Annotated in this window: 49 protein-coding genes and 6 pseudogenes (2 of these 55 cut by a window edge); 26 read left to right on the forward strand and 29 right to left on the reverse strand. The window is 71.0% G+C overall.

Going from position 1 to position 57671, the window contains the following annotated elements:
- The 3 genes from ACIPAE_RS14010 to gmd form a co-directional block, all read right to left on the reverse strand.
- Positions 1–139: the 5' portion of a hypothetical protein gene (locus ACIPAE_RS14010; protein WP_402445165.1), read on the reverse strand. Its footprint begins 641 nt before the window's first position; the window shows 139 of its 780 coding nt (coding positions 1–139); it begins with the start codon at positions 137–139; the stop codon falls past the left edge of the window.
- Positions 136–2361: a LamG-like jellyroll fold domain-containing protein gene (locus tag ACIPAE_RS14015; protein ID WP_402445167.1), complete on the reverse strand. Its 2226-nt coding sequence runs from the start codon at positions 2359–2361 to the stop codon at positions 136–138. The genes ACIPAE_RS14010 and ACIPAE_RS14015 overlap by 4 nt, the downstream gene beginning before the upstream one ends.
- A 68-nt stretch (positions 2362–2429) precedes the next feature.
- Complete coding sequence (gene gmd, locus ACIPAE_RS14020; RefSeq protein ID WP_402445489.1) at positions 2430–3443, reverse strand: GDP-mannose 4,6-dehydratase; 1014 nt, start codon at positions 3441–3443, stop codon at positions 2430–2432.
- A gap of 192 nt (positions 3444–3635) precedes the next feature.
- Here gmd and ACIPAE_RS14025 point away from each other — a divergent pair, with 192 nt between their 5' ends.
- Positions 3636–4586, forward strand: coding sequence for a GDP-L-fucose synthase family protein (locus ACIPAE_RS14025; protein ID WP_402445169.1), 951 nt, complete (start codon positions 3636–3638; stop codon positions 4584–4586).
- Between the two features lie 206 nt (positions 4587–4792).
- Here ACIPAE_RS14025 and ACIPAE_RS14030 read toward each other — a convergent pair whose 3' ends face one another.
- Complete coding sequence (locus tag ACIPAE_RS14030; RefSeq protein ID WP_402445171.1) at positions 4793–6337, reverse strand: sugar transferase; 1545 nt, start codon at positions 6335–6337, stop codon at positions 4793–4795.
- Positions 6338–6808: 471 nt separating this feature from the next.
- On the opposite strand from ACIPAE_RS14030, the gene ACIPAE_RS14035 reads away from it, so the two are divergent.
- Entirely contained in the window at positions 6809–7927 is a 1119-nt protein-coding gene (locus ACIPAE_RS14035; RefSeq protein ID WP_402445173.1) for a small ribosomal subunit Rsm22 family protein, read from the forward strand.
- Here ACIPAE_RS14035 and ACIPAE_RS14040 read toward each other — a convergent pair.
- The 3 genes from ACIPAE_RS14040 to ACIPAE_RS14050 form a co-directional block, all read right to left on the reverse strand.
- Positions 7902–8504 (reverse strand): hypothetical protein, encoded by a 603-nt coding sequence (locus tag ACIPAE_RS14040; protein WP_402445175.1) that lies wholly within the window; start codon positions 8502–8504, stop codon positions 7902–7904. The two genes, ACIPAE_RS14035 and ACIPAE_RS14040, sit on opposite strands and share 26 nt — an antisense overlap.
- A gap of 81 nt (positions 8505–8585) precedes the next feature.
- Positions 8586–9710 (reverse strand): magnesium/cobalt transporter CorA, encoded by a 1125-nt coding sequence (gene corA, locus ACIPAE_RS14045; RefSeq protein WP_329370080.1) that lies wholly within the window; start codon positions 9708–9710, stop codon positions 8586–8588.
- Positions 9707–11338, reverse strand: a complete 1632-nt coding sequence (locus ACIPAE_RS14050) for a phytoene desaturase family protein (protein ID WP_402445177.1) — start codon at positions 11336–11338, stop codon at positions 9707–9709. The genes corA and ACIPAE_RS14050 overlap by 4 nt, the downstream gene beginning before the upstream one ends.
- 378 nt (positions 11339–11716) lie before the next feature.
- On the opposite strand from ACIPAE_RS14050, the gene ACIPAE_RS14055 reads away from it, so the two are divergent.
- The 3 genes from ACIPAE_RS14055 to ACIPAE_RS14065 all read left to right on the forward strand — a co-directional run bounded on the left by ACIPAE_RS14055 (position 11717) and on the right by ACIPAE_RS14065 (position 14735).
- The gene (locus tag ACIPAE_RS14055) at positions 11717–12931 is read left to right on the forward strand and encodes a helix-turn-helix domain-containing protein (protein ID WP_402445179.1); all 1215 of its coding nucleotides are present in this window, start codon (positions 11717–11719) and stop codon (positions 12929–12931) included.
- Between the two features lie 74 nt (positions 12932–13005).
- On the forward strand, positions 13006–13455 hold the full coding sequence (locus tag ACIPAE_RS14060; RefSeq protein WP_402445181.1) for an ATP-binding protein: 450 nt from the start codon (positions 13006–13008) through the stop codon (positions 13453–13455).
- Positions 13456–14219: 764 nt separating this feature from the next.
- On the forward strand, positions 14220–14735 hold the full coding sequence (locus tag ACIPAE_RS14065; protein ID WP_402445183.1) for a DUF6907 domain-containing protein: 516 nt from the start codon (positions 14220–14222) through the stop codon (positions 14733–14735).
- Between the two features lie 414 nt (positions 14736–15149).
- Here ACIPAE_RS14065 and ACIPAE_RS14070 read toward each other — a convergent pair.
- Positions 15150–16328, reverse strand: a pseudogene (locus tag ACIPAE_RS14070) (FAD-dependent oxidoreductase).
- 103 nt (positions 16329–16431) lie between these two features.
- Here ACIPAE_RS14070 and ACIPAE_RS14075 point away from each other — a divergent pair.
- Entirely contained in the window at positions 16432–17109 is a 678-nt protein-coding gene (locus ACIPAE_RS14075; RefSeq protein WP_402445185.1) for a TetR/AcrR family transcriptional regulator, read from the forward strand.
- Between the two features lie 66 nt (positions 17110–17175).
- Here the strand turns inward: ACIPAE_RS14075 and ddaH are convergent, their stop codons facing one another.
- Both ddaH and ACIPAE_RS14085 read right to left on the reverse strand, forming a co-directional pair.
- Positions 17176–17997, reverse strand: coding sequence for a dimethylargininase (gene ddaH, locus ACIPAE_RS14080; protein WP_366411066.1), 822 nt, complete (start codon positions 17995–17997; stop codon positions 17176–17178).
- A gap of 504 nt (positions 17998–18501) precedes the next feature.
- On the reverse strand, positions 18502–19158 hold the full coding sequence (locus ACIPAE_RS14085) for an LUD domain-containing protein (protein ID WP_402445187.1): 657 nt from the start codon (positions 19156–19158) through the stop codon (positions 18502–18504).
- 160 nt (positions 19159–19318) lie between these two features.
- Between ACIPAE_RS14085 and sigJ the strand changes: the two genes are divergently transcribed.
- Positions 19319–20260 carry an RNA polymerase sigma factor SigJ gene (sigJ, locus tag ACIPAE_RS14090; RefSeq protein WP_402445189.1) on the forward strand — a complete coding sequence of 314 codons (942 nt, stop codon included), beginning with the start codon at positions 19319–19321 and terminating at the stop codon, positions 20258–20260.
- Between the two features lie 14 nt (positions 20261–20274).
- On the opposite strand, the gene ACIPAE_RS14095 is transcribed toward sigJ, so the two are convergent.
- Positions 20275–20820, reverse strand: coding sequence for an AAA family ATPase (locus ACIPAE_RS14095; protein ID WP_329370094.1), 546 nt, complete (start codon positions 20818–20820; stop codon positions 20275–20277).
- A 227-nt stretch (positions 20821–21047) separates the two neighbouring features.
- On the opposite strand from ACIPAE_RS14095, the gene ACIPAE_RS14100 reads away from it, so the two are divergent.
- Positions 21048–21497, forward strand: a complete 450-nt coding sequence (locus tag ACIPAE_RS14100) for a hypothetical protein (RefSeq protein ID WP_329370096.1) — start codon at positions 21048–21050, stop codon at positions 21495–21497.
- 465 nt (positions 21498–21962) lie between these two features.
- On the opposite strand, the pseudogene ACIPAE_RS14105 reads toward ACIPAE_RS14100, so the two are convergent.
- The 6 genes and pseudogenes from ACIPAE_RS14105 to ACIPAE_RS14130 form a co-directional block, all read right to left on the reverse strand.
- Positions 21963–22376, reverse strand: a pseudogene (locus tag ACIPAE_RS14105) (DUF234 domain-containing protein); the annotation flags it as partial.
- Positions 22377–22448: 72 nt separating this feature from the next.
- The gene (locus ACIPAE_RS14110; RefSeq protein ID WP_402445192.1) at positions 22449–24089 is read right to left on the reverse strand and encodes a hypothetical protein; all 1641 of its coding nucleotides are present in this window, start codon (positions 24087–24089) and stop codon (positions 22449–22451) included.
- Complete coding sequence (locus ACIPAE_RS14115; protein WP_329370100.1) at positions 24089–24967, reverse strand: ABC transporter ATP-binding protein; 879 nt, start codon at positions 24965–24967, stop codon at positions 24089–24091. The genes ACIPAE_RS14110 and ACIPAE_RS14115 overlap by 1 nt, the downstream gene beginning before the upstream one ends.
- Positions 24967–25359, reverse strand: a complete 393-nt coding sequence (locus ACIPAE_RS14120) for a hypothetical protein (RefSeq protein ID WP_329370102.1) — start codon at positions 25357–25359, stop codon at positions 24967–24969. The genes ACIPAE_RS14115 and ACIPAE_RS14120 overlap by 1 nt, the downstream gene beginning before the upstream one ends.
- 156 nt (positions 25360–25515) lie before the next feature.
- Entirely contained in the window at positions 25516–26736 is a 1221-nt protein-coding gene (locus ACIPAE_RS14125) for a sensor histidine kinase (protein ID WP_402445195.1), read from the reverse strand.
- Complete coding sequence (locus ACIPAE_RS14130; RefSeq protein ID WP_366411073.1) at positions 26736–27413, reverse strand: response regulator transcription factor; 678 nt, start codon at positions 27411–27413, stop codon at positions 26736–26738. Before ACIPAE_RS14130 ends, ACIPAE_RS14125 begins: the two co-directional genes overlap by 1 nt.
- Before the next feature lie 1312 nt (positions 27414–28725).
- Between ACIPAE_RS14130 and ACIPAE_RS14135 the strand changes: the two genes are divergently transcribed.
- Both ACIPAE_RS14135 and ACIPAE_RS14140 read left to right on the forward strand, forming a co-directional pair.
- Entirely contained in the window at positions 28726–29085 is a 360-nt protein-coding gene (locus ACIPAE_RS14135) for a hypothetical protein (RefSeq protein WP_402445197.1), read from the forward strand.
- 110 nt (positions 29086–29195) lie between these two features.
- Positions 29196–29738 carry a hypothetical protein gene (locus ACIPAE_RS14140; protein ID WP_402445199.1) on the forward strand — a complete coding sequence of 181 codons (543 nt, stop codon included), beginning with the start codon at positions 29196–29198 and terminating at the stop codon, positions 29736–29738.
- Here ACIPAE_RS14140 and ACIPAE_RS14145 read toward each other — a convergent pair.
- From ACIPAE_RS14145 to ACIPAE_RS14170, 6 genes and pseudogenes are all read right to left on the reverse strand, one after another.
- Positions 29695–30612 (reverse strand): IS5 family transposase, encoded by a 918-nt coding sequence (locus ACIPAE_RS14145; RefSeq protein WP_402445201.1) that lies wholly within the window; start codon positions 30610–30612, stop codon positions 29695–29697. The genes ACIPAE_RS14140 and ACIPAE_RS14145 overlap by 44 nt on opposite strands.
- A gap of 686 nt (positions 30613–31298) precedes the next feature.
- Positions 31299–32174, reverse strand: a complete 876-nt coding sequence (locus ACIPAE_RS14150; protein ID WP_402445202.1) for a GIY-YIG nuclease family protein — start codon at positions 32172–32174, stop codon at positions 31299–31301.
- A 1-nt stretch (position 32175) separates the two neighbouring features.
- Positions 32176–32792: pseudogene (locus tag ACIPAE_RS14155) on the reverse strand (peptide deformylase).
- A gap of 23 nt (positions 32793–32815) precedes the next feature.
- On the reverse strand, positions 32816–33136 hold the full coding sequence (locus ACIPAE_RS14160; protein WP_402445510.1) for a hypothetical protein: 321 nt from the start codon (positions 33134–33136) through the stop codon (positions 32816–32818).
- A 478-nt stretch (positions 33137–33614) separates the two neighbouring features.
- Positions 33615–33785, reverse strand: a pseudogene (locus ACIPAE_RS14165) (multiprotein-bridging factor 1 family protein); the annotation flags it as partial.
- Between the two features lie 399 nt (positions 33786–34184).
- On the reverse strand, positions 34185–35165 hold the full coding sequence (locus ACIPAE_RS14170) for a restriction endonuclease (RefSeq protein ID WP_402445204.1): 981 nt from the start codon (positions 35163–35165) through the stop codon (positions 34185–34187).
- 550 nt (positions 35166–35715) lie between these two features.
- Here ACIPAE_RS14170 and ACIPAE_RS14175 point away from each other — a divergent pair.
- Entirely contained in the window at positions 35716–35919 is a 204-nt protein-coding gene (locus ACIPAE_RS14175; RefSeq protein ID WP_402445206.1) for a CPCC family cysteine-rich protein, read from the forward strand.
- A 152-nt stretch (positions 35920–36071) separates the two neighbouring features.
- Here the strand turns inward: ACIPAE_RS14175 and ACIPAE_RS14180 are convergent, their stop codons facing one another.
- Entirely contained in the window at positions 36072–37817 is a 1746-nt protein-coding gene (locus ACIPAE_RS14180) for a hypothetical protein (protein WP_402445207.1), read from the reverse strand.
- A gap of 523 nt (positions 37818–38340) precedes the next feature.
- On the opposite strand from ACIPAE_RS14180, the gene ACIPAE_RS14185 reads away from it, so the two are divergent.
- Positions 38341–38874, forward strand: coding sequence for an NUDIX hydrolase (locus tag ACIPAE_RS14185; protein WP_402445209.1), 534 nt, complete (start codon positions 38341–38343; stop codon positions 38872–38874).
- Positions 38875–38877: 3 nt separating this feature from the next.
- Here ACIPAE_RS14185 and ACIPAE_RS14190 read toward each other — a convergent pair whose 3' ends face one another.
- Complete coding sequence (locus ACIPAE_RS14190) at positions 38878–40134, reverse strand: helix-turn-helix domain-containing protein (protein ID WP_402445211.1); 1257 nt, start codon at positions 40132–40134, stop codon at positions 38878–38880.
- Between the two features lie 214 nt (positions 40135–40348).
- Here ACIPAE_RS14190 and ACIPAE_RS14195 point away from each other — a divergent pair, with 214 nt between their 5' ends.
- From ACIPAE_RS14195 to ACIPAE_RS14255, 13 genes and pseudogenes are all read left to right on the forward strand, one after another.
- Positions 40349–41029, forward strand: a complete 681-nt coding sequence (locus ACIPAE_RS14195; protein ID WP_402445213.1) for an ATP-binding protein — start codon at positions 40349–40351, stop codon at positions 41027–41029.
- Positions 41030–41283: 254 nt separating this feature from the next.
- Positions 41284–41787, forward strand: a complete 504-nt coding sequence (locus tag ACIPAE_RS14200; RefSeq protein ID WP_402445215.1) for a hypothetical protein — start codon at positions 41284–41286, stop codon at positions 41785–41787.
- Positions 41784–42299, forward strand: coding sequence for a DUF6907 domain-containing protein (locus ACIPAE_RS14205; RefSeq protein ID WP_402445217.1), 516 nt, complete (start codon positions 41784–41786; stop codon positions 42297–42299). The genes ACIPAE_RS14200 and ACIPAE_RS14205 overlap by 4 nt, the downstream gene beginning before the upstream one ends.
- Positions 42296–43177, forward strand: coding sequence for a helix-turn-helix transcriptional regulator (locus ACIPAE_RS14210; RefSeq protein WP_402445219.1), 882 nt, complete (start codon positions 42296–42298; stop codon positions 43175–43177). Before ACIPAE_RS14205 ends, ACIPAE_RS14210 begins: the two co-directional genes overlap by 4 nt.
- Positions 43178–43213: 36 nt before the next feature.
- The gene (locus tag ACIPAE_RS14215) at positions 43214–43822 is read left to right on the forward strand and encodes a hypothetical protein (RefSeq protein WP_402445221.1); all 609 of its coding nucleotides are present in this window, start codon (positions 43214–43216) and stop codon (positions 43820–43822) included.
- Entirely contained in the window at positions 43819–43941 is a 123-nt protein-coding gene (locus tag ACIPAE_RS14220) for a hypothetical protein (RefSeq protein ID WP_402445222.1), read from the forward strand. The genes ACIPAE_RS14215 and ACIPAE_RS14220 overlap by 4 nt, the downstream gene beginning before the upstream one ends.
- Positions 43942–44202: 261 nt before the next feature.
- Positions 44203–44352 carry an FxLD family lanthipeptide gene (locus tag ACIPAE_RS14225; protein WP_402445225.1) on the forward strand — a complete coding sequence of 50 codons (150 nt, stop codon included), beginning with the start codon at positions 44203–44205 and terminating at the stop codon, positions 44350–44352.
- A 111-nt stretch (positions 44353–44463) separates the two neighbouring features.
- Positions 44464–47529 (forward strand): lantibiotic dehydratase, encoded by a 3066-nt coding sequence (locus ACIPAE_RS14230; protein ID WP_402445227.1) that lies wholly within the window; start codon positions 44464–44466, stop codon positions 47527–47529.
- Positions 47526–48800, forward strand: coding sequence for a lanthionine synthetase C family protein (locus ACIPAE_RS14235; RefSeq protein WP_402445229.1), 1275 nt, complete (start codon positions 47526–47528; stop codon positions 48798–48800). The genes ACIPAE_RS14230 and ACIPAE_RS14235 overlap by 4 nt, the downstream gene beginning before the upstream one ends.
- A 16-nt stretch (positions 48801–48816) precedes the next feature.
- Positions 48817–50919: a methyltransferase, FxLD system gene (gene fxlM, locus ACIPAE_RS14240; RefSeq protein WP_402445231.1), complete on the forward strand. Its 2103-nt coding sequence runs from the start codon at positions 48817–48819 to the stop codon at positions 50917–50919.
- Between the two features lie 398 nt (positions 50920–51317).
- On the forward strand, positions 51318–52025 hold the full coding sequence (locus ACIPAE_RS14245; RefSeq protein WP_402445233.1) for a restriction endonuclease: 708 nt from the start codon (positions 51318–51320) through the stop codon (positions 52023–52025).
- A 108-nt stretch (positions 52026–52133) separates the two neighbouring features.
- A pseudogene (locus tag ACIPAE_RS14250) lies at positions 52134–52723 on the forward strand (AAA family ATPase).
- A 76-nt stretch (positions 52724–52799) separates the two neighbouring features.
- The gene (locus ACIPAE_RS14255) at positions 52800–53564 is read left to right on the forward strand and encodes a DUF6193 family natural product biosynthesis protein (protein WP_402445235.1); all 765 of its coding nucleotides are present in this window, start codon (positions 52800–52802) and stop codon (positions 53562–53564) included.
- 251 nt (positions 53565–53815) lie between these two features.
- On the opposite strand, the pseudogene ACIPAE_RS14260 reads toward ACIPAE_RS14255, so the two are convergent.
- The 4 genes and pseudogenes from ACIPAE_RS14260 to ACIPAE_RS14275 form a co-directional block, all read right to left on the reverse strand.
- Positions 53816–54056: pseudogene (locus ACIPAE_RS14260) on the reverse strand (mobilization protein); the annotation flags it as partial.
- A gap of 150 nt (positions 54057–54206) precedes the next feature.
- A complete protein-coding gene (locus ACIPAE_RS14265) occupies positions 54207–55037 on the reverse strand; it encodes a heme ABC transporter ATP-binding protein (RefSeq protein WP_402445491.1) in 831 nt (276 codons plus the stop codon).
- Positions 55038–55069: 32 nt separating this feature from the next.
- Complete coding sequence (locus tag ACIPAE_RS14270) at positions 55070–56119, reverse strand: FecCD family ABC transporter permease (RefSeq protein ID WP_402445237.1); 1050 nt, start codon at positions 56117–56119, stop codon at positions 55070–55072.
- Between the two features lie 302 nt (positions 56120–56421).
- The gene (locus ACIPAE_RS14275) at positions 56422–57435 is read right to left on the reverse strand and encodes a hemin ABC transporter substrate-binding protein (RefSeq protein ID WP_402445238.1); all 1014 of its coding nucleotides are present in this window, start codon (positions 57433–57435) and stop codon (positions 56422–56424) included.
- 228 nt (positions 57436–57663) lie between these two features.
- Here ACIPAE_RS14275 and ACIPAE_RS14280 point away from each other — a divergent pair, with 228 nt between their 5' ends.
- Positions 57664–57671: the 5' end (the start) of an HtaA domain-containing protein gene (locus ACIPAE_RS14280; RefSeq protein ID WP_402445240.1), read on the forward strand. The gene runs 1687 nt beyond the window's last position; only the first 8 of its 1695 coding nucleotides appear in the window; its start codon is at positions 57664–57666; its stop codon lies beyond the right edge, outside the window.

Below are 57671 nucleotides of genomic sequence, written 5' to 3' on the forward strand. Positions count from 1 at the left end.
CGGTGGGGGCACCGTCCGCCACGGACGGGCGGTGATCGGCCCCGCCCCCGTGCCCGCCGCTTCCGCAGCCGCCGAGCAGCGCCACCGCCGCCGTCACGAGGACGGCGGCGACGGCGGTGCGGCGTCGGACGCCGGTCACCCGGCGGTCCTGAGCGCGTAGTGGCTCGCGACCTGCGCGGCCGTCAGCACGGTCGGGTAGACCGCGGCCTCGTCGATCGAGCCGGCCAGGTCGTCGCTGGTGGGCCGGGTCGGCCAGCCGTTGAGGTTGTCACCGCCGACCCGCCAGTAGCCGGCGTACGCCTCGCTGCCGGTCATGGCCGTGTTCGACCCCTTGAGCACGCCGTCGACGTAGAGCTTCGAGCCGCCGGTGCCCTCGGTGGCGACCACGTGGTGCCAGACGCCGTTGTTGTACTTCGCCGAGGTGGTGATCGTCTGGACCTTGGGGGAGTTGATGCCGAAGACCAACTGCCCGCTGTTGAGCATGTAGATGTGCTTGTCGTAGTGGACGCTGGTCTGGGTGGGGTCGTTGCCGAAGCCGATGATCTTCCCGCCCTTGGTGGTCGTGGTCTTGAACCACGCCTCGACGCTGTACTGCTTCGGCTGCGGATGCTGCCGGTCGCTGTACGTCCACTGCGAGGTGCCGTTGAACGTGTACGCCTTGGAGCCCGGCACCGCGCCCGGCGTCACGCCGTGCACCGGGCCGCCGACGCTGACCCCGCTGTCGTCGGACGCCGAGGAGTCCGCCGTGTAGGAGCCGGACGCCGCGTCGTACCGCCAGTACAGCGTCGCGCCGTCGGCGAGCACCTTCGTCGGGTACGCCTCGGCCGAAGTCGGCACCGTCGCGGACGCGTTCGGCGACAGCGCGGTGGTGTTGGTGCCGTCGCTCGCCGAGACCCGGTAGGTGTACTTCACGCCCGGGGTGACGTCGGTGTCGGTGAAGGTGATCTGCGGGCGCACCCACGGAAGCGAGCTGCCGGTGGTGGTGTAGATCGGCGTGGTCGAGCCGTTGCGGTACACCCGGTAGGTCAGCAGGCTGTCGTCGAGGTCGAGGCTCGACTGCCAACTGACCTTCACCGACTTCGGGTTGATGCTGGTCACCGAGGTCTGCGGCAGGCTCGGGGCGGTGGTGTCCGGGGAGCTGGGGAAGCGGGTCAGGCCCTGCTGCGCGGTGCCGTTGACGGTGGTGAACTCCCCGCCGACCCACAGGTATTCGGTGGAGCCGACCGAGGAGAACGACATCACCCGCGGGCCGATCTGCTCGCCGATCCCGTCGTTGGTGTCGGGGAACCACGACACCAGGTGCGGGTCGCCTACCGGCTCGGCGAGCAGGTGCTTGCGCACCGAGTTCGGGTACTCGCCCATGCTGGAGCAGTCGTGGGCGTGGCTGCCGCTGTACAGCACGCTCTGGTAGACCGCGACCGTCTGGGTGGCGCCCAGGCAGTTGTCCCGCCAGACCTGGCTGAAGTCGGTGAGGCTGAAGCGGGCCCGGCCGTCGAAGACACCGCCGCCGGTGCCCTCGTTGCCGGTGTAGAAGCTGTTGCTCGCCGGGTCGACGTAGATGGTCTTGGTGACGGAGGCCGCGTCGAAGAAGCCGGTCGGGTACGCCTTCACCAGCGTGCCGCCGGTGGTGGCGTCGACGACCGCGAGGGAGTGCGAGTCGGCGCCGTCGACGGTGTTGAAGTCACCGCCGAGGATGGCGTCCTTCCCGTTCGGGGTCAGCGCGAGCGCCCGGCCGGGGTTGTCGACGTCGGGCGCCCACGGCAGCAGCGCGCCGTTGGCGGCGCTGACCGCCGCGTAGCGGTGCCGGGTGGTGCCGTCGACGGAGGTGACGTCGCCGCCGAAGTACACCGCGTCGTCGGTGGCCACGATGGTGCGCACCGTGCCGCTCACCGCCGGCCGGAAGGTGGTGCTGACCGCGCAGGTGGCCAGGTCGATCGCGGCCAGGCTGCTCACGCCGGTGCCGCCGGCCGAGCCGAAGAAGCCGCCCGCGTACAGCGTCTTGCCGTCGGGGGAGACCGCCAGCGCCCGTACCGTGGCGTTGTTCGAACCCACGGTGAACGCGGGCTGGCAGCCTGCCGGTTGGCCGGTGGCCGCGTTGAACGACGCGAAGTTCCCGGCCGCGGTCTCGCTGGTGCCGGCGGCGGCCCCCGGCGGGCGGATCGTGGAGAAGGTGCCGCCGGCGAAGACGTCGCCGCCGGACTGTGCCATCGCCCAGACGATGCCGTTGGTCTGGTAGGTGGGCAGGTTCCCGGCGGTGATGCCGACGGGTGGTTGCAGTGCGGTCGCCGGGGGCGGCCCCACGATCCCCAAAGCCGCGGCTGCCAAGGCGAGGGCAGCCGTCAACACCGGCCATCTGCGCATGCGTTGCTCTCCTCTACGGAATGGTGCCCGGGGTGGTGCGGGAAGGTGCCGAAGCTCTCGCCTCGGCGCTACCGGTCGATGCGGACGCTCGCCCCCGCGAGCTGATCCGCCACCTGCCGCATGTCGGCGTCCACCATCAGCCGGGCCAGCTCCTCGACCCTGACCTGTGGTCGCCAGCCGAGCAGGTCGCCGGCCTTGGAGGCATCGCCGATGAGCGCGTCCACTTCGCTGGGCCGCTCGTACTTGGGGTCGTAGCGCACATGCTCGGCCGGGTCGAGGTCGGCGTGCGCGAACGCCGTGTCGAGGAACTGCCGTACGGTGGCGGCCCGTCCGGTGGCCACCACGTAGTCCTCGGGCTCGTCCCGTTGCAGCATCCGCCACATCGCGTCCACGTACTCCGGTGCGTAGCCCCAGTCGCGGACCGCGTCCAGGTTGCCGAGGTAGAGCCGCTGTTGCAGGCCGGCCTTGATCCGGGCCACCGCGCGGGTGATCTTGCGGGTCACGAAGGTCTCGCCGCGGCGCGGTGACTCGTGGTTGAACAGGATGCCGTTCACCGCGTACATCCCGTACGCCTCGCGGTAGTTGACCGTCGCCCAGTAACCGAAGACCTTCGCGCAGGCGTAGGGGCTGCGCGGGTGGAAGGGGGTGCCCTCGTGCTGCGGGGGCGGGGTGGCGCCGAACATCTCGGAGGAGGACGCCTGGTAGACGCGGGCGCCGATACCGCTGGCCCGGACCGCCTCCAGCAGCCGCAGCGCGCCCAGGCCGGTGACGTCGCCGGTGTACATCGGGGCGTCGAAGGAGACCCGCACATGCGACTGGGCGCCGAGGTTGTAGATCTCGCCCGGCTGGACGTCGCGCAGCAGGCTCACCAGCGCCACCCCGTCGGACAGGTCGGCGTGGTGCAGCACCAGCGACCGGTGGGCCTCCTGCGGGTCCTGGTAGATGTGGTCGATCCGCTCGGTGTTGAAGGACGAGGAGCGGCGCACGATGCCGTGCACCGTGTAGCCCTTGGACAGCAGCAGTTCGGCCAGATACGAGCCGTCCTGCCCGGTGACGCCGGTGATGAGGGCGGTCTTGCCCACGTGTTCCCCCAAGGGTGGAGTGGTCGGGGCCGGTTGCCGGACCCGTGGCCGTGGCCGGGGCCGCAAAGCCGGGCCGCCGGTGTGCGGTCGGTCAGGCGCGCACCCGGGACAGGCTGTCAGGGCAATTCAGGGAATCGGCGGAATAGGGGGATCGGCACCATGCCGCCCCGAACGGCTGGCACAATCGCCGCCATGACCGAACTGCTGCCGCCCGGCGCCCGGATATTCGTCGCCGGCCACCGCGGGCTGGTCGGTTCCGCGATCGCCCGCCGGCTGACCGCCGACGGCCACCGGGTGCTGACCCGGACCCGCGCGGAACTCGACCTGCGCGACGCCGCCGGCACCGCCGCCTACCTGCGCGACACCCGGCCGGACGCGGTGGTGCTGGCCGCCGCCCGGGTCGGGGGGATCATGGCCAACTCGACCTACCCGGTGCAGTTCCTGGAGGACAACCTCGGCATCCAGCTGAGCGTGATCGCCGGCGCCCACCAAGCAGGCGTCCGCCGGCTGCTGTTCCTCGGCTCCAGCTGCATCTACCCTCGGCTGGCCGACCAGCCGATCCGCGAAGAGGCCCTGCTCACCGGCCCGTTGGAGCCCACCAACGAGGCGTACGCCCTCGCGAAGATCGCCGGCATCGTCCAGGTGCGGTCCTACCGGCGGCAGTACGGTGCCGGGTTCGTCTCGGCGATGCCGACCAACCTCTACGGCCCCGGCGACAACTTCGACCTCGCCACCTCGCACGTGCTGCCCGCGCTGATCCGCCGCTTCCACGAGGCCGAACGCGACCGGCTGCCCGAACTGGTGCTGTGGGGCAGCGGCACCCCGCGCCGCGAGTTCCTGCACGTGGACGACCTCGCGTCGGCCTGCGCGCTGCTGCTGCGGGAGTACGACGCCGACGAACCGGTCAACGTCGGCTGCGGTGCGGACCTGACCGTCCGCGAACTCGCCGAGACGGTAAGGGACGTGGTCGGCTACCGCGGCACCATCGGCTGGGACACCGGCAAGCCCGACGGCACCCCGCGCAAGCTGCTGGACGTGTCCCGGCTGCGGTCGCTGGGCTGGCGGCCGCGGATCGCGCTGCGCGACGGGATCGCGTCGGTGTACGCGGGCTGGCGGGCCGAACAGGGCGCCGGCGCCGCGTAATCCGGGTTCGGCACCGCGTAAGCCGGCGCCGTGTAACCCGGGTTCGGCGCCGCGCGATCCGGGTCCGGCACCGCGTAAGCCGGCGCCGCGCGATCCGGGTTGGGCGCCGCGCGATCCGTTACCGCGTGATCCGGCGGCACGTGCTCCGAGCGTGCGCCCGAGGCCGGTGCCGGGCTCGGGCCCTCGCGCGGTTCTTGGCCGCTCCATCAGTAGGCCCCGCGTCCGTCGACGACCGCCCGCAGGGTACGGGCCATCACGTCCACGTCGCCGGCCAGCGACCAGTTGTCGACGTACCGCAGGTCGATCGCCAGCGTCTCGTCCCACGACAGCTCGCTGCGCCCGCTGACCTGCCACAGCCCGGTGATGCCCGGGCGCACCGCGAGGCGGCGGCGGGCCACCTCGTCGTAGCGGGCCACCTCGTCGGGCAGCGGCGGGCGCGGGCCGACCAGAGACATGTCGCCGCGCAGCACGTTCAGCAGCTGCGGCAGCTCGTCCAGCGAGCAGCGCCGCAGCACCCGGCCGATCCGGGTGATCCGCGGGTCGCGGCGCATCTTGAACATCAGCCCGTCGTTCTCGTTGCCGCCGGACAGCTCCAACTCGGGCCTGCGGGACTCCGCGTCGACCACCATCGTGCGGAACTTCCACATGGTGAACGGCGCGCCCGCCCGCCCGTACCGGATCTGCCGGTGGAAGGCCGGGCCCGGCGAGGTGAGCCGGATCGCGGAGGCCAGCACCGCGAACAGCGGGGCGAGCAGCAGCAGTCCGAGGGCCGCGCCGGTCCGGTCCACCGCGGTCTTCACCGCGACCGGGGTACCGGCCCGGGTCGGCGGCGCGATGTGCAGCAGCGCCAGGCCGGCGGGCGTGTCGAGCCGCATCCGGGCCAGGCCCACGTCCACCAGGCCCGGCACCACGGCGAGCGGCACGTCCGCGTCGTGCAGCGCCCACGACAGGCGGCGCAGCCGCTCGGCGGTCAGTCGCGGACCCGGCGAGACCAGGACGAGTTCGGCCCGGTGCTCGCGGACCGCGCCCAGCACGATGCCCGCGTCCTCGGCCGGGCCGGAGGGCGTGACCGGGCCGAGCCGGGAGGTGACCGGCGCCGCGCACTCCAGCTTCGCGCCGCCCACCGGCACCACCCCGACCACCAGGTAGGCGTGCCCGGTCCTGGCCGTGAGGTGGCCCACCACGTGGTCGGCGGCGCTCGGTTCGCCGATCACCAGCACCCTGCGGACCGCCCGGGCGGAGTGCCGGGCGGCGGTCAGGTGGCGGTGGGTGGCGGCGCGGGTGGCCGTGGCCAGCAGCGGTGCGACGCCGATCCCGGCGAGGGACAGGGACGCGCTCGCGTTCTCCTCGAACGCGGTGCGCAGCACGGCCAGGACACCGAGCAGTACCAGCCAGTCGCCGAGTACGGCGGCCAGGCCGCTGCTCTCGCCGAGCGCGGCGGCGGTGTAGCGGCGGCGGCAGGCGCGTACCGCGAGCCAGGCCGCGGCCGCCAACGCGCCGCAGACGGCGGCGTGCGGCCGGCCGGTGCGATGCAGGAGCGAGGCCAGCGGGAGAGCGGCGCCCAGCGCGTCGACGGTCAGCGTCAACGGCAGGTACCAGGGCGCCTTGTCGCCGTGGGCGCTGTGCACGCGGTGGACGCCGTGCCAGCCGTGCAGGGCGCGCGCGGCACGGGCCCGACAGGAGCCGCCGGGCGCGCCCCCGGGTCTTCCGGGCGTGCCGGCCGCGTGCGGCAGCCCGGGCGCACCGGACAACACGGGAACGGTGGGAACAGCGGGAAGGGCGGACACGGTGGAGGTGGCGTGCGCGGCCGGCATCGCGTGCGCGGCAAGGGCATCGGTGCGCGCCGATGCCCTGGTGCCTATCGCGTGCCGTGCGCCGCCGCGCGCGGATCTTGGTGGTGGCTCACTGTCTACGGATGTTCCGGGCAGGGCAGGTGTTGCCGGGGTTGTTTCGCTACGCCGCATGGACCCCCCTGGCACCTCGCGACCGACGTGGAGCCCCAGCACTTCCCCAAGTGCTGGCGCTCCGTGACACCAGCGAACGCTAAGCCACGTAGGGCCCGTTCCGCTGCCGATTGCACATATTCGAGTCGATGTCATGACAGAGTTGACCTTCGTGCCGCAGACGGTCAGCTCGACGGTGTATAGCGCGGGACCGGCCGCGGCGCCAGGGGTGCGGTAAGGGGAGAAACCCTGGTCGAACGCCCCTTACAGTAGGACGTCGTGTCTCTCGTTCCCACTGTGCACCTGCCCGACGATCTCGCCGCCGCGCTCACCCGCCGGCTCGCCGCCACCGCCCCGACCCAGGCGTCCGCCCAGGTGGACCGGCTGATCGAGCACTACCGCGGCGCCACGCCGACCGCCGCGCCCGTGCTGCGCGACGCCGCCGACGCGGCGGCCTACGCCGCGTACCGGATGCCCGCCACGTACGCCGCCGCGCGCTCCGCGCTCGCGGCGCTGCACGCCCGTACCGCGGGCTGGACCCCGGCCACGCATCTCGACCTCGGTGGTGGCACCGGCGCCGCGCGGTGGGCGGTCGGAGACGTCTGGCCCGGGGCGGACGGCCCGGCCGGCACCGTACTGGACTGGTCGGCGGCCGCCCTCGACCTCGGCCGCGCGCTCGCCGCGGACTCCGCGACGCCGTCCGTGCGCACCACGACCTGGACCCGCGCCCCGCTGTCCGGCGCGCCCGCCCTGCCCGCCGCCGACCTCGTGACCGTCTCCTACGTGCTCGGCGAGCTGACCACCGGTGACCGCGCCGCCCTGGTCGAGGCCGCCGCCGCGGCGACCCGGCCCGGGGGCGTGGCGCTCGTCGCCGAACCCGGCACCCCCGACGGCTACGCGCGGATCATCGGTGCCCGGGACCGCCTCGTCGCCGCCGGGTTCACCGTCCTCGCGCCCTGCCCGCACAGCGGTCCGTGCCCGGTCACCGGCACCGACTGGTGCCACTTCGCCGCGCGCGTCCACCGCTCGGCCCTGCACCGCCAGGTCAAGGGCGGCACCCTGCCGTACGAGGACGAGAAGTTCAGCTACGTCGCCGCGGCCCGTCCCGCGGGGCCGGGGGATTCGGCTGAGGCCTCCGGGTCCGCCGGGTCCGCTGAGGTGACGGGCTCGGCCGCGGTGCCCGCCGCGAACCGCGTCGTCCGCCACCCCCAGACCCGCAAGGGCCAGGTCCTGCTCGACCTGTGCGCCGCCGCCGGCGACCTCACCCGCACCACCGTCAGCAAGCGCCAGGGCCCCCTCTACCGCGAGGCCCGCGACGCCCGTTGGGGCGACCCGTGGCCGCCGGACCAGCCGCCGGCCGGGCCGGGCCCCGCTACGGATTCCGCCGACCCCCGCTGAGCACGCGCCAGGCGTAGACGCCGCTGTCGCCGGCCGCGCCGTCCACGAGAGCGTCGAGCTTTCCGCGGAACGGCACGGCCACCGCCCCGCCGCCGCAGACCACGTCCTTCGTCCTGCCCCGCGCCCGTACGGTGAGGTGGCCGCTGCCCGAGCAGGCGATCTGGAAGAGGTGCGGGCCGGGCAGCGTCTCGGCGATCTCCTCCCCGGTGTGTGCGGCCCAGTCGTAGCCCGACGCGACCGGCCCGCCGAGGTAGCCGGCCGGACGGTACCGGCCGACGAGGTCGAGGGCGGGCTCGGCGACGGCGCTCAGCGTGGCAGCGGAGGCGGCCCGCGAGACCGAGGGCGCGGCACCGGCGGCGCCGGACGCCGACCGCGCGGGGGACCCCGTATCCGAGCCGGACCCGGAGCACGCGGCGAGCGCGACCGCGCAGGCGCCGATCAGGAGCGCGGCGCCGCTACGCCGTACACCCCGCGCGGACGCCGCCGAACCCGGTGCGCGGGCGGGACGGTCGGGCGCGGCCCCGGTGCGATTCCGCGGTGCCGCGAGCCCGTTGGCACCGTGCCGTTCTGCCGCCATGTCAACTCCCCTGGGAGCCCTGCGGGTTCCGGGCGTCCTGCCGGGGAGGACGGGAGCGGCGGGGGCGTCGGTTCCGGCCGGTCACAACCAGCCGACGCGGTGGAAGGCGCGGTAGCACAGGCCGGACAGGACGGCGGTGACGCCGAGCATGATCGGGTAGCCGTAGGTCCAGCCGAGTTCGGGCATGTGGTGGAAGTTCATGCCGTAGAAGCCGGCGATCATCGTCGGGATGGCGAGGATCGCGGCGCCCGCGCTGATCCGGCGCATGTCGACGTTCTGCTGCACGGCGAGCTGGCTGAGGTTGGCCGACAGCAGGCCGTCCACCAACTCGCCGTAGGCGATGAGGTGTTCGCGGACGTGCGAGAGGTGGTCGGCGACGTCGCGGAAGTAGCGGCCCATCTCGGTGTTGATCAGGCCGTCGGCGCCCTCGGTGAGGCGTTCCAGCGGCCGGGCCATCGGGAAGACGGCGCGCTTGAACTCGATGAGCTCGCGCTTGAGTTGGTAGATGCGGCTGGCGTCGTCGCCGTGCTCGGGCGAGAAGACGTCGGACTCCAGGGTGTCGACGTCGAGTTCGACCGCGTCGGCGACGTCGAGGTAGTCGTCGACGACCTGGTCGGTGATGGCGTGCAGCACGGCGGACGGGCCGTGCGCGAGCATCTCCGGGCGGCTCTCCAGGGCGCGCCTGACCCGGGCCAGGCCCGGCGCGCTGCCGTGCCGGACCACGACCACGAAGTCGGGGCCGAGGAAGATCATCACCTCGCCGGTGTCGACCACCTCGCTGGTCGCGGTGAGCTTCTCGTGCTCGACGAAGACGACGGTCTTCAGGACGAGGAAGAGGGTGTCGCCGTAGCGCTCCAGCTTCGGCCGCTGGTGGGCGTGGACGGCGTCCTCGACCGCGAGCGGGTGCAGCCCGAAGACCTCCGCGATCTCCTCCAGGTGCTCCGCGTCCGGCTCGTGCAGCCCTATCCACGCGAAGCCGCCGCGCTTGCGGGCCTCGTCCAGGGCCTGCTGCGGGGGCAGGGAGGCGGCCCGGCAGCCGTCCTCGTAGACCGCGCAGTCCACCACCACGTCGGCGGTGCAGCGCCGCTGCTCGGGCAGGTCGCCCTCGCCGTCGAGGGAGTGCCACTGCCCGGTGCGCCGCCACTGGCGGCCGAAACCGCGCCGGGAACCGTCCTTGCGGTGGATCACCGCGGGCCTGTTCGTCATCGTGCCTTCTCCAGTACCGCTCTTGCCGCGTTGTGCCCGGGGACGCCGCTGACTCCGCCGCCGCGGACCGCGCCCGCCCCGCAGAGGAAGACGTTCGCACATCCGGTGCCGACCCCCCAACGCCCTGTGGCCTGGGTCACATCGGCACCGATATCACCGTACCGGCCCCCGTCCGCCGCCCCGGCCCTCTGCCCGTCCGGCTCCTCGTCGGCGTACGGCCAGGACAGGTCGCGGTGGAAGATGTGGCCGCCCGGCAGCCCCACCTCCCGCTCCAGGTCGAGCGGCGACTTCGCCTCCAGGCACGGCCGCCCGTCCGCGTCGGTGGCCAGGCAGTCCGCCAGCGGTTCGGCGAGCACCGCGTCGAGCTGGGCCAGCGTCGCGGCCAGCAACTCCCGCTTGGTGCCCTCCGGGTCGGCCGCGAAGAGCCGGGCGGGCGCGTGCAGCCCGAAGAGGGTGAGCGTGTGCGCGCCGGTCGCGGCCAGCTCGGGGGAGAGGATCGACGGGTCGGTCAGCGAGTGGCAGTAGATCTCCGACGGCGGCGCGTCCGGTACCCGCCCGGCCGCCGCCTGCTCGTACGCCGTCTGCAACTGCCCGTAGCCCTCGGCGACATGGAAGGTGCCGGCGAACGCGTCCCGCGGGTCCACCGCGCGGTCCCGCAGCCGCGGCAGGCGGCGCAGCAGCATGTTCACCTTGAGCTGCGCGCCCTCCGGCCGGGGCGGGCGCGCGGCGCCGAGCAGGCCGGCGAGCGCGTCCGGGGAGGCGTTGACCAGCACGTCGCGGGCCGCGACGGTACAAGTCCGGCCGCTCCCGGCGTCCTCGTACGTCACCTCCGCGACTTTGCCGTCCGTCGCGATCCCGGTCACCTCCGCGCCGGTCACGATCCGCGCGCCCGCCGCACGGGCGGTGGCCGCGAGCGCGTCCGTGAACGCGCCCATCCCGCCGATCGGCACGTCCCAGTCGCCGGTGCCGCCCCCGATCACGTGGTACAGGAAGCAGCGGTTCTGCCGCAGGGACGGGTCGTGGGCGTGGCTGAACGTGCCGATCAGCGCGTCGGTGAGGACCACGCCGCGCACCACGTCGTCGGTGAACGCGGCCTCCACGGTCTCGCCGAGCGGCCGTTCGAACAGCGCTTCCCACGCGGCCGGATCGCCCACCCTGCGCTCCAGCTCCGCCCGGGTCGGCAGCGGCTCGGTCAGCGTCGGGAAGACCTGCCGCGCGACGTGCCCGGTCATCGCGTAGAAGCGCTGCCACGCGTCGAAGTCCCGCTCCGAGCCGGTCAGCCGCGCGAACTGCTCCCGGGTGCGCGCGGTGTCCTCCGCGTCCACCAGCAGCCCGCTGTCGCCGTGCGGGGTGTACGACGAGATGCGGCGGCGGCGCACCGCGAAGCGCAGGTCCAGGTCGTCGACGATCTTGCGGGGGAGCAGGCTCACCAGGTACGAGTAGCGGGAGAGGCGGGCGTCCACCCCGGTGAACGCCCGCGTCGACACCGCGGCGCCGCCGGTCGCCGGCAGGCGCTCCAGCAGCAGCACGCTGCGGCCGGCTCTGGCGAGGTACGCGGCGGCCACCAGTCCGTTGTGGCCGCCGCCCACGATCACCGCGTCGTGCTGCGCACCGCTCGAAACGTCCATCCCGGCACTCTACGGTGCCCCTGACCCGCCCGGCTGCCCCGTTCTGCCGGTCGAGGGACCACCCCTCGGTGGGTGGTTGCGCGCGCAGTTCCCCGCGCCCCTGGATTACTGCGGGTCCTCCCGCGCCAAGCACGGTTCGAGCCGCACCTACTCAGACTCAGGGGCGCGGGGAACTGCGCGAGGTACCCCTTCTCTACCCACCATTCTACCGTTCCCGTGGGCTAGCGCGTGGCGCTTTGGCCGGTGTGACCTGCGGAAAAGGCGAAGGGCGAAGGCGTCCGGGTTCTGGCCCTTGCCTCAGCTGGTCACGGTATTCGGGGCTGTCTGGTCCAGCGATGGCGCTCTGGCTGGATCACGATGACGGCGTACCGTGAGGACGTGGCAAGTGAGGACCTGGGACGGACGCTGCGACGCCTGCGGCGGTTGGCTGACCTGACGCAGGAAGAACTGGCTGAGCGCTCGGAGGTGTCGGTCGACGTCATTCGTCAGTTGGAGCAAGGACGGAAGCACTCGGCGAGGCTTCCCACGCTGCATGCGCTTGCCAACGGTCTGGGCGTGGAGCTGACGACGCTCCTGGGCGACCCCCCGGCGGTTGCCGCGACCGGTGAGAACGATGGTCCGCGCTTCGTTGCTGTGCGTCGCGCGATCATGCCCACTCTCTGGGAGCCGCCGCCACCTCCGATCGGTCCGGACTTCTCCTTGGACCGTCTGCGCGAGCAGATCGCGGACGCTTGGACGCATTACCACGCGGCTGAGTTCGACATCGTGATGAAGGTGCTTCCGGGGCTGATTGCCGATGCGCGTTCAGCCGCCGTCACCGGCAGTGAGAAGGGCCGAGGAGCCGGGTTCGCCGCTCTCGGCAAGGCACTTCAACTCGGCGGGCATGTCGCTGTCCGCATGGGGAAGACCGACTTGGCGTTGACGAGTCTGGAGCGTGCGGTGGACGCGGCCGGGTGCTCTTCGGACCCGCTGCTCGTACCCATGATCGTGAATTCCGTGGCTTGGACGTATCAACGGCAGGGGCGGCTCGCCGATGCCCTGGGCGTTGCTCTGCGCGCCGCCGACGCGATGAAGGCCGCCGGTCACACGGGCACGGCTGACGGGTTGAAGGTATGGGGCGCCTTGACCATGAGTGCCGCCACGTCGGCTGCCAGAAACAGCGACTACGCGCGGGCGACGAAGATGATGGAGGCGGCAGAGAAGGAGGCCGCCCACGTCTCCAAGCTTCCCGCTGGCACCGACAATCGCATGGTCAGTGTCTTCAGTCCCTCATCCGTCCGGATCGAGCGCGTTCGTTTGGCCGTCCAATACGGCCACCCTGAGGACGCCCTGAAGTTGGCCAAGGGCATGCGCCTTTCGAAGGACACCCCTCCGTCATGGCGCACCTGGCTGCTCCTTGACGTGGCACGTGCCCACACCGACCTCGGGGACGCGTCCGGCGCGGTCAAGACCTTGGAGTCGCTGCGTCGGGTGGCGCCGACATGGATGCGGCACCACACTCTCGCCGTCGCCATCGTGCGCGATCTGTGGTCGCTGCCCAACCACCCAGCCGGGTTGCGGGCACTGGCCGAGTTCGTGGGAGTCGCTTCTTAACGTCCTCAAAGTGGGACGTGGCGTCCCTGTCACGGACCTCGGTACATCGACAGTCTGGAACGAATCCCCCCGAGATGTCGTTCGACACCGACCGAGGCATTGAGATGACCGTGAAGACTGTCGCACGTCCCCGAGGACACCCCGGATACTCCGAAACGCTTCCGTGTGCTGCTGAGAGCGCGAAGATCGCCCGCCGACTGATCGGTGCTGCTGTGTGCGCCTGGGGAATGGAAGCCCTCGCGGACGACGGCGCCCTTGTCGTCACCGAACTGGTCGCCAACGCTGCCCAGCACACCAAGTCCCGTTTGATTCGAGTCGTGATCATCCGCCCAGCGCTCGACACCGTGCGCATTGAGGTGGTGGATCGATCACCTACTCTCCCTCTGGCCCTGTGCCCCGAAACCGACGACCTGCGCGGGCACGGCCTGGCTCTCGTGGACGACGTGACCAAGCAGTGGGGCACCGAACGCTTGCCATGGGGAAAACGGGTATGGGGCGTACTCACCTGTGAGGCGGGCCAGTGATCCGTAAGTGGGGCGTCGTCCTGTTGATGGGGTGGACGGGTATTGCCCTGCTGGTCGGGCTGGCTGCTGTGTGCGGGTTGGTGGTGGGGCCGGCGGTCGGGTCTGATCCGCACTTTCCCTGACGGGCTTGGCCCGTCGTTTCTGATCGTCCGTCCCGGCTGATGCGAGTCCCTGCAACGTCTCCGCCTTCCCACCCCGGGCGGGGGCGGGCTCACGGGAGTTGGACGCCCGTGCGGCCGGGGCGGGTGCCCTTTGTGGGCAGCGTCTGAACGCTTGGTGGAAGTGAGGAGTTGTGTTGCGTATGCCTGTCAGGCGTGTGGAGCGGTTCATCTGCGGTCGGCGGACATTGGTGCCGGATGCATTGGTGCGGACGGTGCTGGAGCTGGCGCGGGCGGAAGACTCGTACGCGTACACCCGGGAGGATATGTTCAGCTTTCTGGTGTGCACGATCGAAGTGCATCGGGGACCTGTGCACTACGGAGCCGCCTTGAACTTGCGCGGCTTGGAGGCCGGGACATTGTGGGCGTTGTGGCGGGACGGGTGTGAGCCGAACGCGGCCATCGAGATCCCTGATTGTCCGGCCGGGCGGTCGGTGGACCAGCCGTGCAGTGAGTTCGAGGGCCACCCGGGTGGCCATAGTTGGGAGTTGGCCGATCCGCCGAGTCCCGTGGCCGCGTTCCCGCTGCGGCGCGGACCTGCGTAGATGTGTCTGCCCCCGGTGGGGCCGAGGTCCCGAACCAACCAGAGAGACAAGGATTCTGTAGATGATCAGCACGTCCCGCCGTGCCGCTCCTGACTCTGCCGCCTTACCGGCTTCCGGAGGGCGCTGGCGGATCGCCGCTGCGTTCGGGCACGCGGTGTCCGGTTATCTGCCCGCCTGGGCGGAGAACGACCCGTCGGAAGAGGGTGTGCCGATCGAGGAGTTCGGGGTTCGGCTCAGCGATGTCAGCCATTGCGCGGAGTTCGAGGGCCAGACGGTCCGTGTCCGCACCAGCGACCGCAGGGGCGAGGAGCCTGCGGAGGAGCAGATCCTGTACGGCAGCATCGACTGTCACCCCTACGCCGAGGACCCCGAACCCCGCGTCCCGGTGGTGAACATCAACATCACGAACGGCTGCTGGGTCAACGACCTGGACCCCGCCGGGCTGGCCGCGTTCATCGCGAAGCTCCGCGCCCAGGTGGACCGCCTGGAGGGTGAGGTGCTGCCCGCGCTGGTGGCGGCTTGTGCGGACTGGGAGGTGAACGGGCGGGCGAGAAAAGACGCGGGCGCGGACGGCTGAGCACAGCCCCGCCGCGCACCGGCAGGGGGAAGCAGCCCCGCCGCCTGTCTCTGGAGCCGGAGGCCATCGGCTGGGTACGGGAGAAAGCCGAGCGCGGAGCGGTCCATCGGGTTGGTCGCTCCCGACACCTCCCAGTCATCCGCCCACGCGATGATGTGCCCGCCGATCGCAGCGACCCCCGTGAGCACCTGCTCCTCTTGCCGCTCCGGTGACGACGCAGCGTCCGACTTCCGGCTCAACCGCCGCACGCCGACCACGCACTTCCCGCACCCGCAGTACTCCCCGATAACCCCCATGGATTCCCTGGTCAGCCGATCCCGTCCCGCACCAAAGTGCGTTTAACGGCGCCTCCTCGCGACAAGTCCACCACCGGCAGGTGGTCCCTCGACCGGCAGGGCGGGGCAGCCGGGCGGGTCAGGGGCACCGCGGGGGGTTCCAGGAGGCGATGGGGTCGAAGCTGCGGAGGGCGGCCGTGGGGGAGATACGGGAAGCCGCGGCGATGGCGAGGTCGCGGAGGAGGGTGGCGGAGCGGTGTCGGGTGGAGAGAAGCCGGGCCACGCGCGCGGAGGAGGCGACGACGGAGGTCGTACGAGGCAGCCGCGCGGCCGTGTAGGACGCGAGCGCGGCACCCGTTTCCGCACCGGCAAGGTGATACGCGAGGACCACCGCGTCCTCGACCGCTTGGTTGCCGCCCTGCCCGAGGAAGGGAGTGGCGGCGTGGGCGGCGTCGCCGAGCAGGACCGTACGGCCGCGGTGGAAGGCGGGGAGCGGCTCGCGCAGGTGGTGGAGGTCGTTGCGGAGGACCTCCGCGGGCGCCGCGGCGGCGATGATCGCGGGGACGGGCTGGTGTCACCGCCCGAACCGCTCCCGCAGTTCGCCCCGCTCCCCGTCGGGACCGGTGCCGTGGCCGCCGGGCGGCGCGAGCGCGGCGGCGTACGCGTAGACGCGGCCGTCCGCCAGCGGTTGGGTGCCCCACAGGCGGCCGGCGCCCCAGGTCTCGTGGGGCGCGAAGGGCTCGGCCGGGGCGGCGACGACCGTACGCCAGGAGGTGAAGCCGCTGTACGCGGGCCCGGGGTGGGAGGGGAAGAGCACGGAACGCACCCGGGAGTGGATGCCGTCGGCGGCCACGACGAGGTCGGCGGTGAACTCGCGGTCGTCGACGGTGCGTACGACCGCCGGCCGCCCGTCGGGGTCGCCCTCGTCGAGGAGCTGGGCGGCGCTGCCGGTCCGCAGGGCGCCGGACGGCAGTCGCGCGGCGAGGCGCCCGATCAGGTCCGCGCGGTGCACCAGCACGATCGGCCCGCCGAACCGCTCGGCGGCGGCCGCGCTGCTGGTCCGGGCGAGCCAGCGGCCGGAGGGGCTGCGCATCCCGCCGTCGCCCTGCCACGCGCCCAGTGCGCGCAGCTCCGCGCCGAGGCCGACCATGTCGAAGGCCCGTAGCCCGTTGGGCGCGAGCGCGATGCCGGCGCCGACCGGCGCGAGCGTGTCGGCCCGCTCCAGGACGGTGGTCCGCCAGCCGCGCAGGTGCAGCGCGAGCGCGGCGGTGAGCCCGCCGATGCCGCCGCCGATGACGACGGCGTGCGCAGTGGACATGTCTTTCCTCCTGTCCCGACCGGGGCTGGCCCCCCGTTCACTACAGCTGTAGTGGATACGGCTCACCGTACTACGGATGTAGTGGAGGTGGTAGAGATGGGGCATGGCCAGCCACTCCGCCGCCGCGCGCGCCGACCTCGTCGCCGACACCGCGCTGACCCTGCTCGCCGAACGCGGCATGCGCGGGCTCACCCACCGTGCCGTGGACGAGGCGGCCGGGCTGCCCCAGGGCTCGACCTCCAACCACGCCCGCACCCGCCTGGCGCTGCTCGAAACGGCGGTACGGCGGCTGGCCGAGCGCGAGGCGTCGGTGCTGGCGCTGAGCGAACTGCCCCCGGGCATGCCCGCGCCGGGGGAGGGCCCGGGGGAGCGGGCAGGTGCGCGGCGCGAGGCCGGCACGTCGGCGGCGGGGGCCGGTACGCCGGCGGACCTGATGGCCGACGCCCTCTCCCTCGCCCTGCACCGCTACCTCACCCGCCACCGCGCCCTGCTGGTCAGCCGGTACGAACTCGCGCTCGAAGCCACCCGGCGGCCGGAGCTGCGCGAGGTCTACGACGCGGCCGGGCGGCGGTTCCAGGAGCCGCTGGCGGCGATGATGGCCGCGGCCGGCTCGGCCGAACCCGAGCGGCACGCACTGTCGTTGACCGCCTGGTCCGAGGGCATGCTCTTCTCCTGCGCGGTGGGCGGTCACCACGCCGCCGCCCCCAGCAGGGAGGAGTTGCGGCGCGGTTTCCGCGAACTGCTGCGCGGTGCCTTGGGTGAGGCCGCGCCCGACGCCTGAACCGGCTGCCGACGCCTGAACCGGCCGCCGGGGTCGGCCGGTCGGGCCGGTTCGGTCGTCGCCGGGTCAGCCGGTCGGCGGGCGCAGCTCCATCGTGCAGCACTTGACGCTGCCGCCGGCCTTGTGGAACTCCGACATGTCGACCGGCACCGGGACGAACCCGCGGCTCCGCAGCGGCTTGTGCAAGCCCCTCGCGGCGCGCGGCAGCAGGACGTTGCGGCCGTCGCCGACCGCGTTGAGACCGAGGACCGCGGCGTCCTTCTCCGTGGCCAGGAGGGCGTCCGGGAAGAGGCGTTCGAGGACGGCGCGGCTGCCCGGGGTGAAGGCGCCCGGGTAGTACATGATCTCGTCGGCCGTGTCGTCGAGCACCGCCAGCGCGGTGTCGAGGTGGTAGTAGCGGGGGTCGGTGAGTTCGAGGCTGATCACCGGGCGGCGGAAGAACTCCTGCGCCTCGTCGTGCGCGAGCGGGCTGCTGCGGAAGCCCTGCCCGGCCAGCAGCCAGGAGGACGTCACCGCGAAGTCGCCCTCGCCTTCGTTGACGTGGTCCGGTTCACGGATGTCGGGGTAGCCGTGGGCGCGGAACCAGGCGAGGTGCGCGGGGGCCTCGGCGGTCCGCTCCGGGTTGGCGAACCGCGCGCCCAGCACCCGGCCGTCCACCACGGTGGCGCCGTTCGCCGCGAAGACCATGTCGGGCAGGTCGGGCAGCGCGTCCATCACCTCCACGGTGTGGCCGAGCGCGCGGTAGCGGTCGCGCAGGTCCTCCCACTGGAACAGGGCGAGCGCCGGGTCCACCGGTTTCTTCGGGTCCATCCAGGGGTTGATGCTGTACGTCACTCGGTAGTGCGCCGGTGGGCACATCAGGTACCGGCGGGGCGTCGCGATGCGCAATGGGGGCTCCTCGGGGGATGGGTGAGTGCCTGACTTGCACGAGCGCCCTCCCGTCGGACGGTCGGCCCGAGGGAGGACGCGGGGTCCTACGAGTGCATTGTGCGCTCATTTGGGTGCCCCTGACCCGCCCGAGTGGTGTGGTTTGTCGGTTGAGGGATCAGCTGTTGGTGGGTGGTTGCGCGCGGCGTTCCTCGCGCCCCTTGCCCTTCGGGGTGGTGTGGTTTGTTGGTTGAGGGATCAGCTGTTGGTGGGTGGTTGCGCGCGGCGTTCCTCGCGCCCCTTGCCCTTCGGGGTGGTGTGGTTTGTCGGTTGAGGGATCAGCTGTTGGTGGGTGGTTGCGCGCGCAGTTCCTCGCGCCCCTTGCCCTTCGGGGTGGTGTGGTTTGTTGGTTGAGGGATCACCTGTCGGTGGGTGGTTGGGCGCGCAGTTCCTCGCGCCCCTGAGCCGCCCGTTGAGGGGCTGCCTGTTGGTGGGGGGTTGGGCGCGCCCCTGGGGATGTGCAGGTCAGAAGCCGATCGCTTCGCGGAGGAGGAGGACGGTGCCGCGGTCGGGGAGGTGTTCCGCGTGGAGGACGAGAACGCGGTTGACGGCGCTGGGCCACCCGTACGCCGCGCGGGTGCGGGCGCTTTCCAGCGGGAGGCAGTGCTCTTCGACGCGCCGCAGCGCGGTGTCGAGGTCGGGGACGACCTTCTGCGCGCCGACGACCCAGATCGCGCGGGCGGCCCCGCCGGCGTAAGCGGGCAGTTGGCTGCCGCTGCCGGAGGCGATCACGAGCGAGCCGGTCTCGGTGAGCGCGGCGACGCTGCCCACGATGACGTCGGGGACGGCGAGCAGCCGCCGGATGTCGTCGGCGCCGGTGACGCGGTCCATCGCGAGGACGCGTGGCTTGACGGCGTCGTACCGTCCACCCGCGTTGATGTCGTCGTCGATGCCGGACAGGCGGAGGGTCTCGCTGGCGGCGGTGAACACGCCGGCGCTCTCCGGGATCAGCTCTTTGACGCGGGCGCGCGCGGCGGCGGCGTCGTCGAGGATCTCCACGGTGAAACCGTGCGCGGCCAGCGCGGCGGCGGCCCGCTCCAGGCGCTGGGCGGGTGCCGCTTCGGTGAAGGGCGTCGCGGGTGGTTCGGGTGTCGGGGACGTTGCGGATGTCGCTGCGGTCATGATGTCGGTGGACTCTCTGTTCGCCGGAAGGGATGTCCCTCTCAGCGGTTCGACAACGCGGGCCGCCGGAATGTGAGGCGGCGGCGCCGGCCTCACACTCCGGCGGGCTGTGGTGTCGTAAAGGGGAGGGCGGAGACGAACCGAGGGAGCCGTCGGCACCATGACCACCCGAACCGGGTACGTACACGGCCGGCCCGATCCGGGCCTGGACGCGTTCCTGAGCGAGCGGCGCCGGCTGATCAACCTGGCCTACCGGCTGCTGGGCTCGCTGGCCGAGGCTGAGGACGCCGTCCAGGAGACCTTCGCGCGCTGGTACGCCATGTCGCCGCGGCAGCAGGAGGCCATCGCGTCCCCCGGCGCCTGGTTGACGACGGTCGCCGGCCGGATCTGCCTCAACCTGCTCGGCTCGGCGCGGGCCCGGCGGGAGACCTACGTGGGCGAGTGGCTCCCCGAGCCGCTGCCGGACCGTACGGAGTGGATCGACGGGCGGCCGGGCGTGGCGGCCGAGGCGGACCCGGCCGACCGGGTCACCCTGGACGAGTCGGTGGATCTGGCCCTCCTGGTCGTGCTCGAAGCGATGACTCCGGCCGAGCGCGTCGCGTTCGTCCTGCACGACGTCTTCCGGTACTCGTTCGTGGAGGTGGCCGGCATCGTCGGCCGTACGCCGGCGGCCTGCCGGCAGTTGGCCTCCTCGGCCCGCCGCCGGGTCCGCGCCTCGCGGCCCTCCACGACCGCGTCCGCCGAACGCGCCCTTGTCGTAAAGGACTTCAAGCAGGCGTGGGAGGCCAAGGACATCGGCGCGCTGATCTCCCTGCTCGACCCCGACGCCACCGCGACCGCCGACGGCGGCGGCCTCGCCGCGACCTTCGTGCGGCCGATCGAAGGCGCCGGGCGGATCGCCCGCGCGTGGATCGAGATCGCCCGCCGCAGGCCCGACGACATGGCCTTCCTGGAACGCACGGTCAACGGCCGGCCCGGGCTGGTCGCCCTCCAACGCGGCCGCGCCGTCACGGTCTTCGCGTTCGACGTCGCGGACGACCGGATCAGGCGGATCTGGGTCGTCCGCAACCCGGAGAAGCTCCGCTCCTGGAAACCGAGTTGACGCGGGGCCCGTTCTCAGCCGGCGACGCGGGCCGCGTCGAGGCCGGCGAGGATCTGGTCCACGGTCTGGTGGGGGGTCTGGTGCGACGTGTCCAGCCAGAGCCCGCGGCGCGGGGTGTCCCGGCGCAGCGCCTCGTCCAAAGCGTCGATCGTCCAGGGGCCGCCGTAGCCGTTCTTGGGGCGGTCGGCCTCCCGCGCGGCGACCGCGTCGGGGCGGGGCGCGAGGACGACCAGATACCGGGGCCTCGTCGTGACGGCCTCAAGGTAGGCGTCCAAGTGCCCGCCGAGCACGACGTCTTGGACGACCACCGTCCAGCCCTCCCGCGCGTACAGGTCCGCGACCGCGGCGGACGCCCGGTGGCGCAGCCGCAGTTGGGCCGTCGCCTCGGTGCTCGGCCGCGGGGTGAACTCCTCGCGGCCGGAGACGATCATCCGCCGGAAACCGTCGCCGCGCAGGTGCACGGAGCGCGCCAGCCGCTCGGCCGGCAGTTGGGCGACGGTGGACTTCCCGGCTGCCATGACGCCGGTGACGAGCACGACCGCGGAACCGAGTTCCCGCACCTGCTTGCCTCCGTCCGGTCCGGCCGAGTGGACACGACACGCCTCGCCGCGCCCCCGACGGATCTGCCGAGGAGCAGGTTCGGTGAGCGCGAGGAGCCGACACGGCAGGCCAACTCCTTTTTTCACACGGGGTGATGACCATGACTATGCTCCCTTCCGCCGGTGCTGGCGATTCCGCCTGCGGCCCGTCGGGCGTGCACAGGACCGGGGAGTAGGAGAAGCAACTCATGCACATCAAGGACAGCGAGCTGACCACCACGTTGTCGGCGCAACTGGGGGAGAAGCTCGAAGCGGCGGCGTACGCGCGGCTGAACACCGCGCTCAGCCCCGCTCGTATGCTCACGCCGCTCGGCAACTACCTGGTCGCCAGGCCCGCGGCCCGATCCGCGGCCCGCAAGATCACCGATGCCACCGACGTACCGATGGACGCGGCCATGGTGCTGGGGATCACGGCGGACGCCCTGCACGTGTGGAAGGCGGACCCGATGCTCAACCAGGTGCACGAGCACCTCGGTTCGGTGCCGCTGTCCCGTATCACGGGGCTGCGGGTGGAGGGCGGCCGCACCTGGCAGGACGTGCGGATCACCCTCGACGACGGCAACGAGATCACCCTCCAGGCGCGCGGCGAGATCCACGCGATCGCGAGTGCCTTCGACCAGCGGGGCGCGGGCGCCTGACAACGGCGACTCCGGGTGTTCGGGGCGGTCCGTCAGTGTCCTGACCCGCGGTGGTGAGGCGCAGCGGGTGGTGCTTGGACCGTGCTGAACGGGGGTGAACGCGACTGTGACCGCAACTGCCGAACAGGGCGTTCCCCCTGGCGGGACGGACCTCCGAGCACCACCGACTCGGCGACGCCGTCCTCGCGACCGCCGGGGTCGCGGTCGCGGTCGCAGGTCAGCCGGAACAGCCGGCGCACCCGGGCGCTGATCGGCGCCATCGCGAATTCAGCGGCAAAGGCCATGCGGATCTCGGTGCGTGTCGCTTCGACCTCGGGAGGCTCCGCGTGGCTTTCCGCGGCCTTCCGCTCGCGGGCGAGTCTCCACTGACGTCGTTCGCAGGTGCTGCCCCTCGGCGCTTCGCTGCCCGGACGGCACCGAACGGCGGTGAACATCCGGAGCCGCGACCACAAGGCTCATCCGCGTTCATGCTCTGCGCCAGCCGCTCAGCAACTCTTCCGGGCCGTACGCCGCCTGAAGCCCGGAACAGCTGACCCCGTTGCGAGAGACCGCCACGAGCGGCACCGGCTCGTCGGTGATCGCGCCTCGGTGTTTCTGCAACGCGATCAGGTCGTGGCTGTCGAACGCGGAATTCTCCAGCCACTTGACCGAGCCGAGGAAGAGCAACTGCTTGGCCACCGGCTGCCGGTCGGCGCCCACCAGGTCGATTTCGACGTCGTTGCTGCGGGTCCAGTACCCGCCGATCGCCGGGGCGCCGGGCAGGCGTTCGTCCGGCAGGAGACGGGCGAGGGATTCCCGCACCACAGGCTCGATCGCCCGCCCCCGCCAGCTCGTCCACCGCTCCTTGATCCGGCTCAGCGTGACATCTCCGGCGATCTGGGGAGAGCCCGGACTCGGACCCGTCGGCTGCCCGGGCCGGGCACTTCATGGCCGAGGGGGCGGCCGCCGAGGTCATGGCGGCGATCCGGGGTCCGCCGGTTCGCTGGGCCGCTGCCGGGAGGGGCCGTGCAGGAGCGGGGCCAGGACGCTGGCGAGCAGCAGCGCGGAAAGGGCGGCGAGCACGGACGGGGGGAGCGTGGCGGCCGTGCCGGGGGCGCGGGTGGCGCCCATGAAGTCAAGGGCGCTCAGCCCGTTCGCGGCCGCGTACCACACCGGCACGTAGAGGGCCTGGAAGAGCCGGTGGCCACGGCTGCGGGTGCCGAGGGCGAGCGCGAGGGAGGGGATGAACGTGGCCGCCGCGAGCCAGCAGGCGACGCCGCGGGAGTCGCCGTCGCGCAGCAGGACGGCCAGCGGGCCGAGCCCGGTGGCGGCGGTGAGGGTGACGCCGGCCGCCCACTCGGCCAGCACCCGGCGGTACGGGCGGGGGGCCGCGCCGAGCAGGGCGTCGACCCGGTGCTCGGCGGCCTGGGAGCCGAGCCGGGACCACAGCAGGACCGGCCAGATCCAGGCCGCGGGGAGCACGAAGCGGGTCGCACCGCTGCCGGTCGCGGCGAAGGCGGTCAGGGTCAGCAGCGCCACTGTGCCCCACCACCACCAGCGGGTGCCCTGCATCAAGATCCGCAGCTCGGCGGCGTACAGGCGCGGGAAGAGCATCCCGCCGGTGCTGGCGGGAGTGAGCGGGCCCTGCACGGGCGCCGGCCTCGGCGCAGCGGCAGCCGACGGCGGCGCAGGCGGGCGTACGGGCGTGGTGGCGCGGGCCCTCGCCGGGTCGAAACGAGGGAACCACAGACTCGGCAGCAGCGCGCAGAGCACCGCGAGCGCGACGATCGCGGCACGGCCGAGCAGGAAGCCGCCGCCCGGTGTGAAGCCGTCCCAGGTGAAGACGCGCAGCGGTGTGTCGGTGTAGGTGAAGCCGAGGCTGAAGTCGCCGCGCGCGCCGGGCGCCTGGGCGAGCAGATCGGCCCGCATGGACCGGGTGGCCTCGTGCACGCCGATGCCGCCGAGCGGCGCGCTCGGGCCCTGCCCGGCGAAGGCGAAGGCCAGCCAGACGAAGAACCAGACCACGTTGCCGAGCCCCCCGCGCAGCCCAGGCACCGTGTCGATGAGCAGCGCGGCCGCCGCGACGGCCACCATGACCGGCAGCGCCAGCACGGCGAAGGGCAACAGCAGCGCCACCGGGTCCACGGCCCGCGACTCGCCGCGCAGCAGCTGCATCACCGGCGCGGTCACCGCGAGCGCCCCGAGCATCGAGGCGAGCACCAGGACGTTGCCGAGCAGCTTCCCCGCGAAGTACGCGGTCGTGCGCAGCGGGGTCGCCGCCAGCAGCCGCCCGACGCCCGAGGACTCGTCGCGGGCCGGCACACCCCGCACGACGTAGAAGCCGCCGAGCGCCAGCCACAGCGTCCCGGCCAGCGCGGTGGCCAGACCCACGTAGGCGCTGTTGTACGTGCCGCGGTGGTCGCCGATCTGCAGGATCACCCAGTGGCTGCCGGCCGCCGGAACGGCCAGCCACCCCAGGGCCACGGTGGCGAGCAGGGTGACGGCGTAGGACGGGCGGCGGGTCCGGTCGCGCAGGTCGGCGAGGGCGACCCCGGCGACCGAGGAGACCGAGGAGACCGAGGAGAGTCCGCGTCCTGCGGATGCGGCGCTCATCACGCGGCTTCCTGTCGGCGATCCGCGACCGTCGCCAGGTAGGCGTCCTCCAGGTCCGGCTCCGCAGGCACCGCTTCCGGCGCCGGGCGGTGCCCTGCGATCAGCCGCACCCTGACGCCGCCGGGCGTGCGCACCATGCGGCTGACGGTGAAGCGGGCGCGCACCGCCGCCAGGTCCTCAGCCCGCGCCGACAGCTCCCACACCAGGCCCGCGGTGCGCCGCAGCAGCTCCTCCGGGGTGCCGCGGTAGAGCAGCCGGCCACCGGCCACCACGGCGATGTCGTGGGCGACGGACTCGACGTCGGAGACGATGTGCGTCGACAGCAGCACGATCTTGTCGGCTGCCAGGTCGCTGAGCAGGTTGCGGAAGCGGACCCGCTCCTCCGGGTCGAGTCCGGCGGTGGGCTCGTCGACGATGAGCACCTCGGGGTCGGCGAGCAGCGCCTGCGCGATGCCGACCCGGCGCAGCATGCCGCCCGAGAACCCCTTCAGCGGCCGCCTGCCGGCCTCTTCGAGGTTCACCAGCCGCAGCAACTCCGCGGTACGGGCGCGGCCGGTGCGCGCGGACAGGCCCTTCGCGGCGGCGAGGTAGCGCAGGAACTCCGGGGCCGACAGATTCGGGTAGACGCCGAAGTCCTGGGGAAGGTAACCGAGCGCGGCGCGCAGCGCGTTCGGCCGGGCGACCGCGTCAGCGCCGTGCCACAGCACACGCCCGCTGCCCGGGCGGGTGACGGTGGCGGCGATCCGCATCAGGGAGGACTTGCCGGCGCCGTTGGGGCCGAGCAGGCCCAGCATGCCGGGGGCCAGACGCAGCGTGACGCCGTCCACGGCGCGCTTGCCGCCGCGGTAGGTCTTGGTGACGTCGATCAGCTCCAGCATCAGTGCTTGCCTCCGCGCAGCTTCGTGGGGCGGCCGTCGCGGAGCACGGTCAGGCCGCGCGGCACCTCCACGCGGAAGCGGGCGTCGCACAGCGCGAGCCCCTTGCAGCGGGCGTCCAGGTCGAGGGTCCGTCCGTGCAGCTTCCAGACCAGCGTCTTCTTGCTGCCGGCCTTCGCGTCGAACCAGCGCGTGACCTCGACGTCCTTCCGGTCGGCGGCGACGAGGTCGGTCGGGATGCCGTGCGCCCGGACATCGAGGGTGTCGCCGCCGAACGCGAACGCCGTGCTGCGCGGGGTGGCGTTCTTCGCGTCCACGGAGCAGGCGGTCAGCGAGCCGAGGGCGAGCAGGACGGCGGCAAGCGCGGGGGCGCCGGCCGGGACGAGGGGGCGCACGGGGTCCTCCGGGTGGGTCGGTGATCAGGCCCTCCGAGGGTGCGCGAGCGGGGGGTGCGCCCGCATCTGCCGTTCGGCAGATATCGCGGGGGAGTAGCCGGCGCACCGGTGCCCGAGTGCCGGGTGCCTCGTGCCCGGGCGTCCGCCGGGTGGGCGTCACGCCGCCAGCAGCGCCCGTACGCGCCAGCCCGTCGGGTGCGGACCGCAGGTCAGCGAGCCGCCGAGGGTTTCGAGACGCTGGGTCAGTTCGGCCAGACCCGTACCGCCGCCGTGCCGGGGGCCCGTACGGGCCGGGACCGTGCGGCCGTCGTCGGCGACCGTCACCTCCACGCCGCCCGCGGTACGCGCGACGGTCACCGTCACCTGGGCCGCGCCCTCGGCGTGGCGGCGCACGTTCGTCAGCGCCTCCACGACCACGCGGTAGGCGGCGTCGTCCGACAGCCGAGGCAGTACGTCCTCCAGGCCCGGTTCCAGCACCAGTTCGGCCCGCGGGCCGTGCCCGGCCGCGGCGAAACGGCCGACGAGGGCGGGCAGGTCGGCGAGGCCGCACGTACGGGCGGGGGCCACGCCCTCCCGCAGCGAGCCCAACGTCAGGTCCATGGACTCCAGGGCCCGCATCCCGGCCGCCTCCACCCGGGCCAGCAGCTCCGCCGTCTCCTCCTCGTCCAGGCCACCCGCCCACCGCGCCGACTGCACCTCGACGACGATTCCCGTCAGCTCGTGCGCGACGAAGTCGTGCAGATCCGCGGCGACCTGGAGCCGCTGGGCGTGCAGCGCGCTGACCACGGCACGCCCGCGCCGCGCCTCCACGGCACGGAAGTACAGCCCCACGCCCGCCGCGAGCCCCGCGGGGAAGAGGCCCAGCACGCAGCTCAGCACGACCGCGTGCGACGCTACGGGCGGTTCAGCGGTCGCCAGCCGCAGCGGCATCAACACCGCGGCCAGCGCGAGCAGCGGGCCCGTCACCAGGGCCGTCCGCTCCGGCGCCCGGCGGGCCACCCGCCGCAGCAGCAGGAGCAGCGCCGGGAGTTCGACCACCGCCCACAGCACGACGTAGCCCTTGGGGCCCCGGAAGGCCAGATCGGCGGCCGAGGAGGCAAGGCACACGGCGGACGACGCCGCCGCGGGCACACCCGCCACCCGGCGCCAGGGCACGCGCAGGCACAGCACGAAGGCGGCCAGCGCGGCGGGCACCGCCGTCACGAGCGCCACCGGGCGCCCGGCGACGGCGGGCAGCAGTACCAGCGCCGCCAGCCCCGCGGCCCACCCGATCCGGAGCCCGCCTTCCGCCGCGGCCTCCGTCGGGGCCTTCGTCGAGGCCTTCGTCGCGGTGAGGTCCGTGCGACCCGCCGGGGCGGGGCGGGGGCGTCGGCCCATCACGCAGGTCCCTCCGCTGTCCGGGCGGCGTCGGCGAATCCGGCGTCCCACGCGTAGACGGCGATGCCCACCCGGTTGCGCACGCCCAGTTTCCGCTGGACGGCGGCGACATGCGTCTTCACCGTCCCGGCGGAGATGAACAGCTCGCGGGCGATGTCCGCGTTGGTCTTGCCCAGCGCGACGTGCCCGGCGATCTCGGTCTCCCGCTCGGTGAGCGGTTCTCCCGGCGCCGCCGGGGCGGGCCGACCACGCCCCACGCCGGTCACCTCCTTCAGCAGCCGCACCGTCACCGACGGGCTGATCAACTGGTCCCCGGCGACCGCCGCGCGAACGGCCTCCACCAGCAGCGCGGGCCCGGACCGTTTCAACAGAAAGCCCGAGGCACCATGCCGCAGGGCCGGATACACGTACTCGTCCAGGTCGAAGGTCGTCACCACCACGACCCGGACCCCCTCGGGACCGCCCGCGAGCCGCCGGGTCACCTCCAGCCCGTCCAGCCCCGGCATCCGGACGTCGACCAGGGCCACATCCGGCCGCAGTTCGCGGGCCAGGGCCAGTGCGGTGACGCCGTCGCCGGCCTCGCCCACGACGTCGATGTCAGGCTGGGCGGCGAGCGTCCGCCGCAGCCCGCGCCGCACCATCTCCTGGTCGTCGGCGATCAGCACACGTATCGTCATGATCATCCCATGGTGCCACGGGGCAGACGGACAGCGGCATGACGCATTCGCACTCAGGGAGTACATCAGAAACCGGGGACGCCACGGCCGCTCGGACCACGAGGGGACGAACCCGGTTAGCCGGCGCCCACACCCGCGAGTCCCCCCGAATCCGTCGTCGACGTCCCCCACGCGTCCGCCACGGAGGTGCCGAGCGGCAGGACCGGCGAAGGCCGGCTGAAGCGATGCCAGAGCGGCCGCATCGGCTCGCGCGGTTCCCTGTCGACCGCCGTCGTAGCGGCAGGGCCGGCGAAGGACGACATCCGGCGGTTGGCGCGGCCACACGTGGTTGACCCGCCGCAGTGCGTGGCACGGCACCGCGAACACCCGACCGCGTGCGGCCGGCAAGTGCAGCCGGAGCGGGCCTCGGTCAGCGCCCGGCGTCGCTGGTACGGGCGGTCCGGATCGCCAGGGCGGCAAGCAGGACGCAGGCGGGACGGGCTGGAGCGGACGTCGGGGTGTGAGCGTGTCGACGATCATGCTGTCAGGCGGTCCGCTGAACCCGATGGACCCCGGCCCCGCAGCGGTCCGCCCTCCACGCACTTCCTGCGCGACCTCGCACCCGGCCGAGCGCCCCCCGACGAGGCATTCTCGACCGGCGCAAAGGTCCGGGCCGGCCTGCGTAAGGGGGCGCTCCAGCCCCCAGCACGGCTTCACCGCGACCGTCTGCGGCGCCCTGCCGAACCTGGACCGGAGGAGACGGAACGCTCAACTGCCAACACGCTTTCCAACTGTTCGTCTGGCTGTCTGGCGGGGTTCGTTAGCGTCCTGAACTGCGGCTGAGCCTGCCCGTCTGGACGCGCTGAACGGGCCTGAACGGGGGTGAATGCAACCCAAACTGCAACCCCGGCGGTCGGCCGGCAGCTGCCCATCGCTTGATCACGGCGGGTGCGCTGTGAGGAGCCAGTCAGATGTGGAGGTGTATCCGCTCAACGGCCTCGGACGCGTCGAATTCTTCCTGGCTCGGCTGGCGGACGTCAGCCAGATTTGCCCCCGAGGCACGGACACGCACGAAGCCCTCCTCCTCCGCTTCAGGCACGCTTTTACCAACTGTGGTGGCGGTCCCTGGACCCACGTACAGAGCCATTCACCTGCGTTTATGGGCGGCTGTTCGTGGGAGCGGTCGCGTTCTTCGGCCTTGTCGTGAACCGCGCTCAACGAGACAGGAACTGAGACGCCCTGGCACACGGCCAGCCCCCTTCACCTCCTGAGGGCGATTGCTGAGGTTGCGGTGCCTGGCTGCTGTGCCGCAGGATCCAGAAGGGGGGTGACCATGGAACGGCACGAGCTGGGATCGCTGTTGGCCGGTGATGACGAGGCGTCGGTGTTGGCCCTTGCCACCCTCCGCAGCGGCGCCATCTACTGGGTGGGAGACCGAACACAACCCGCAGGCCAGCATGCCGGAGTCTTCAAGGGCCGACTTCAGCGCATGCGGAAACATGGACTCGAACCTCTTGGGCTGGAACGAGCAGTTCAGCTCGTCCGCGAACATGGCCCGCCCGTGTGCACAGGGCTGATCGACGCTGCCGACCGGACATGGACCACGCTGCTCTGCCTCACCGAGGACGGCAGCGCACTAGTGGCCTTCGTCGGCTGGCCGCTGCCGCTGGTTGCTATGAAGCCACCGCTTTAGAGGTTGTTGTCGTTCCGGTGTTGAGGGTTGCGTTTCCGCTGGTCGGGCGTGGGGTCGGGGGTCTCGGGGAGTGGTGACGTGTGGAGTCGTCGCTCAGGTGGAGGTCGGGGATGCCGTCGGTCGTGGGGCTGCTGGAACAGCGTGAGCTGACCGCTCGCCGTCGTATGGACGAGCTGCGGGAGGAGGCCGACCGCATCCAGGCTGAGCTGGTCGTGGTCGAGCGGGAGTGGAACGAGTGGGTCATCGCCCGCTCGCGTGTCGGCGAGGTCCTGGCCCCGGGCGATGACGATGCCGGCTCCGGCGCCTGCGAGGAGCGGTCGGATCGCGGTGATCTGCCGGCAGCGCCTGGGACATCGGGGGTCGCGAAGCCGAAATCGGTGGTGCCAATGTGGCGTGCGGGACTGGTCTGGTCGACACTGTCGGCGGACTACCAGCGGATCCTTCAGGTTCTCGCGGACCGGAACCGTCTCGGTCAAGGACCGTTGACCTGCCAGGAGATGGCCGCCTGCTTCGGCCTGGACCCGGTGCCCGCGAAGATCGAGGCATTGCGGTCGAAGGCGAAGCGGCTGGTGGCCCGGGGCTGGCTGGTCGAGTCGGCGCCGGGCCGGTTCACGCTCGCGAAGAGCGTGGCCGGGCCAGACGGCGGGTCATGAGCCGCGTCATCGACCAGTAGACCACCGCCTCCGCACTGCTGGTGGACCGCTCGAAGTCCCGCACGAGGCGGCGGCTTTGCATCAGATGGGCAAAGAACCGCTCCACGATCCAGCGCTTGGGCAGCACGACGAAGCCGCGCATGTCGTCGCTGCGCTTGACGATGGTGAGGACCAGGGCGAGGGCGGCGAGACAGTGTTCGACGAGGCTGCCGGTGTCACCGCCGTCGGCCCAGACCAGGGCCAGCAGGTGATGCGCGGCGGCGACCTGGACCAGCAGGACCTGGGCCGCCGCACGGTCCCCGACATCCGCGCTGGTGACCATCACCGTGAGCAGGAGGCCGAGGGTGTCGACCACGGCGTGCCGCTTGCGGCCGTTGATGAGCTTGCCACCGTCGAAGCCGCGGGTGCCGGCGCCGACGACGGCGTCCGCCTTGACCGACTGTGAGTCGATGACCCCCGCGCTCGGCTCCGGGGCCCGCCCTGCCTGCTCGCGGACCTTGCGGCGGAGGCGGTCGTGGAACTCCTTGACCATGCCGTGGTCGCGCCAGCGGCGGAAGAAAGCGTAGACCCGGTCCCACGGCGGGAAGTCGGCCGGCATGGCCCACCACTTGATGGCGTTGTCGACCAGGTATCGGATCGCGTCCAGTATCGCGCGGTGGCAGTACGCCTCCGGCTGCCCGCCCCGCCCGCGCAGCCAGCCCGGCACCGGCAGCAACGGTCTCACCACCGCCCACTCCGCCTCCGACATGTCGGTCGGGTAGCGGCGCTCGCGCACCGGGTGGTCGCCGGCGTTCCCGAACCGGTGAGCCAGGCAGTCACACGCAAGGGTGGCCGAAGTGGACTCCACCCACATGATGTCGTAGAACTGCGACAACAGGGCCTCCTGGACAGCTTTTTGGCGTAGACACCCTTTGAGCTACCAAGAGGCCCTGTTCTCATGCGCGCCGGCCGCCGCAGTCACCCGATGGAGACTCCGGCCGACCGATACCGATCAGGATCGGGCCGGCGACAGCCACCGAGCTCGTGAGCCGAAGGCCGCGGGCAGGCGACAGCAGGTCGCCGTCATCGCCGGAACAGCTGGGGGTAGGGGCAGACATCCAGGGCCTCAGCCGGCCGATCCGCCCAGTGCCACCAGGTGTGACCCTCCGGGCACTTCCAGGCGTATCGGCACACACGCTGCTTGTCCTGATCGCGGAGAGACAGGACAAGGCCCAGGCTCTTCATCACGCGCCCGCAGTCAGGGCAGTTCAGCGGCTCGGGGGCGTGGTCCACGGCGGACAGGCTAGCTCACCCGATCGAAACTCCCGTTCGGTCCACACCCCTCAAGATCGGAACGACAACAGCCTCTTAGGAGTTTGATCGGACGGCAGCGCTCTCTTGCGCCCCCACGGCCGCCCGCACCGTGAGGAGCCGGGCACGACCGCCGCAACCCCCCGCTGTTGATGTCAGTTCTGGATGTCAGGCCGACTTCGATGCAAACTTGGCGGTGATCATCGCGCAGAGCTGGCCGCGGCCTCCAGGACGAACGAGGCTGATTCGACCGGCGATGCCGTCTCTGACCTACAAGAGATCCCGTTTTCCTGGGAGCTGGACGATTTCACTCTCAGCATCCATGTCGCTGTTTGCGATTCCATGCTTAGCAAGGGCTTCGCGCCACTCTTCTTCTGGACCCATCATGGAATAACTGGCACCCACAACGGTCCAACCCAGCCGCTTTGGTGGTTCAATGCGACGCTGCTCCCAAAGGTGAGCCACATAATCGGAAGCCTCATCGCTGAGAATATCGAGACCCGTCATGATCATTGAATATGGATCAAGCTCAAGGAAAGAGTTGAAATTCTCTTTCGGGGAGTAGTGGACTGGGCAGAAGAATCCGCTCTCGCATCGGTATTCATCGCGATGTCGATCATAATCCTCCATGCATCGTTCGCGCTCGTCGCCGATGCATCCCAGGTCGTATATATTTTCGTGTGCTGCAACCTTTCGAAAGTCCGGCTGGAGCACCCATCTGATCAGACACAGATCTGAGTACTGTACGAATTTCACAGCCACGAGATCGCGCCTAATCCACGGACGAATTCGCTCTTCGAGCCCCGGCAAGGCGTCAAATTCGACCGCTTCGCGCGCTTCATTCACGGGATAGCGGGCACAGCTTTCCTGTACGTGGCGAATGGCTTCGCGGATTGAGATTCTAAAAAATTCTCTCTTCGGATTGACGCGATGAGATTGCAGCAAGGAGTGAATTCGTTTCTCGGCCCCCTTGGCATCGCTCACTACTTGATCATAGATCACCTCATATTCTTCCGGCACGCCCGTAGGGCGTGAAATTTCCCTGGCGCGTTCGACTGACCCCCTTCCAGTGCGACCAATCTTCAAAACTCCAGGCATCAAGGAATTGGCGAGTATGTAAATCACGCCGCGGGTGCTCTCGCTCAAACTATCTCCTGGGAATCAAAAGTTTTCGAAATAGTTGGCGACCTTGTCCAACTTCTTTGCGAGGGGGGCCATAGGTTGCTACTGCTCGTAAGTCCAGGCGCGACCAGTCTGGCGGTATTGCTCGACGGGAATGGGTTCGGCTCCAGTCCGCATCCGCGGTGTAGTGCAGCCCGTCGAGGTGATCGACCTCGTGGTGGACCAGGCGGGCGAGGCCACGCTGGTAGCTGGTGGTCACTGCCAGGCCGTCTAGCGTGGTGGTCTCCACGGCGATCCGTAGCGGCCGGGGACCAGTCCGCGGACGTCGAAGAAGGACAGGCAGCCCTCGAACTGTTCGTCCACCTCGTTCGAGCGTTCGATGATGCGGGGGTTGAGAAGAACGACCGGGGGTGCGGCAGGGTCGGCGGGCCGGACGACGGCAGCGGCTCGGGCGATGCCGATCTGCGGTGCGGCGATGCCCATGCCCTTGGCGAAGGGGTGGACCTGCCCGACGCGCTCCATCGAGGTGAACAGCTTCTCGATGACCTGCTCGGCGGCCTCCCGTTCGGCCGGCAGGTCGAAGGGGCGAGCGGGTTCGGCGAGGACGGGGGCGCCGTACTGGACGACTCCGAGATCACGCATCTGCTCGCTGGGCCGCACCTCGATCACCTGAACTCCCCTTGGCTCGTGTCACGTTCGGGACGGGCCCGAAATCGCCATTCCAGACGGTACCGGGCGTGGAGGGCGGGCGTGGACGTGCTCCAGGAGAAGACGCGTACCCCGTCCTGGTCGCGCCGGAGCGGGGCGGTCCGCAGAGGTGCCGCCTCGGCGGTCATGGAGGTCTCGGTGTCCCACACCGTGGGGTCGAGTTCGGCAGGGAAGGCAAGTTCGACTTCCAGGTGCTCGGTGGGCAGGCGGACGGCGCGCTGGAACCAGCGGCCCCACTTCTCGTCGCCCACCGAGTAGGCGTATTTGATCCACACCAACTCGCCCGGGTACAGCGGGTACCGGCCCTGGTCGTTCTCGAAGAGCAGTCAGACTTCCTTGAAGGCGTCGCGGTCGTGTTGGCTGCCAGCGCATGTCCTCCCCGCGGCACGTGGCCGTCAAGGCGAGTTCGTCCCAGGTCAGCGGGTGCTCGCGGTAGTGGGCGTTGGAGCTCTCGGGCTTGCCGGGGTAGCGGTCGACGCTGATGCGGATCAGGTAGCGGGTGATCGGTTCGCTGCCGGTGTCCCGCAACAGTCGGCGCATCGTCAGCCGGTACTGGCGTCCGTCGTAGTCCAGGCGGGCGGCGTCGTGCTCGACGACGATGGCCGAGCCCGTCGCGTACGGCTGCTCGGCCCGGCGGGGCGGGGGTGGGGCTGCCGAAGGTGCAGTGCGGGCCTTTGCCGACTCATAGTCAAGCCAGCGTTTCCACAGGGCCTTGCCCGCGTTAAGGATGTCCTCTGCGCGGCGGGCGAAGTCCTCGGTCGGCTTATGACGGCCGGATTCGACGTGGCTGACGTAGGAAGGGTCGAAGCCCATCCTGCGGGCCAGCTCCCGCTTGGACAGCCCTCGCACTTCACGCCAGTAGGCGACCTCCGCCGCGAACGCCTCGGCGGCTTGTTCAACCGTCGAAGCGTCGTCCCGCGCGTTCATCAAAGCCCCCGCCCTGGCTTCCGGATGAGATGAATGAACCGTGAGTGACCTCGATTCATCATTCTGTCACGATCCCCCTCACCGGTTCCTCTCCTTCGCCAGCCCGGGGCCAGTTCCGGGCTTCCGTGAAGGAGGGCCGCAGCGATGCGCGTGCTGTATCTGCTCAACGTTTCCAACGCCAGTCGGCTGAACGCCGACTCCGGCTTCACCTTCGCTGGCCTGCTCGCCCCGGCCATGGCCGACGCCGGGGCGAGGTGACCGTGGCTTCCCCGGTCCCGGCCGGCGATGCCCGAGTGCACTTCGCGCCCAGCGTCTCACCGTCCACCAAGTACCGAGCCCGCTTCGACCCTGGCATGGACGCCCTGGTCGCCCTGATGCGCGAGCGGCGGCCCGAGGTGCTCAGATCAGCTCCAAGACCTCCGACAACGGCTGGCCCCACGTGGCCCACCGTTCCAACTTCTGGGCCTCGACCAGATGGATCTTCTGACTGTCGGCAAAGCGGCGAGCAGGCAGCGAGAAAGTGCCGTTCGTCATCGCGATCACGAGGTCCGCGTTATGTACGGGGCGTGCCGTACCGTTGAGTCGCTGCAGGTCCGGAGAGCCAATCGCTCCGGATCCAGCGGAAGCTCGATGCTTACACTGAATCACGACGATTTCGCCTTGCGGGCTCTCTGCGATGACGTCGGCCCCAAGGTCACCGGCGCCCCCGCCCGAGCGAGTCACCCGGTACCCATCCCTGCGCACAAGATCGGCGGCGAGTTGCTCGAATTCCGAGTGGTGAAGAGCATGGATCTGTTCGAGTGTCATGCTGGCCTCGGAGCGGACGAACGCCATTCGGTGGGCGTCAAGCATCGCGACATGGTGCAGTTCCTCGGCATCCGCGTTCAGCAGCTCGGCGACCCGATCAGCTGCGTCCGAATACTGAGACCACAGTGGCATCATGGTCTCAAAGGGGGATGGCTCACTGGACTTGGCTGTCTGCCTGTGACGCCTCACCGCGGGATCGCCGAACGTGTCTTTCATTTTTTTGAAGGCAGCTCTGGCTTCGTCCAGGGCCTGTTCGGCTTCGGTGAGTTCGTCGGCTAGACCTTCGACGAGCTGGCAAGCCGCTGCGCGGCACAGATCCGCTATCGGCTTCGGGGTGTCGGCCAGGGCTGCGGTTTGGCGGGCCTTTGCTTCCGCCCTCTCGCGGCTCACGTCCTGCACGTGTTCGTACAGAATCCCAAGGATGCTCTGGGCGTAGGTGGCCTCGGTTGTGTAGATGAAAGAGGCCAGCAGTTGGTCTTGAGTCGCCTTGCCGATGGCATCGCCCATCCAGCGCCGGAAGTCCTTGTTTGCGTAACGATGCGGCCGTATTTTGCCGAGCGTCTTGATGATCACCTGCAGAACCTACCGGGCTCCACTGACAGTCAACGCCCCAGATCAGACGACCAGGTTGCTTGAGGATCATCGCGCTCCCGCATCGGAAGAGTCCGTGCAGGGGCACCTTTGTATGTCCAGACGCGGTTGACCTGGCGGTACCTCTCGACTGGCGGCGGTTGGTCGCTGGGCGCATGCGGGAGAGGTAGTGGAGGCCGTCGAGGTGGTCGACCTCGTAGTGAATGGAAGCGGGCGGGGCGGCGCCCGTAGACGGTGCCGATCGTGGCGCAGCGAAGGGTGGTGGTCTCGACAGTCATAGTGAGGGACGGGCGACGAGGCCGCGGATGTCCAAGCCAGTGCAAGCCGGTGATTGAAGCGGAACGCATCCGGGCCGGATCTGACCTGCGGTGGAGCGCCGATCATGGCTCTGACCAGGCACTTCGATGTTGGCGTGCGTTGGCCTCCGACGGAGGCTAGCGGGTGTCCTGCGGACTGTATGCGGACTGTCCGAGGTTCCCCAAGAAGACCAAATCCGTGGCGCAGCGGTCACCCCCTCAACGACACTGCGCGGATGAGTGACCGCTACCCCTTTCCCTGCTGCGGTCACCGCGTCCTTGACGAGATGTCCGAGTCCTTCGGGATCTGCCCCGTCTGCTTCTGGGAAGACGACGGGGTCCAATTCCGGCCAGGAGCTGGCTACCGCCCCGTGACCATCGCGACCGTGCGTCGCAGCCGCCGTCGCACTGCTATCCGGCGCTGCTTCCCGCTCACGTGACCAGCAACTTTTTCGGCCAGCCAATGCATCCTGCGGTGATCGTCGCTGGTGTCGGCACGGGCATCGCTCAGAACCTCCCTCTGTGCGCCCACTGTTCAGCGACCGGTCTCTGCCTGCCGTGTGACTGTCCCGCTGCCACCTGAACCTGCACGTCACCACGCCGACGGATTGCCTTCGGCCAGCCAGAGAACCTGGGACGCGTAGCGGCGGGTGTCGTCCGTGTAGCGTTCACTCGCGTCCTCGTCAGCCGGTTGCACCTCCGGCAGATGCTCGTTGATCATCACTACGATATGGCGCGTCGGGAGCCAGCCGGGCAGGGTGTTGATCATTGATTTCGGACCCCGTGCTACTCCTGCACCACCGTCGTCCAAAGGCTCACTCCAATCGGCGATGCCGACAAGCACCGCCGGCAACAGGCCCGGGTCGTGGCGCAATGCCTCTTCCACGGTGGTACGCACCCGGTCGGCGTCGCTGAAATCCGCGGTCCAGTTCAGCAGATGGAGGATGTACGACCGGTTGTCGGCCCACACAGAGGCATCCTGCCACTGCTCGGCCATGAGGACCTGGCGTGCGGTGGCGTGCGCCAGGTCCCGGAGTTCGGTCCTGCCGTCCTCTTCCGCCGTGATGGCCAGGTACTTCAGCAGGAAGCCGCTCACGGCCAAAGGACGCACCCGCCCGGCCCGCACGATCAGGTCCCGGAAGGTGGGATCGTCGGCGTTGCGTGCCACCCGTGCGGCCAGGCGCGTGGTCGCCGGCAGCCCAACTGTCAGCAGGGACAGCAGTTCGGGTAGATCGGACACGACGCCGGCGGAGCCGACGAGCTGCTCGTAGAGATCGGCATCGTACGGGCGGTGCCTCACCCTGCTCCAGGGGCGGGCCCGCTCCAGCAGCTCTTGGTGGAGCCGTGCCGCTCGCGCTCCGTCGCTTTCGTCGGCGGCTTCCTCCGAGCGCGGCGAGCACCGCGTCGGCGGTTGCTGGGCGTCGTCTCCGCGCCAGACATCCCCCAGGGCTTGCGCTGCTCGGCGCAGCTCATCCATCGCTGCCTGCAGTACGCCGTCGTCGGGCCCCGGCGGGCTCGGCCACCTGCCAGCCGCCCGGGTGAGCCCGCGTGCCCCGTCCTCGACCCACTCGCACCACGGCCGCAGCGCCGGGGCTGCCGCCTGTACGGCGTGCAGTTCGGCGGCCAGCGGGCTGACCTGTTCCTCTAGAACATGCACTGCCTGGCTCAGCGACTCGAGCAAGGCATCACGCGCGGAGGCGGTCTCCATGCGCGACGGCTCGACCTGCACCCGCTCGCCGTTCACATCGAACGCGGGCATCATACGGTTCGCCCGGTCGCGGACGGCATTCCACGCCTCCACCGCTTGGGCCGCCCCGCGGCGCTTGGACCGCGCCGACTCGATCATCAGCCCTGCATAGCGGACCGCGGTGATCACCGTCGTGGCGCCGGCATGGGCGATACCGGCCTGATGGGGGTCGAAGGAGTTGGCGGCGATCTCGGCGGCCTGTGCGTCGTCCACTGGCCAGGAGCGGTGCAGGTCGAGGCACTCCTGCAACTGCTCGTTCTTCCACGCGTGCAGCAGTTCCGGCGGGTAGTGCTCGGGTGTGTCGTCGATCTCCGCGGCGTGGTCGTTGCACAGCGGCAGGAGATTCGCGGCGCTCTGGTTCTCCTCGGCCGACATGCCAGGATCCCAGCGCGGCCCGCCCTCACTGCGCGCATGGATGTGCGCGACGCTGCTGTTCAGCAGCCATTCACCGGTCTCGTCGTTCATCCGGTACAGCGGCCGCAGGCAGCCCGGCTTCGCGCAGCGGAACGCGGTCCCGTACAGCTGCTTGACGGTGCTGTCCTTGGGTTTGGGATGCACGAGCGGCCTATGCCGCTGCTCTTGCTGAGCCACCCCGACATTCTCCTCCCTCAGCGGGCAGGCGGCACCCGAACGGGCTGTCAACCGGCAGGCCGCACAGTCGCCGACAACGTGAGTACGGGGCGTGAGATCCTGCTCATCGCCCGTGAGGTGGAGTCTTATTCGGTTCCGCGACGTACCTCCGGCCGGGACGGGCGGCCGGGCATCGCCAGCCCCCTGGGTGATGGTGCCGCAGGCCAACACGCTCCTGGCGCTGGGGAAGAGGCCGAGCCGGCCGATCAGCGCCTCTCCAGGTTGGGCCCGTTCTGAATCTTCCCCTTGGTCACCGGCATGATCACGGGATAGCGCGCGCTGGCACGATGCCGACGCTGCACTACGGTCTTCGACTGATCATGCGGATATGCGTTTTCGCCGGGATACGCGGTAGACGTATCACATCACCAATCCTTCCTCCCTCTCGCCCATTGGGGGATGTTCCCCTGATGATCGTTTTCACCCGCCGTCATGTTGCAGGTGTCATCCTGGAAGCCGGGCGACGAGGTGGGGAGCTGGCGGGATGCGGTGGCAGGTGCACGGTGAGCGGCAGATCTACGACAACCCGTGGGTCAACCTGTGGTTGGTCGATGTGCAGCAGCCTGATGGGCGCCGGTGGGAGCACCATGTGGTGCGGATGCGGCACCTGGCGGTCGCTGCGGTGGTGGATGGGCAGCAGCGGGTGTTGATGATGTGGCGGCACCGGTTCATCACGGACACGTGGGCGTGGGAGTTGCCGATGGGGTTGATCGAGGCGGACGAGTCGCCGGAAGAGGCGGCGGCGCGTGAGGTGTTGGAAGAGACCGGCTGGCAGGTGGAGTCGATGAAGCCGCTGGTCTACGCGCAGCCGGCGAACGGGATCACGGACTCTGAGCATTACGTGTTCCGGGCGGACGGGGCTACGTACGCCGGGCCGCCTACAGAGCAGAACGAGTCCGACCGGATCGAGTGGATTCCGTTGAAGGACATCCGGGGGATGATCGACCGCCGGGAGATCGTGAGCAGCGGCAGCCTGGTCGGGCTGCTGCACCTGCTGCTCGACAGCACAGGCGTCTGACCGTCACGCGAGGGCTGAGCGCATGCGCTCCTCGAAGGCCAGCACGGCCGGCTCGCGTGCGAACGGTGCGAGACGGGTGTGGAATTCGCGCAGGTGCCCGGCCACGCGTGGTGAGTCGAGGGTCGCGGTCAGGTCGAGTGCGGCCGTGGCGGAAGCGACCGCGGAGTCGAGCTTGCCCTGCTGGAGTTGGACGTCGGCGAGCCAGACGGTGTGGAACGCCCGTCCGCGCTGCTGGTCGACGCGTTCGCGCCGCAGTCCCTCGGTGATCAGGGACTCCGCGCGGCTCGCCTCGCCGAGTTGGCCGAGTGCGATGCCGGTATCCACGATGAGCTTGGTCTCATCGAAGTAGCGCACCCAGGCGGGTGCTTCAGTGGGCGGTTCCGCTGCGGCGAAGGCGTCGTTGGCGCGGCGGAGGGCGTCGTGGCAGGCGGCGGCGTCGCGGAGTGCGGCGTGGGCGAACGCTTCGCGCATGGCGAGCATGGAGACGACGAGTCGCGACGTGGTCCCTCGCCGTGCGACGTCCTGTGCGGCTGAGGCCAGCGCGACTGCCTCGTTCTCCCTACTCTCGTAGGTCGCTTGCAGGCTCAGGCACGACAGGACGTTTGCGGTGAAGGAGGCGTCGCCCGTCTCGCGCGCGAGGTCGAGCGCCTGGCGGAAGTAGGTGCGGGCGGTGCTGTACTGCCGTGCGTCGAAGTAGGCCCAGCCGGCCATACGGGCCAACTCGGCGGCGAGGGCACGCAGGTCGTCGGCCAAGGGACCAGCGGGGGTGTGGTTCAACCGGCTGGTCACGTACCGCAGGTGGCCGACGACCGCGGGGCGAAGGGATGCGCCGCCGTGCTGGTCGTCCCTGCGCCAGTAGTCCTCGATCGACGACTGCATGGCCAGGAGCGAGGAGCGTGTGACGGGTCCTTCGACGGCGGTGAGGAGGTCGTCCAGGTCCGCGCGGTCCGGGGCTCGTCTGGCCGCCGGCGTGGAAACGGGCGGGGCGGGGTCGGTGTCGCGGACGGGAGTCGCGGTGCTGTGGGGCAGTTCCCAGGGGCGGTGGGCGAGGCCCAACATCGCTCCTGGGATCCGGAGTCCGTCGGCGACCCGCTCGATGACGTCGATGTGGGCGAGGCGGCGCTGCCCGGACATGATCTCGCCGACCCGGCTCGGGGTCATCCCGCACAGCGAGGCGATGCGGGACGGGTAGATGCCGGCGCGCGCCTTCGCGAGCCGGAAGATCAGGCCGAAGTCGCGTTCTCTACATGCCTTTTGCATCTGTGGGTCCGCCAAAACGGTGGCGGGAAAACCTGGTTGCTTCCCGGGCACGGCTGCCACCCCCTCTCCCGACTGCCTCACGACATTACCCACGTTGGGTAATCACCGTGGCCTGATTGCGTGATCGTCGCTCGGCAACCATCGACTCAGCGCCGCGCTCCTGCGTCACGGGGGCGTCGCGGTGCCACGGTCACGCGTTCCGAAGGAGCACGTCATGCCCGCTCAGTTCCGCCACCCCGGCTTCCGGTCGAAGCTGCACGTGCAGATCCGGCCACCGTCCACCGAGCGGTACCGCGTGCGTTTCCGCTGCGAGCCGTCGGCGATTCGCGGTGTACGGGCCGACGCTTCGCGGAAGTTCGCCGAGTGGGCATTGGCCGAGGGCACGGTGGACGACGCCTTGACCGTCGTCTCGGAGTTGGCGACGAACGCGGTGCGGCACGCTGGTGCACGTCTCGGCCCGGGGGTGAGGGCAGCCGACGAGCCTTCGCTCCTCCTCGATCTGCGGATTGCGCCCGACGTTCTGTACCTCGCGGTTCATGACGGCAGTGACCAGGTCCCGGTCGTATGCCTCTCATCCGAAGACGCCGAGACAGGGCGCGGGCTGAGGTTGGTTGCCGGGCTGTCCGACGGAGTCTGGGGCTTCTACCCCCGCGTGGATGGTCCGGGGAAGGTCGTCTGGGCCGCTCTGCGTCTCGAAGCCGGGCCTCCCACGACCGGTCACGTCCCTGGGCGGGCCGGCGCCGAGCGGCACAGGAAGTGGGGTGCCGACTTCCGTGGGCGCGTTCGCGCGGTGCATCGGCTCGGGCTGAACCGCAGGTACCGCGCGGCTCTGGAGAACCTGCGACGCCGCTCATGGGTTCGATCCGCCGCTACGCACGAAACGCACACGCGATAGGTACCCCCTTGCTCCGCTCCAGCGCCACGCCCGAAGGGCGTCACCCACGTCGCCGTACGCACTCCCGTCCCTGTGCGGGCGGCAGCGGACTGCCCGCTGGAGCGGGCCCTTCCCCGCTTCGGCCACGCCGAGTCAAGCAGGCATCCGCGCCCCCAACTCCCCGCGGGCGTGACGGACTCGCGGCACCTGCCCGTGGCCGGAGCGGGTCCCACCCAACCTCCGTACCCAGCGATCCGACGAAGGAGCCGATCCGGATGCCCAGCCGTCACCCGCGCGGCTTCACCTGCGGCCGACGCTCCGTCGTGCCGCCCGGTCTTGTCACCGCGGCACTGGGCGTGGCCAACGCCGCTCCACCCGCGTGGGACGGGCTGGTGTACGCGGCGGAGGACGCGGCGACGCTGCTGGTCTGCACGTTCCCGTCCCACCGCGGTCAGGTCCACCACAGCGTGGTGCTCAACCTGCGCGGCCCGGACGCCGGCACCGTCTGGCGCGACGGCGTCGAGCCTTGCCTCGCCTTCCTGCTTCCCGACTGCCCCGTCACCACGGAGGACGGTGACGAGGGGTGCAGCGAGTTCGCAGGGCATCCCGGTGCCCACAGCTGGGACCTGGCCGACCCGCGCACGCGGCCGGCCCTCTCCGCTCTCCTCGCGCTCTTCGGTCCGCTCCTCACTGAGCAGGACCAGCCGCCCGACGGACGTGTGGTCGACGCCGCCACCCGATTCCACCGCCCCACCACGAACAGGAACCCCGGACGATGAATCCCGCAGTCCCTTCGCCCGCCGCCTTACCCGCCACCGAGCCCGACGCGACGACCAGCTCGGCGCTGAAGTGGCTGATCGCTACGACCACCGGTGAGCAGGTCTCCGGCTACCTGCCGGCCTGGGCCGCCGAGGACCCGAGCGAATCCGACGTGCCGCCGGAGGAGTTGGCCGCGCGGCTGGCGGACGTCTGCCACTACAGGGAGTTCCCGGGGCAGGTTCTGCGGGCGTACTCGCCCGGCAACACGTCGAACGAGCCCGAGGGGTTGGAGGTCATGTCCTCCAGCATCACCTGCACGCCCTACGCCCCGGCTCCCGAACTGGCTGCTCCGGTTGTCACGGTGCGGGTCGCCGGCGAGTACTGGATGACCGACCTCGACCCGACGGGGGTGGCGGATCTGGTCGCGGGTCTGCGCGCGGTGGCCGATCGGCTTGACGGTGTCGTTATTCCCCAGCTCAACGACATTCGCGCCGAGTGGGCCGCCCACCACAGTGCGGGGGCGCGCCCGTGACCACCGACACCGCGGCTGTCGTGGACTCCGTGACGACCAGTGCTGATCGGCTCGCGACCTTCCGGGCTGCGATCGCCTCCGGGCAGGTGAGCGCTCGCGCCTTGTATGCCCACCATCTCGCGTTCCTGCGCGCGAAGGCCGGCCTGTCGTTGGTCGAGTTGGCCGACCGGTGCCACTACGAGCAGTCCTACCTCCACCGCCTGGAGACCGGTGGGCGGCTGGGCAACATGCGCGTCGCCGAGACCTTGGACCGCTTCTACGGCACCGGGGACCTGCTCGCCGGGCTCTGGCACCTGGCCAAGCGCGAAGCCAAATGCGCGGCCGGCGGACTCATCGCCCTGGAAGCGACCGCGACCAGCATCCGCGCATACGCCCTCACCGCCGTCCCCGCCCTCCTCCAAACCCCCGCCTACGCCGAGGAGCAGCTCGCCACCACCCACCCGCAGTCACCGGAGGTCCTGGCCGAGCAGCTCAACGTGCTCCGCGAGCGGCAGGCCCGCCTCACCGAGACCGTGCCTCATCCGGTCCGCTACCGGGCCGTCCTCGACGAGCTGGTCCTGCACCGCGGTGCTCGCAACAAGGCGACCTGGGACGGTCAACTCGACCACCTGATCGCCGCGGCCCATGAGCCCGCGGTCACCCTCCAGATCCTTCCGCTCCACGCCGGTCCCCACGACCTGCGCGGCTCGCTACAGCTGCTGTCCTTCCGCGTCGGGGCCACCCTCGCGTACGTGCACGGCACCCTCACCGACCAGATCACCGACGACCCCGACGACATCGACCACCTCAGCCGGCAGTACGACGAACTGCGCGACCTCGCCCTCACCCCCGCCCAGACCATCGAACACCTCCATAGCCTGCGCACCACCACCCACTAACCCCGCCAACGCCACCGCTCCAAGGAGCCACCGGCCATGAGCCCCACGACCCTGCTCACCAAACCCACCACCACCTACCCCGCCCCCACCGCGCGGCCGCCGGAACCGACCCCGCCAGCCACCTGGACGATCACCACCGTCGAGGGCATCACCCTGACCGGCCACCAGCCCGACTGGTCCGAGGACAACCCCAGCGACACAGGCATCCCACTGGACCAGGCCGTGAACTACCTGCGCGGCTACGCCCACTACACCATGCTCCCCGTCGACCCCGTCGACCCCGTCGACCCCGTCCTCCCGCCCGCCACCCTCGACATCGACATCAACGGCACCCGCTACCGCGAGTCCACCAGCGCGATGTTCGTCACCCAGATCGCCTGCCACCCCTACAGCCAGCAGCCGCACGAAGAGGTCCCAACCGCCTCGCTGATGGTCGTCGACGCGTGGGACTTCGAGGGCCTCACCCCCACCGACCTCACCCGCATCGCCACCCACATCCGCACCCAGGCCGACTACTTCGAGAACACCGTCCTTCCCGACCTGATCACCGCCCGCCAGGACTGGGCCGCCCACCGGTCGCGTACACCCGATCCGGACCACCCCGCGAGGCGTGCGGGTGACCAGATCGAGGACGGCCTCCCGTGATCCGCCAGTGGAAGATCGCCCTCATCGCCGGCTGGACCGGAATTCTCGTCCTGACCGTCCTCGCCCTGACGATCGGCCTCGTTCTCGGGCTTGCTTTCGCCAGTCAGCCCGCCCCCTGAAAGCTTCCGCTCCGGCCGCCGCCAATGCCACCGACCGCCTCTCGACCCACAGGAGACGGTTGGAGGCGTCCGGAGTGGACATCCACCCTGGCCGTTCAGGTGGGGTGGAGCGCACAAGTTCCCGCACGTGGCGTTGTCCGCGACGTGCGGGGGCGGCCGGAACCGACTGCAGGTGTAGGGAGCCACGGATGCTCTGCCCGCACGGTCTCGGCCGTAGGCACCACCGCAATGAGCATTATCCAACGAGCAGGAGGACTTGCTGTGGACATCGTCACGAGCACGCCGCCGAAGGTCGTCGAGGGCGTGGACCTCGACCTGGACGTTCGGATCGTCACCGCCGGCCCCGTCGCGGCGGCGCTGCTGAGCAGCACCGACGACGGGTGCGACACCCAGAAGAACGGCGACTGCTGATCGGACCCGGGTCGGTGGGTGAGGTGGGTGTCTTGCCCGCCGCACCCACCACCCGGTTTCACCTGGACGTTCGGCCCGACGGGAGGCATGAGAGTGAGAGCAGGAGAACGCATGCCGGTGTATGAATACGTCGACGCGGCGGTATTGCGAGCAACTGCTCACCCCCTTGAGGCAGGCACACGATGGCCTTGGCCGGGTGCCAGCGATGAGGCCGGGCCGGAGGAGTGGTGCACCTGGATCGCACAGGTGTGGGCGAGTGAGTCAGTGGCACGAGCGGTCGCGTTCGCCAGCCCTGCCCTGGCCGAACAGATCGAGTCGATGCTCGCTCGTCGGGAGCCGGATCTCCGGCAAGTTCGGCGAACGGCTCTGGCGTTGGCCCGCTACCTCGTGCGCGTACAAGGCCGGGCGACTCCGTTCGGTCTCTTCGCGGGCGTAAGCGCTGTGAGCTTCGGCCCCTGTGCTTCCGTCCACGGGAGCGGGCACGACCGCGTGCGTGCCCGGGCCGACGCGGTGTGGTTGGCCGACGTGGTTGCCCGCCTCGAATCCTGCGCACCGCTGCGGCAACGGTTGCCGGTCGTGCTGAACGACCTTGCAACGGTGCGCGGAGAGCGGCTGCTCGTGAGCTGGCAGCCCCACGCCGCTGCCGAGACCTCCGGCTCGCAGGAGGAGGTGTCGGTGCGGCTGGTGCCCGTCGTGAAGACGGTCCTCCGCTTCACGCGCACCCCGATCCGTGTCGGCGATCTGATCGACAAGATGGCGGCGGAGCATCCAGGCCCCGGCTCCGCTTCGCTGGGGGTGGTCGTGAGTGAACTCGTCACGCGGGGTGTGCTGATCAGCAGTCTTCGTCCACCCGCGACCGAAGCCGACGGTCTGGCGCATCTTCTGGCGCGGTTGCGTGAGGTCGAGGCAGACCGCTTGTCCGAGACCCGGCACCTCTTCGGTGAACTTCAGTCCATCCATGAGTCGTTGCAGGATGCAGATTCGTCGGGAGCGCAACGCCGGGGACGCACGGTCGTGCAACGGATGCGCCAGCTGTCGCGTGCCGCGGGTCAGCCCTTGGCGCTCGACCTGCGGCTCGATTGCTCGGCAGTGCTCCCGGTGCAGGTGGCGAACGAGGCCGCGTCGACAGCAGCAGCGCTTGTTCGTCTTGCCCCGCAGACCCCGGCGAGCGCCGCGTGGAACGCGTACCGCGGGAGGTTCCTCGACCGGTACGGGCCCGGTGCGCTGGTGCCGGTGAAGGAACTCACCGACCCCGAGGTCGGTCTCGGGTACCCGCAGCACTTCACCCACCCCGTGACCTCTGCACAGGTGTTGTCGCGGCGCGACGAACGCCTGCTCGTCCTCGCCCAGCAGGCCGCGCTGGACGACGTGCGCGAGATCAGGCTCAACGAAGCTGCATTGGATGCGCTGACGGAGGACAGCTCGGGCCTGTCACGCTTGGCGGCGCACGGGGACGTGTGGGTGGACGTCCGTGCCACTTCGACGCGGGCGCTCACCGAGGGCTTCTTCACCCTGGGGGTGTCCGGGTTCGGCCGGTCCGCGGCCAACGCCGGGCGGTTCCTCGACCTCCTCTCCGAATCGGATCGCCGTCGGATGACCGAGGAGTACGCGCAGTTGCCGCCGAGCGTGCAGGGTGGGCTCGTCGCGCAGTTGTCGTTCCCGCCGTGGACTGTGCGCTCCGAGAACGTGCTGCGCGTTCCGCCGGTTGTGTCGCACGTGATCTCGTTGGCCGAGCACCGCGACCCCGCACCGGGACAGATTCCGTGGGGGGATCTGGCGGTCACCGCCGACCGCGATCGGATGTACGTGGTGTCGCTGTCCCGTCGCCGCGTCGTGGAGTCGCTGGTGCCACACGCGGGCGCGCGGCACACCATGCCGCCTCTGGCCCGGCTGCTGTTCGAGATCTCGCGCTGCACTCATGCGCCGGCCACGTCCTTCGACTGGGGTGCCGCTGAGTGCCTGCCGTTCCTCCCACGCATCCGGTGCGGCCGCAGCATCCTCGCCCCCGCCCAATGGAGTCTGAGCCGTGCCGATCTGCCTGCCCCGTCGTCGCCGATGAGTAGGTGGACGGCCGCTCTCGACGCCGTGCGCGGGCAACGGAACCTTCCCGCCAACATCGCGGTGGGATCAGCTGACCGGCAGTTGCGTCTGGACCTGGACGACCCCATGGACCTGGCGGTACTGCGCGCCCACTTCGACGCTGCCGACGGGCCCGTTACCGTCCGCGAGACCCCGACCGCCGCCGATTACGGCTGGTTGCAGGGACGAGCCCACGAGATCGTCATCCCCCTGGCCGCCACCGCACCGCCCGCTTCGACACCGACCGTCCTTACCAGCGCCGCGCCCCTGCCGCTGAGCCCACCTGAGCAGTGCAGGGACGTGGTGTTCGTGAAGGTGTACGGGCACCCGGAGGTGTTCGACACGATCCTGACCCGGCACGTGCCGGCGTTGCTGGAACGGTGGGAGGTGCAGCCGCTGTGGTGGTTCACCCGATCCCGTCAGGGCTCACCGCACCTGCGGCTGCGCTTGCACGACTCCGATCCGGAACGGGCCCACGGCTACGTAGGGGCTTGGGCTACGCAGCTGCGACGGTTCGGCCTCATTGGCGACCTGACGTTCGGCACGTACCACCCGGAGGTCGCACGATACGGGCCCGGGGCGGCCATGCAGGCCGCGCACGCGGTGTTCGCCGCCGACTCGAATGCCGTCCTGACGCAGCTCGCCGCCCTGGCCGGCGCACGGGACATCCAGCCTTCGGCCTTGACCGCAGCGAGCCTGGTCGACCTCGCCCACGCCATCACCGGCGGCACCGAACCGGGCATGCGCTGGCTCATCGACCACCCGGAACTCGCTCACGGAGCAGCCGCGTTGGATCGGGACGTCCGCCGGAAGACCCTGCGCCTGGCCCACGGCATGACGCTGCTCACCATACCGGGCGGCCCGGAGATCGCCGCAGCCTGGCAGGCCCGGTCCGAGGCCGCCGCCCGCTACGCGTCGTGCCTCACCCCGGAGAACACCCGGGTCACACCAAGCTCGGCGCTGACCTCGCTGCTGCATATGCACCATGTCCGCGCCCTGGGGATCGATCCGGCGGGTGAAGCGGCAACAGGCAAACTGGCCCGCGCCGTCGCGCTCGCCTGGGCTGCCCGCCAGCCCGGCACGGGTAGCGACCGGTGAGCGCCGTGTTCGACAGCGCCCTGCTTGAAGCAGCCTCCGCGACGTCCGACGAACTGGCGGCTGCCCTCGCCGTACCACCGTCGGTAGATCCGGCCGACGATTACGGCCCCACCAGTCCGCGCTGGCGCGATCAGTCGCTGTCCAAAGGCGCCGCAGGTGTCGCGGTCCTGCACGGACTACGCGCCCAGCACCGCCTCGGCGGGCAAGAGCCCCTGCACGCATGGCTTGCCCGCGCCACTCGCGACGACCTCTCCGCCGGCCCTGGGGCCGGCCTGTGGTTCGGCGCGCCCGCAATCGCCTTCGCCCTGGCCACTGCCGCACCCGGCAGCTACCGGGGTGCCATGACCCGCCTCGACGCGAGCATCACCCAACTCGTCCACACCCGACTGGAAGCCGCCCATACCCGCATGGACCACGGCCTGCGCCCGTCGCCCAACGAATTCGACCTGGTCCGGGGCCTCACTGGACTCGGTGCCTACCTGCTGACCCGCGACCCGGACGGTGACCTCGTCCGCCGGGTCCTGGCCTACCTGGTGCGGTTGACCGAACCCGTCACCGCCAGCGACGAGGCAGGACCCAGCGCGCCAGGTTGGTGGACCGCTGACACCCCCTCCGGGTCGTACGATCCCCGCTTCGACGCCGGGCACGCGAACCTCGGCATGGCCCACGGCATCGCCGGCCCCCTCGCCCTCTTGGCCATCTCCGCCCGGCGCGGAGTCCAGGTTCCCGGCCACACGGCCGCGATCGACACCATCAGCCGATGGCTCGACACCTGGCAGCACACGGCGCCGGCCGGACCGTGGTGGCCCGAGCGGATCACCCTCGACGAACTACGCACCGGACGGTCACTCCAAGGCGGCCCGGCGCGGCCTTCCTGGTGCTACGGAACCCCTGGCCTGGCCCGCGCCCAGCAGCTGGCCGCCCTGGCCGTCGGTGACCGCACACGCCAACAGGCGACAGAAGACGCCCTCGCCCGATGCCTGGCCGACGAGAACCAACTCGCCAGCATCACCGACCCGGCCCTGTGCCACGGCTGGGCCGGCCTCGTCGCGACCGCGTGGCACGCCGCCAACGACGCAGCCACACCCACCCTCGCTACCCACCTCCCGCACCTGCTCGAACAGCTCCTCCGCCACGCCCGCGACCTACCACCAGGAGCCTTGCCCGGCCTGATCGAGGGCAGTGCCGGTATCGCCCTGACCCTGCACACCGTGGCCACTGCCGCCATTGGCACACCCGGCGGCTGGACCACCTGTCTCCTGCTCAACTGACCACTGCATCAACGGAATGGGACCCACCATGTACGAGCTGGACGGCGGCAGCAGATGGCGTCAGGTCAACCTGCGGTGCCGCGACTGGGAGGCTGCTGAGCACATGGCCGTCACCCATCTCGGACCGTTCCTGACTGACGCCGAGACCACCGGAACTGTCTCCGGCTGGTGGTTCGTCCGCAAAGCGGAGACTTGGCGACTGCGCGTCCTCCCCAAGGACGAGGACGACCAGGCGGCCGCCGCCTTCCTCGACCACCTCACCACCACCCTGATCGATCGAGCCGCCATCCAGCGCGCCCATCAGGCCGTCTACGAGCCGGAGGCATACCGGTTCGGCGGACCCGAAGCGGCGGCCATCGCGCACCGCCTCTTCCACGCCGACAGCCGCCACATCCTTCAGTACCTCGCCCGTACCGGGACGGGAGACGATCACCGCCGCGAGCTCGCAGTGCGTCTGGGCACGCGCATGATGACAGCGGCAGGGCAGGACTTCTACGAGCAGGGCGACATCTGGGCCCAGGTCGCCGAACATCGGACAGACGCCGGAGCCCCGCAGCCGGGAGCACCGACCTTGACCGCGGTGCAGCTCCTCGTCACCGCTGCGAGCGACAGTCCGGGCAGCCCCTTGGCGCTGGCCTCCAACTGGCCGACAGCCTTCGAAGATGCCGGACGTGCTCTCACCGACCTTGCTCAACGAGGCGCTCTCACGCGGGGACTACGGGCCATCCTCACGGACCACGTGCTCTTCGCTTTTAACCGGCTCGGCATCCCCGCCCAGCACCAGTACCTGCTGGCCACCGCCGCCAGCAAAGTGATCTTCCACCGGCAACCGGCAGACGACGACGCTCCGCACGGCAGCCGGAACGACCACGCCCAGCCCCTTACTGTGAAGACGGTGACCACGGACATGACGGACCAGACGACCACAGAACCCAAGCGGCTGCGCGAAGCCCTCGTCGCTTTCATCGACCGCCTCGGCACGTTCCGCACCCCCGAGGTGAAGGCCGCCTTCCGCAGCGTGCCCCGCCACCTGTTCCTCCCCGGGGTGGACCTGGCCACGGCCTACGCCCGCAAGGCCGTCGTCACCAAACGCGCTGCCGACGGTACGGCCGTCTCCTCCGCCTCCGGACCCAACATCGTGGCCACCATGCTCGAACAGCTCCAAGCCGCACCCGGCCACCGGGTCCTGGAGATCGGCGCGGCCACCGGCATCAACGCCGCCCTCCTGACCGAGCTGGTCGGCTCCACCGGCCACGTCACCACCATCGAACTCGACGACGACCTCGCCGAAGGCGCCCGCACCAATCTGACCGCCGCCGGATACGGCCAGGTCGAAGTCATCTGCGGCGACGGCGCCCTCGGCCACCCGGCCGGCGCCCCCTACGACAGGATCGAAGTCACCGCCGGCGCCTGGGACGTCTCGGCTGCCTGGTGGCAACAACTTGCCCTCGGCGGACGCATCGTCGTACCCCTCCGCCTCCACGGCAGCGGCCTGACCCGCTCCCTCGCCTTCGACCGCACCGAAGAGCACCGGATGCGCAGCACCAACGCCGCCGTCTGCGGCTTCGTACCCATGCGCGGCGCCTCCGAAATGGGCGAACGCCACGTCCGCCTCGCCGACGACGTCATCCTCAAACTCGACGCCGACGACCTCCCCGACGAGCCCGCCCTCGCCCAAGCCCTGACACACCCCGCCCACCAGCAGTGGACCGGCATCCAGGTCCGCCACGACGAACCCGCCGCCCACCTCGACCTCTGGCTCGCCACCATCGACAGCGACCCCAGCTTCGGCCGCCTGTCCATCGGCCCCGCCGCCCACACCCTCGGCCTGGCCACCCCCGCCATCCGCTGGGCCGGCGCCACCTTGTACGACGGCGCGACCATCTCCTACCTCACGACCCGACCCATCGACGACGACACCGACGAACTGGGCCTCATCACCCACGGCCCGGACAGCAACAAGCTCAACTCGCAGGTCCTTGACCTCCTGAGTCGCTGGAACGACGAGCGCCCCGCCCAACCGGTCATCACCGCGTACCCCGCCGCCACCCCCGACAATCAACTCACCCCCGGTGCCCGCCTCGCCAGGCCCGACACCCGCCTGACCATCAGCTGGTAGGCGGGTGGGCACAGGTTGAACACCTGTGCCCACGCCGACATAGCTGGCTGACTGCTGTGAATGCCGACTGCCCCGACGACCGCTGACTTCGGTCATGTCGCCGGGGCGACGTCATCCTGCGGCGACCGAACAGGTCTCGGCTCGTTGGGCGGGCTGCCAGCCCCCATCTACCGCAGCTGCGCAGCGGAGAGCGGCGTAACCACCTCCGCACGTTGATCTGACATCCATCCTCGTGGACATCGAGTCAGGCGGAACTGGCTGGTTCCCGACTGCGAAGCAGGTCTCACGGGCCCGTTCCGCCCGTCGGTGTCAGTGGTGACTGCTACACCGATTCCAGGAATGGCCGCATCGCAGGGTCCGGAGTGCCACTTGCGGTGCCGTGACATGGAGGGGACCCCGTGTTCGAGGAAGACGGCTCGCTCGACCCGATGCTGAAGTTCATCCTGGTGACGATCCTCGTCCTGACCGCTGCCAGGATGCTGTGGGGGTGGATCACCCAAGACGTTCCCCACTGGTTAGGCCAGGACGTCGGTGGACCGATCGTCCATCACCCGTGGTGGACGGCGTTGATCGGCTTCGGAGCGCTGATCGTTGTTGGTCTCGTAGGGCGTTTCGTGGGCTGGCTGTTCAGCGCCGACTTCGCCCCGTACGAGGAGGCGGCGGCCCCGTGGCGAGAGGTTCAGGAACCGGCTGCGCTGACGTACCGGATGGCACAGTTCGAAGCCATGACCCCGACCGGCTTCGAGCAGGCGTGCGCTGATCTCCTGGCCCGCGACGGGTTCAGCCGCACCCGCCGAGTCGGCGGTGCAGGAGACCTTGGTGCCGACGTGCTGGCCTGGGACGAAGAGAACCGCAAGCTCGTCGTGCAGTGCAAGAAGTACGCCAAGCCGGTCGGATCGCAGGACATGCAGAGGTTCAACGGAACAGCCCGGCCGGAACACGGCGCGGATATCGCGATGATCATCGGCCTGAATGGGTTCAGCCAACCGGCCACCCAGTTCGCCAACCGTCACCGGCTGACTCTCATCGGGCGCCAGGAGCTCAAGCGCTGGGCCCACGGTGAGCACATCTACTCCGTCCTCGCCGGGCACAGCCTCACGCCGTAGGCAGAAGCAGCGGCGGCCCGCTCAACGTGAGGAGAGACGCCGCAGAGCTGCCTGGGGAGCTTGCATCGGGTGCCGCGTCCCCCGGTCCTGTCGGAGAGAGCCGTTAGCGTGGCGGGGGTGAGGACGGGGAGCGCGGGCACGGTTCTGGTCGTGGTGCGGGGCAACGGCGCCTCGGGGAAGTCGTCGGTCGCGGCGGGGCTGCGGGCGGGGTTCGGGCGGGGGCTGGCGATCGTCGGTCAGGACAACCTTCGGCGTACGGTGCAGCGGGAGCGGGAGCGGGAGCGGGACCGGCCGGCGCGTCGAACATCAGCCTGATCGGCACGGTGGCGCGCTACGCACTGAACCGTGGCTTCCACGTGGTGGTCGAGGGCATCCTGTACGCCGGGCACTACGGCGCGATGCTGGCCGAGTTGGTGTCCGACCACCGCGGCGCGACCCACTCGTACTACCTCGATGTGCCGTTCGAGGAGACGCTGCGCCGGCACGCGACGAAGCCGCAGGAGGGGGAGTACGGCGAGGCGGAGATGCGCGGCTGGTACCGCGCGGCCGACCTCCAACCGAGCGGCGGGGAAACGATCATCAGTGCGGACAGCACCCTGACGGAGAGCGTCGAACGGATCCTTGGAGACACGGGCTTGTTGGGCCTGCCTGTCTGCCTGCGAGCGATGAGCCGGGGGCGCGTATGGCGTTGCTGGTGATGGAGAGAAGCCGGGCTCGTTCGGAGTCGTTCGCGCATGGCTTGGTCGATGTCCGCGCTGGGGCGATGATGTGGGGATGACTGCAACCGGTCCGTCGAGGCAACCACATCGTCCGGACTCGGAGTTGTATCCGGAGGTAGCTGCCGCGGGCAGCCTCGCAGCCGCGCTCTCTCAGTGCGCTGCCAAGCACGCTCTCGACCTCGGTGATGTCCGGTCTTCGAGCGACGGTTCGTCGCTCACCTTCGCATGGGTCGCGAGCCGTAATCCGCAGTTGGGCGGCTTCAGCGTGAACCTCGGTTCCGTCGAGCGGGTATTCATCGTTTCTGCGGGAGGTCGGGGGGTGACGCTGACCCACGGTTCCACTGACGACCTCGAACAAGTCGCGGCAGCGGCCGCGGCTTGGCATGACGGCGTCGGACTGGTCGAGTTGCAGGCTACGACGCCGTTTCTTGAGGTCGGTGCCCTGGCTCTGGCCCATGAGCGTGGACCCGAGTATGCGGTGGCGGAGAAGTGGCGCGTCTATCTGGAAGAAGATCCGTACGTGGACCTGGAGATGATGCGGGCCGCAAACGCCGAGCCGAGGCTGCGGGCTCTCTTCCCTTACACGAGCCACCGTGCGCTCGGGTTCAGCAGGTGCACGGGGTGGCCGTTCTCCCGCGACATGGCGGCGATCGAGCCCCTTGGCGACGGCAGGTACGCGCTGCGGCACCATGCCGAGGAGTTCCGCGCGGCGCCCAACTACACAGCACAGGAAGCCGCAGCGCTTGTCGTCTCACGCATGGCGAAGACCTGGGGGCAAGCTGTAGCCGGCACTGAGCATGATCTGCGAGAGGGCGATTGAACGCGATGTTCCCCGGCGGTCTCGGACATGGCGCGGAGGATTCACGTCGTAGGGGCTGTCGCATTTCCGGCGGTGCGGTTTTGCTCGGGTCGCCTCTATGACTCTGTTGCGCCTGTCCTACCGCCGAGGACGGGTGCGATGCGTCTCCAATGCCGGGGTCTTGGGCGGTGTCCCCGCTGCTGCCTGAAGCGGTGCGGCCGAGAGCTGGGAGCGGAGGCGGGCGGCTTCGGCGCGGCGGTTGGGGGCGGGGTTGCGGGCGGTGTCGGCTGCGGCTTGGAGGTGCTGGACGGTCTGGCGGGCTGCGGCTGCTTGTTGGGCGTGGCCCTTGGCGTCGTGCCAGCGGGCGGCGAGGATGACGGCCCAGACCAGGGTGGCGGTCAGGGCGGCGAGAGCGCTGCTGTTCGGGCCGGTGGCCGTGTGGACGATGTCGCGGGCGGCCGCACGCAGGGTGTGGGCGGCGGCTTGTTCGGCGCGGACCTGCGAGCGTTGGGCGAAAGGGCCCCCCTCGCGAACGAGGGGGCCTTCGACGTCGTGCCCGGTGAGGCACTGGCGGAGGATACGAGATTTGAACTCGTGAGGGGTTGCCCCCAACAAGCCTTCCAAGCGCGGGGCCCGCGGCAGGCGCTGCCTCCCCACCGTGGGCTACCGGCGCGGGAGCACCACCGGCAGGCGGGTGCGGGGGTGGCGGAAGACCTCCACCGGGTGCTGGTAGACGCGGGTGAGCAGGCCGGCCGTGAGGACGCGGGCGGGGGAGCCGTGGGCGGTGAGGCGGCCGGCGGACAGCACGGCGACGCGGTCGGCGTGGGCCGCGGCGAGCCCGAGGTCGTGCAGGACGACCACGACGGCGCGGCCGGCGGCGGCCTGGTCGCGGCAGACGCGCAGGACGAGTTCCTGGTGGCGCAGATCCATTGCCGCGGTGGGCTCGTCCAGGAGGAGGAGCGGCGCCTGCTGGGCCAGGACGCGCGCGAGGGCGACGCGGGCGCGCTCGCCGCCGGACAGCGCCGGATACGGCCGCCCGGACAGGGCGTGGACGCCGGTGGCCGCCATCGCGCCGGCGACCGCGGCATCGTCGCTGTCGCCGGCGCCGTCGCCGGCACCGCGCCCGGCCCAGGGCGCGCGCCCCATCCGGACCACCCGGTCGACCGTGAACGGGAAGGCGAGCGGCGCGGACTGCGGCAACACCGCCCGGCGCAGCGCGAGTTGCGCGGGCGTCCAGCTCGCTACGGGCGCGCCGCCGACCAGCACCTCGCCGCCGGCGGCCGGCAGGTCGCCCGCGAGCGCGGCCAGCAACGTGGACTTGCCCGCGCCGTTCGGGCCGACCAGGGCCAGCACCTCCCCGGCGGGTACGGCCAGCGACACGTCCTCCAGCACCGATCGCGCGCCGAGCCGTACCCGCAGCGCGCGGGCCTCGGCGAGCACGTCGCCGGGCCGGGCCGGGACCGGCGGTGCGGGCCGGCGCGGGAAGAGCCCCATGCCGGCCGGTCCGCCGCGCAGGCGTCGTACGTTCACGCCCAACCCCCTTGCCGGCCACGGGTCCTGCGCAGCAACCAGAAGAAGAACGGGCTGCCGACCAGCGCGGTCAGCACCCCGAGCGGGAGTTCCGCCGGCGCCGCGAGGGTCCGCGCGGCGAGGTCGGCGGCCACCAGCACCACCGCGCCGCCGAGCGCGCTGCCCGGCAGGAGGAAGCGGTGGCCGGGGCCGGCCGCCATCCGCAGCAGGTGCGGCACGACCAGCCCGACGAAGGAGACGATGCCGGCGACCGCCACCGCGGCGGCGGTCAGCAGCGCCACCACCGCGATCAGCGCCAGCCGCATCCGCTCCACGTCGACACCGAGGTGCCGCGCCTGGCGTTCACCGAGTGCGAGCAGGTCCAGGCGGTGGGCGAAGAACGGCGCGACGGCGAGCCCGGCCGCCGCGCACGGCAGCACCGCGAGCACCTTGGGCCAGGTCGCCTGCGACAGCGAACCGAGCTGCCAGAAGGTGATCTCGGTGAGCTGCGCGTTGTCCGCGTAGAACACGCACAGGCCGATCGCGGCGCCCGCGAAGGCGTTGACGGCGATGCCGGTGAGCACCAGCGTCACCACCTCCGTGCGGCCGCCGGAGCGGGAGAGCCCGTAGACCGCCAGCACCGTCAGCAGGCCGGCGCCGAACGCGCAGACCGTGACCGTCCAGTTCCCGGCGAAGCCGAGGCCGAGCGCGATGGACCCGGCGGCACCGACGGCGGCGCCCGAGGAGATCCCGATCACCCCCGGCTCGGCCAGCGGGTTGCCGAACACGCCCTGCATCAAGGCGCCCGCGCAGCCGAGTGACGCCCCGACCAGCACCGCGAGCACCACCCGCGGCACCCGCACGTCCCACAGCACGGACTCGCCGACCCGGTCCAGCCGATGGCCGCCGAACCCGATCCGGTGCGCCACCGACGCCACGACGTCCCCCGTACCGATGTGGTACGCCCCCACACCGACCGACAGCAGCGCGAGCAGCACCAGTCCGACGGCCAGCGCCGTACCGTGTACGGCCTCGCGCCGCGCGACGCCGGGCCGGAGAACGGTCAACCGGCGCTTGCGATAAGGAGGTTCGGAGGGTTCCGCGAGGCCCGCGGGTGGACCGACGGACGAATCCGCGGCCGAATCCGCGGCTGTATCCGAAGCCGTATCCGCGGCCGTATCCGCTTCTGCGACAAGGGAGTTGTACGGGACCGCGGCTGACGTGCCGCCGTACGCGCCGGCGGCACCGGTACGCGTACGCGCCCCCACCGAACGAGCCGCCGCTCCGGGCGGCTTGGGCCCGGGGCGCCGGCGGGCGGCCGGGCGGACGGTGGCCACCGCGATCGCCGGCGCCTCGTCCTGCCGGGCCGTCACGTCGCCGACTTCCTTATTCCGTCGGCCAGTTCGCGCAGCACGACATCCGTGCGCGGGCCGAAGTTGAGCAGGGTGCCGTCGTCGATGGCGACCACCCGGTGGTCCAGGCCGGCCGGGGTCTGGGCGACGCCCGGCACCTTCTCCAGGCCGGAGGTCCCGCCCACCGAGCGGAGCCCCTTGGTCATCACCAGGATGACGTCGGGCGCCGCCTTCACCAGGGCCTCGGCGGTGATCGGGGTGAAGTCCTTGTCCAGGCCGGACGCGACGCCCGCGTCGATGCCGCCGGCCGCGGCGATGAGGGAGTCGGCGCCGGAGCCGCGCCCGCCGATGAGGTAGACGGACGCGGTGCCGCGCAGGTAGAGGAAGGCCACCCGCGGCTGGTGGGCCTGGGCGGGAATCGCCTTCCGTACGGCGGCGATCCGCCGCGCGGTGCGCTCGCGCAGCCGGTCGCCGGCGGGCTTCACGCCGAGCGCGGCGGCCACCGCGTCGATCCTCGGGCCGACGTCGGACAGCGAGGTGGCGGCCGGCAGGACCACCAACGGGACGCCCGCCGCCCGTATCTGCGCGATCGCGTCGGCCGGGCCGGTGGTGGACTCGGCGAGCACGAGGGTGGGGTGCAGCGAGAGCACGCCCTCCGCGGAGACGTCGTGGGCGCGGGTGATCAGGGGGAGCCCGGCGGCCTGGGCGAAGGTCGCCGAGATGTCGCGGGCCACCACGTGGTCGCCTAGGCCGAGGGTGAAGACCACCTCGGACAGGCCGCCGGTGAGCGGGATGATCCGGTCGTCGCTGCGGACGGTGACGGTACGGCCGTCGGACGACCTTACGGTGGCGGGCAGTTGGGGCACGGGCGTACCGGACAGCGGCTGCACCGTGTCGGCGGGCGCCGCGGTCGAGGAGCCAGAAGCGCCCGAGGAACCGGTGGTCCCGGAGGAAGCGGACGAACCCGAGGGCCCGCTCCCGGCGCTCCCTCCGCACCCGGCCAGCAGCGCCGCGAGCACGATCCCGGCCACCGGGGCGAGCAACTCCCCGCGCCCCCGCGGCCTCCGGCGCGCCCGCTCCCGGGTCCGGCGCGACGGCCCTCCGGCCGAGGCCCCGTCAGTCCGCCGCGCTGACCGTCTCTTCACCGCATACCGCCTGTCGTCGTCGCTGTGCCGGACCCGGGGGCGGGGGCTTCCCGCTTCCGAGGAGGTTAGCTTAGGTTAGCCTTACCTAAGTTATCCAGTCCTTGAGGGGTCCGTATGCCGTT

It is taken from the genome of Streptomyces sp. NPDC087270 (assembly GCF_044744625.1).
In the GTDB taxonomy this organism is placed as follows: domain Bacteria; phylum Actinomycetota; class Actinomycetes; order Streptomycetales; family Streptomycetaceae; genus Actinacidiphila.

Coding starts and splice junctions, on each gene's coding strand:
- ACIPAE_RS14015 (WP_402445167.1), bottom strand. CDS start 2,361: ATGCGCAGATGGCCGGTGTTGACGGCTGCCCTCGCCTTGGCAGCCGCG.
- ACIPAE_RS14025 (WP_402445169.1), top strand. CDS start 3,636: ATGACCGAACTGCTGCCGCCCGGCGCCCGGATATTCGTCGCCGGCCAC.
- ACIPAE_RS14040 (WP_402445175.1), bottom strand. CDS start 8,504: ATGGCGGCAGAACGGCACGGTGCCAACGGGCTCGCGGCACCGCGGAAT.
- corA (WP_329370080.1), bottom strand. CDS start 9,710: ATGACGAACAGGCCCGCGGTGATCCACCGCAAGGACGGTTCCCGGCGC.
- ACIPAE_RS14050 (WP_402445177.1), bottom strand. CDS start 11,338: ATGGACGTTTCGAGCGGTGCGCAGCACGACGCGGTGATCGTGGGCGGC.
- ACIPAE_RS14060 (WP_402445181.1), top strand. CDS start 13,006: ATGTCGTTCGACACCGACCGAGGCATTGAGATGACCGTGAAGACTGTC.
- ACIPAE_RS14065 (WP_402445183.1), top strand. CDS start 14,220: ATGATCAGCACGTCCCGCCGTGCCGCTCCTGACTCTGCCGCCTTACCG.
- ACIPAE_RS14075 (WP_402445185.1), top strand. CDS start 16,432: ATGGCCAGCCACTCCGCCGCCGCGCGCGCCGACCTCGTCGCCGACACC.
- ACIPAE_RS14085 (WP_402445187.1), bottom strand. CDS start 19,158: ATGACCGCAGCGACATCCGCAACGTCCCCGACACCCGAACCACCCGCG.
- sigJ (WP_402445189.1), top strand. CDS start 19,319: ATGACCACCCGAACCGGGTACGTACACGGCCGGCCCGATCCGGGCCTG.
- ACIPAE_RS14100 (WP_329370096.1), top strand. CDS start 21,048: ATGCACATCAAGGACAGCGAGCTGACCACCACGTTGTCGGCGCAACTG.
- ACIPAE_RS14110 (WP_402445192.1), bottom strand. CDS start 24,089: ATGAGCGCCGCATCCGCAGGACGCGGACTCTCCTCGGTCTCCTCGGTC.
- ACIPAE_RS14115 (WP_329370100.1), bottom strand. CDS start 24,967: ATGCTGGAGCTGATCGACGTCACCAAGACCTACCGCGGCGGCAAGCGC.
- ACIPAE_RS14125 (WP_402445195.1), bottom strand. CDS start 26,736: ATGGGCCGACGCCCCCGCCCCGCCCCGGCGGGTCGCACGGACCTCACC.
- ACIPAE_RS14130 (WP_366411073.1), bottom strand. CDS start 27,413: ATGACGATACGTGTGCTGATCGCCGACGACCAGGAGATGGTGCGGCGC.
- ACIPAE_RS14135 (WP_402445197.1), top strand. CDS start 28,726: ATGGAACGGCACGAGCTGGGATCGCTGTTGGCCGGTGATGACGAGGCG.
- ACIPAE_RS14140 (WP_402445199.1), top strand. CDS start 29,196: ATGCCGTCGGTCGTGGGGCTGCTGGAACAGCGTGAGCTGACCGCTCGC.
- ACIPAE_RS14175 (WP_402445206.1), top strand. CDS start 35,716: ATGAGTGACCGCTACCCCTTTCCCTGCTGCGGTCACCGCGTCCTTGAC.
- ACIPAE_RS14185 (WP_402445209.1), top strand. CDS start 38,341: ATGCGGTGGCAGGTGCACGGTGAGCGGCAGATCTACGACAACCCGTGG.
- ACIPAE_RS14190 (WP_402445211.1), bottom strand. CDS start 40,134: ATGCAAAAGGCATGTAGAGAACGCGACTTCGGCCTGATCTTCCGGCTC.
- ACIPAE_RS14195 (WP_402445213.1), top strand. CDS start 40,349: ATGCCCGCTCAGTTCCGCCACCCCGGCTTCCGGTCGAAGCTGCACGTG.
- ACIPAE_RS14200 (WP_402445215.1), top strand. CDS start 41,284: ATGCCCAGCCGTCACCCGCGCGGCTTCACCTGCGGCCGACGCTCCGTC.
- ACIPAE_RS14205 (WP_402445217.1), top strand. CDS start 41,784: ATGAATCCCGCAGTCCCTTCGCCCGCCGCCTTACCCGCCACCGAGCCC.
- ACIPAE_RS14215 (WP_402445221.1), top strand. CDS start 43,214: ATGAGCCCCACGACCCTGCTCACCAAACCCACCACCACCTACCCCGCC.
- ACIPAE_RS14230 (WP_402445227.1), top strand. CDS start 44,464: ATGCCGGTGTATGAATACGTCGACGCGGCGGTATTGCGAGCAACTGCT.
- fxlM (WP_402445231.1), top strand. CDS start 48,817: ATGGGACCCACCATGTACGAGCTGGACGGCGGCAGCAGATGGCGTCAG.
- ACIPAE_RS14255 (WP_402445235.1), top strand. CDS start 52,800: ATGACTGCAACCGGTCCGTCGAGGCAACCACATCGTCCGGACTCGGAG.
- ACIPAE_RS14265 (WP_402445491.1), bottom strand. CDS start 55,037: ATGGGGCTCTTCCCGCGCCGGCCCGCACCGCCGGTCCCGGCCCGGCCC.